Below are 57,671 nucleotides of genomic sequence, written 5' to 3'. Positions count from 1 at the left end.
GACGTTTTTTGATTGTTTCTGGATCGTCTGGATCTAACTGGTTCATAGCCGCTATAGTTTCTTCTAATACTCCTCTGAATCCTTTTTTAAGTATTTTTCCGTAGTCAACATTAACGTGACCAACACCACCGTAGAAGTAGTTTCCTACTGTGAATACTCCATTTGCTATACAATCTTTTGTTTCAGGAGACATGTAAGAATCTGCTAGTGCACTAGTAGTTTTTCCGTCCCAATATTTGAATGCTTCGTGTAATTCACCCTGAACTTTTTCAGATATTTCAAATGGGTCAGCCATTCTGCTGTGCATTGTTTTGAATTCTTTTTCAACCCAGTCATAAGAGAATTCTGGACATATTTCAGTAGATCTTGGGTTTATTGTTATTGACCCAACTATTAATTCGTTATCTCTTATTGTTACTGGTAATTCGTTGAATATTTTTTCAACTGCTTTTGCTCTTCTTATAACTGTTGGAAGACCTTCAGTTTCTTTGTAAGATTCTGTTACTAAACAAGCTCTTTCTGATTCAACCTGAGGAACCGCATCAATTATAACCTGTCTTAATTTTTCAATTCTCTCAGTTGGTTTGCTAAAACCTTTTTCTAACATAAGTGAACCTCCTAAAATTAAATAAATTTATTAAAGAATAATTTATATTAACAGACAAATATAAAAAGGATTCTTAATTTGTCGTTATTTCTAAACACATCTTTCAACATATACTTTATCAATTTTTTGATAGGTCTAGTTAATACAATACAACCTCCGTTATTGTAATATTAAAATCAAAGCAAATTTTTAACATATAGATAATCGTTTTCCTAATTAAATAATATATATTTTAAATTTATATATAACTTTTATTTATTATTTATATATTTTCCACTTTTTTTCTTTCTTTTTTTAATATTTTTTCTTTTTTGTTTTATAGGTTTGAATTTTTCAATTTTATCAATTTGTAAAATTTTACCCTATTATATGTAATAGTCAAACTTTATCCCCCTTTTAATTGATTTGAATTTTACATTTAAAATATAATTATCTTGTATATTTATACTTACTCAAAAGGAGGGATTTTTAGTGGATTTTTCTGTAGGAATACTAGAGTTCCCACACATAGCTGAAGGATATAAAAATATAGACTATATAATGAAGCATTTTTCTATATCAACCCTAAAGCTTCAGAGAATTTGTCCCGGAAGATTACTTTTTATTTTTTCAGCAGATACATCGGATGTAGTAACTATAATGAAAGAATATAAAGATAATAAAAGAAAAATTCTATATAGCTCGGTAACAGGAATTAGCGAAAAATGTATAGAAGCTCTATCTTCAAGAAATAAGGTGGATGATTTTTCTGATTTGGGAATTGTAGAGGTAAAAAACTGTGTAAATACAATAAAAGTAGCGGATATGATTTTAAAGACCTCATCTTCAGAGATATTAAAAATAGACATGGGACTTGGATTATTTGGAAAAGGTCTTGTATTCTTCGTAGGCTCTATATCAAATATAAGAGTAGCTATAGATACTATTAATGATAATTTTTCAAAAGAAGAAATAGTTTCTACTGAAATAATCTCAAATCCAGTAGATGATTTTAAGAAATTATTTTGCTACTAATATATAGAAAGGAGATTCCATGAAAACTATTGATGAAATAATGAAAGAAGTTCACTCTCTTTGGAGACAGGGACGAGAAAAAGAAATGGCTCCTCTATTAGAAGAAGCTATAAATCTTTGCAAGCTTCAAAACAATAATCTTAAACTAATCGAATTGTTAAATGAATACGGTGGCTGTTTAAGAAATCTTGGAGAATTTGATAAGGCCATATCGTCTATACAGGAATCTATAGATGTATATGAAAAATCAAATCTTTCCAATGAAATAGCTTATGCTACTTCTATTATGAATCTAGCAAACATCTATAGAGAAAAAAAAGATTACTTTAATTCCGAAAAGTATTTCAATATTTCAAAGGCTATATTTGATAAATTAGGAGATAAATCTTATTCTTATGTCGGACTTTTAAATAATTTTTCTCTTCTTTATAAAGAGATTGGAAATTACTCTGCTGCGGAAGAAATGCAGCTTGAGTCGATAAGAATTTTGGAAAATAATTCAAAAATGAATGTTCCTCTTGCTATAAGCTACAACAACCTTTACGAAATTCAAAAATTAGCAAAATCTAATAACTCTAGCATAGAAAATTTAAGAAAGGCAGAACAGATTTTACTTAAAGAAACTGGTACAAATCATCCTCTTTACGCATCTGTGCTAAACAATATGGCTGATTATGAATTTTCTAATAAAAATTATACTGAAGCTCTTTCACTTTATAAAAAGGCTCTTGAGATTGTTAGAGCTTGTTATGGTGAAAAAAGTGAGGCATTCTTATCCGTATCTAAAAATATAGACTTTGTAGAGGATTTTATAAAAACACTTTCTATAAAAGAACCTAGCAGTTCTGATTTTGAGAATGACTTCAAAACAAAGGAAATTGATTGTACAAATTATAACTCTAAAAGATTGACTGGAATTGAAAGAGCTGAAATAGTCGCAAAATATACATCTGAATTTATAAAAGTCAAATATCCAGACTTATACTCTAGAATATGCCTTGCATTGGTTGGGGTAGGTTCTGAATGTTTAGGATTTGATGATGAAATATCAGAAGATCACGACTTTTCATCTCGATGTCAGATATTTTTAGATGACTCTGATTACAAAACTTATAAATCAGACCTTGAATCATCATTAAAAATCTTCTGCAAAGATTTAGAATCTCTAACATCTAATTTAAAAGATATAAATATTGAAATAATGCCAATACCTAACTTCTATAAATACTATACTCTTTTTGAAAACGGACCTAAAACAGAATCCGAATACAGAAAAGTTCCTATGGATTTGCTTTGTGTAGCTACAAATGGAAAAGTATTTTTAGATAATTTAGGGAAATTTTCTGAGATAAGAAATAGATTATTAAACTTCTATCCAGAAGATATTAGACTAAAGAAAATAGCATTTCAGTTGAATAAAATGGCTCAATCTGGTCAGTACAACTACAACCGAATGATTAAAAGAGGAGATACTGTAGCCGCTAATATTGCTCAAGGTGAGTTTGTTAAACACTATTTAGAGTTTGTTCATTTATTAAATAAAAAATATATGCCATTTTATAAATGGTCTTATAGAAGTGCTTGCTCTCTTGAAATTTTAGGAAACTTTACTCATGATAACTTAAAAAAACTTTCTGAAGCATCTATATACGAAAAAGAGTCTTTAATAGAAGAAATTTGCTTAACTGTTGTAAATACTCTTAATGAATTAGGTCTTAGTAATTCAAAAATAGACTTTTTAACATATCAAGCTGAGGAAGTAAGAAAGAATATTTTAAATCCATCACTTCGAAATGAGGACAGTTGGATTAAATAAATATATTTTATAAAGAAAGGAGTTGATAATTTTGAATAAGGAAATATTAATAACCGATGTTGTATCAAATGAATGGGAGATGTTTACAAATACAAATAATATTGGACGGAGATCTAGTTGCCAAGATCAAAAGGGCAACTTCATCGCCTCTAGAGCTGCATATTGGAATATGTTTGATGAGCAAGTCCTTTCATCTTATCTAAAAGATTTATCAAATGCTAAGTCTAATAAAATAAATCTAGCTGCTCAAAAATACGGCTATATGATGGAAAGTACTGATCCAGATTATTTTAAAAGTATAAAACACCTACTTGTACCAGTTAGTGATAAAAAGCTTAAACTTGTGGATTCTATAATGCTTATATATATGAAATGGGAAGAGTATTTAATTTCTAGTTCTTTAGATAACAAAAATAGAGTCCTTTATAAACAGTACGACTCAAAATACAACACATCAGTAGAAACATATATGAGAGGTGAGCTTACTTCGTATTCTGAAGAAACACTTTCTCTTATATTGGCTCAGTTCTTAAAAAATGTTTCTGATGGAGAAAATCCTGTTAAAAATTATCTTCTTACATTAAAAAATTACGAGGAAGGTAGCAAAAGTAGAAATTGTAGTAAAAATTCTACTTGCTCTGTGGAAAACTCAAATTCTCGTGATAAATTATGCGATGATAATTGTAAAAACACAAGGAATGGATTTAATTCTAATCTAGCAGCTCATTACTCTACTGGAGATTGTAATCGTAAAAATACTTCTACTTGCAATGTTGAATCTTCAAAATCTGCTTCTTTAAAGAGAATTTTCTCTTTAAACTTAGATTTAGCTGAAAGATTAGCTGATATTGCAGTTAAAGTTGCTAATAGTATTGATTTATGTGTTGTTATTACAGTTGTCGATGCATCTTCAAACCCTATACTTTTCAAAAGAATGGATAATTCTCTTCTTTGCAGTATAGAAATTTCTCAGGCTAAGGCAAAAACTGCTGTTGATTTTAAGGCAGATACATTGTATTTATCTAACAACGAATCTCTTAAAACACTTAATAATTTCTCTAATGGTTCTACAAACTACTGCTTCTTAGGTGGTGGTGTTCCTATAAAATCATTATGCGGAAAAATTATAGGTGGCTTAGGAATAAGCGGTGGCTCTGTTGAACAGGACTGTCTTGTAGCTGAAAAAACATTAAAAATATTTGAAAATAGCTTAAAATAAATAAAAAACGGATAAGAGTAAATTTTTCTCTTATCCGATTTATTTTTATATTTATTCTTAGTTTTACTTTATTTATGTAGTATTTGATTAATCTCCTACTCCAAAGTCAGTATTATTATAAAGAACTTCTATATTTGGATTATCATCTAAATATTTAAATGTCTCACAATACCATTTTACAAGTTCCTCATCTCTCTTAACTGGAGTCGTATTATTTACAAATACGTTTATAGTTCCTCTTTCAAAGTGGTTTTCTACTATTTCTATATCTCTTTTAATCATTTCCTTAGTCTGACCTTTCATACCGACAAGTAGACAAGGTGAGTTGAAATATTTTCTAACATCTTCGTAAGTCTTGAAATTAGCACATTTGTTAAGGTATCCATTTCTAAAATCATTGTCAAATGTTTCAACACCTATTTTGAATTTTACCTCTACTCCTTTGAAGAATTCCTTCATTTCTTCTAATCTGTTTTTATAGCACCAATGGCTTTCAAACCAAAGAGTTTTTATATTTTTTTCTAATACTATCTCTCTTATTTTTTCTAGAGTTTTTTTCGGAATTTCAAAGCAGCTACCAGAGTTTATAACCTCTAATACCCCAAATTCTCCTGTTATATTTTCAAGAACTTCAAAGTTTGTTTTGTTCATTTCTTCTTCATTCTGTGAGTTGTCATCTATATAATCGCAGAAAAGACATTTTCCCCATACACAAGGAAATGCTTTAAGCAATACTATTTCTCTAGGATTTTTTTCAGTTATTTTACTGTATCTATCCATTATTTCTTCCTCCGTCTAGACTTCTCCTTATCTTTTTGAAAAGGAAGCCACAAATTTTTTAGGCATTGCATTTAGACCTAAGCTCACTAGTGCAACTGCTGTAAACTTGTCCGCATAGTCAGTAACTATCTGAACTAAGAATGCTGCCATTACTTTATTCATACCTATTCCACTTAGGAACTGTAGTATATATGAAGATCCTGATGATGTTATACCGTCAAATAATACAACTGTTATTATTGCACTAACTATTGATGTAGGAATTGCGAATAATAGAACACCTAGAGGAGTTTTCATTCCTTTTAGAAGTCCTCTTTCAGCAACTATTCCCGCTAGTAAACCTGTTGATATCTGAACTGGAGCGTAGTATAAAGAGTACACGTCAAATGTTCCACTTATTAAACTTCCGCAAACCCCTGTCATCACAGCGTATTTAGGTCCAAGTAATATTGCAACCATTATTGTCCCTATTGAATCCATATATATAGGTAATCTAAATGTTAATGCTATAAAAGCACCGATTATATTTAAAGCTATACCAAATGCCATAAGTGTAAGTGTTTTTGTATTAAATTCTTTTTTCTTTTCCATTATAAATTTCCTCCCATTGCTTCAATTAATTCCTCGTTTCCAGGGAATATTCTGTTCATAAACATTTTCATAGTTTTTTCTGAGTCTACTTCAGTTAGTACTAAAGCATTTTTTTCTTTTTTATAGAAGTCAAATTCGTCTACTATCGTCATTCCAATAGCTTTTCCTGCTTCCTCTACTTCAACAAAATACTCTTTTCCGCTGCATATACTCTTATCTATGAAATAAGCAATTGCAAGAGGATCGTTTATAACGCATCCTATAATTCCCTCCTGATTCCAGTGGAAATCTATATAAAATCTTGTTATTTCTTTTATAAATTTGTACATTTTTTCGTTGCCTAGTCTGCTCATAAGCTCTAGTCTGTTTGGTGTTAATACAATTTCTCTTGTAACATCAAGGCCTATCATCTGAACTTTTACTGGCATATTTTTGTAGACATAGTCTGCTGCATGTGGGTCAACCCAGTAGTTAAACTCTGCAACCGGTGAGCAATTTCCATTAGATTTGAAATTTCCTCCCATTGTAACAAATTCGTCTATGTTTGCAAAAGCTTCTTTGTCCACCTGTAATGCTTTTGCTATATTTGTAAGTGGTGCAAGTGCTATTATTGACACATTTTCTTTGCTTTTAAGTGTGTCCACTATAAACTGTACTCCACCTTCTTTAGGCTCAACACCTTCTACATCTGAATAGTTGTTTTCACCTAGTCCATCCTCTCCATGAGTGTCCTGTGCTGTTACAAGTTCTCTAACTAGAGGTAGTTCTTCACCAATGTATACTGGTATGTCTGTTCTTTCACATATTTCCAGTACTTTGATTGCATTTTTTGCACCCATTTTTGCAGGTACGTTTCCACTGCATACCGTTATTCCCAGAATTTCTAATTCTTCAGATTTTATCGCAAGCATTAGAGCTAATGCGTCATCAATTCCTGGGTCGCAGTCGATTATTACTTTTCTTTTTTCCATTTTATATCCCTCCTTTTATTATTGCAAAGGAGAACTATACGACTTTTTTGCAACAAAAAAAGCCATATCAAAGGATACAACTTTATATACTGCCACTATATAAGATCCTTAGTTTTTTATACTTGGAGTTCTCGAACAAGTCCCAACATTCCTAATATTATTTTTCAGAAACGTTGGATTTTAAAGGTTTATACTACTTTAGTATATTGAATTTTTAGCTTTTCGCCAAAGATTCGCCAAAAATAAAACTTATCCACAAGTTTTAATACTACTTTTGACTACTTTATCTATTATATATTTTTTTTGTTTTTATTTCAAGTTGTTTCTAATATGGTATTTTCAACATTCTTTTCCATTTTCATAAAGTTCATTACAAGATAAATCTATATCATCATTCCATATTATACCGTACCCACCTGTATCTATCTTCATATTTTTAAATAAATCGTTATTTTTTTAATTCTTTAATTATTTCCCATTTATCAAATAATGGCTTTAAATCATATACTTTTGTTATACTATTTTCAAATTAAAATCTCCTATATTTTCTACTTCACTAATTTTATAGAATTTATATTCCATTATACTCACCTCTTTTTTATTTTATCAAATATAATTCTTTTGTAAATCTATTTATTATTTATGCATTTTTTTATATTTTTTATTGTTATATAATTAAATTGTATTATTTTCAGTATAAACTTTTCAAAATAATTCTAGAGGTGATTTGTATGATTATAAAAATAAAAGATTTAAAAGTACTTGAAAAATATAAATTACTTGTTACTTTTGATAACGAGAAAAAAGTAGTCTATGATGTTGAAAATGATATTAACTCTATTCCAACTTACTCAGATTTAAAAACTATACCCGGACTTTTTGAAAATGCTCATTTAGATTCTAGTCGTACTTGTATAGAATGGAATGAATTTATAGATTTACCAAGTGATATTATATATAAATACGGCATAGAAAAAAGTATTTAATAACTTAATTACTAATACAATTAAACTAATTACTTTTTTAAATATATCTATATTAAATTTATTTTTATAATTAAGATTATTTATTATCTGTCGCTTGAAGATAAATTTATATAGAAAAATGATTTTGAATTGCAAATGGTCACCTTTTTGATTTGCATAACAAAGAAATCGAACTCGACAATGCAACTTGATTGCCTGGAGAGGAGATTCTTTGTTATACAAAGCATAAAAAAAGAGACCTTTGCAATTCAAAAGTCCCTTTTCTATACATTTTTCTAAAACTCTACTCCAAGAATATCAAGTGCATCTTCAACACATTCTATCTCAAGAGGGAATGCTGGTCCCTTCTCTCCGTCGATATCTGTGCCTAAATCATCGTCACAATCTATTCTAACTTTCTTAGTCTTAAAGTATAATATTTCATTGTCAGTTTCAAAATCTAGATGCTCACCTTTTAGCACACCTATTAAAACTGGTAATAGCTTTGGAATAGGCATTCCTTTGAATATTATAACATCTAAATATCCGTCATCTACCTCAGCCTTATACGCTAAATTTATGTTTCCTGCTGTCTTTCCATTAAAGACAAGCATTAAATACATATTTCCAGAATAACAAGTTTCTTCTGATTGAACGTCTATGTGAAATTCTCTCATAGATCTAGCTTCTTCAATTCCTTTTATATAGTATGTTATTCTTCCAAAAGAGTTTTTTATGTCGTTATTTATTTTCTGAGAAACATCTGTAAACATACCCGCACTAGCTACATTTACAAAATATTTGTTATTTACTTTTCCTAAATCTATTTTCTTAGGTCTAGAGCTTATAATTTTCTTAACCGCTTCTTCAGGATCATGTTCTAATCCAAGAGCATTTGCAAAGTCATTTGCCGTACCAGATGGAATTATACCAACTGGAAGATTTATATTTCTTCTTTTTAACTCATTTACCATTAAATCAATAGTTCCATCTCCGCCACAAAAGACAACGTGATCATATGATTCGTCTAAATCTTTGAAAGAAGCGGATACTGGTATATCATAGTCTAATCTATATGGTATTACTGTATATCCATTTTTTTGATATATTCTTATTATGCTATCTAGTTTACCTGCTAGTTTTTTCTCTCCAGAATTTGGATTATATATAAATTTTACTTTTTTCATACTTCCTCCCAAATTCCTAATAACCTAAGTTTTCATTAAGGAATATTACATGCATTCTATCTCCCTGAACCTGTTTTTTTATAGTAGTGTAATTGTCACAAATTCTATCTGGACTTGAACAATTTGCACACATTCCTGTAGTTGCACAAGGAGTTTTTCTATTTAATCTCTTTGTATTTGCTGGAGCTGCTATTGATTTCACTCTCTCTATTGCTTCAGCTTCATTTTTTACTATTTTGTTAGCACCTACAATTACGATTACCTTATCTGGTCCATACATCATTGCAGCAACTCTGTTTCCATTGCCGTCTACATTGTAAAGTTCCCCATTTTCTGTTATAGCATTAGTACTTGTGAAATACGCATCGGCAGAAAATGATTTTCTAAATATTTCTTTTGTATCTGCTGGAGTTAGTCCTTTTTCGTATCTATCAAGGAAAGTATATCTTCCTTCTCTTAAATAGTCTATTATTCCTGTTTCAAATAATGTCATTGAACCACCACAAGCAACAACAGAATCTTTAGCTACTATTTTTTCTATAGTTTCTATAAGTTCTTCCTTGTTGTTTACAAGATATCCATTCATATTATTTGCTTCAAGAGCTTTTATTGTTTTTTCTATTCGTTTTTCATTTAACCATTCTACATTTTTATCCATGTCGAACACTTCCTCACCACAATTTTTTTAATTATAACTATACTATTTAATTAATTATAATTTTATTTTATATTATAATGATATCATATTTATGAAAAATTTACTGAATTTTATCTTCATAGATTTTTATAATTTCATCAAAAGAATTTTCTATTTTGCTTTTATCATCAAAGTTAAAGCTTCCATCTAATCCTAGTTTTATATCATTTTCAATTATATCTAGTATTTGATTCATTCCCTCTAGTGAAGTTGGTATTTTTTTATATTCTGTATCTAGTTTTTCTTTTAACTCTTTATCTTCGCCGTCTTTATCAAGTTTAGAATATCTATCATCTAGATATACTTTTATTTCCTCTTTGTCTATTTTTTTAATTGCTTCTCTTTTTTCCTTTACATCATCTAAAATAGATTCTAATTCTTCTTTAGATACATTCCAATTATTTTCTTTTATTGGAGTTATAAAGTTATTGTACCATTCTAATTCAGATTCAAATCTTAAATCAGTAAATTCGTCATTCATTTCTGATACTTCTCTTATTCTTTCTTCTGTAAGTTCTTCCTGCTCAGCATTAGTTTTAGCCTTGCTACATCCTGATAAAACTAATGTCATCATCGCAAAAAGGATTATGATTTTTTTCATTTAATCACTCTCTTCCTATTTTGGATTTTATTTTATTATCTTACTATCTCAACAACTTCTCCGTTTAATGAGAATGATCTAGGCTGAGTTATTTTTACATTTACTAATTTACCTATTAAATTATCTTCGTTACTGTCAAAGTTTACAGTTTTATTCTGTCTAGTTTTTCCAGTGTATCTATTTTTATCTTTTGCGCTTCTTCCTTCAACTAGTACTTCAACAACTTTATCCTGATAGCTATAGTTTATATCATTAACTATTCTGTTAACATGTTCTAATACTTCATCAAATCTTCTATGTTTTTCATCTTCTGGAATCTGATCTTCCATTTTAGCTGCTGGAGTTCCTTCTCTTTTAGAGTATATAAATGTAAATGCTGAGTCATATTTAGTTTCTTCTATTACATCTATAGTGTCCTGAACATCTTCAAGAGTTTCACCTGGGAATCCAACCATTATATCTGTACTGAATGCTATGTCAGGGATTTCTTTTCTAACTTTTCTTACTATGTTAAGGTAGTCTTCTTTTGTATAGTGTCTATTCATTTTCTTTAACAGAGCACTACTTCCGCACTGAACTGGAAGATGTAAGAATTCACATATCTTTTCACAGTCTCTCATTGCATATATAACTTCATCAGATAAGTCTTTTGGATGAGATGTCATAAATCTTATTCTTTCTAATCCTTCTATTTTGTTAACTTCTCTTAAAAGCTCAGCAAATGTCATTGGATTTTCAAGAGTTTTTCCATAAGAGTTTACATTCTGTCCAAGTAAAGTTACTTCTTTTGTTCCATTTGCAACTAATTCTTTTATTTCATCAAGTATATCCTGAGGCTCTCTACTTCTTTCTCTACCTCTAGTGTAAGGAACTATGCAGTATGTGCAGAAGTTGTTGCATCCATACATTATATTTACAAATGCTTTTAGTTCAAATTTTCTGTTACTGTGTAACCCTTCTATTACTTCTCCGTCTACATCCCAAACTTCAACTATATTTTTTCCAGTTGTCATCTGTTTATATAGTAGTTCTGGGAATCTATATAGGTTGTGAGTACCAAACATTAGGTTTACATGTTTGTGATTTTTTTTGATTTCTTCTACAACATGTGGCTGCTGCATCATACATCCACAAAGCGCTATTTTTACGTCTGGATTTTTTCTTTTTGTGAATTTTAGCTGTCCTAAGTTTCCGTATACTTTCATTTCTGCATTTTCTCTTACTGCACAAGTGTTGTATATTATTAGGTCTGCTTTGTATAGTTTTTCAGTTCTTTCGTATCCCATTCTTTCAAGCATGTATGCTAGTTCTTCTGAGTCGTGTTCATTCATCTGACACCCGAACGTACCAAGCCCAACTGTTGGCTTTCTTCTTTTCTTTTTAGCCCATTTTTCATTTAAGACTCTTACTTTGTCCATGTATACTTCTTGTTCTTCTAGTTTTATTGGATCTAGTACTTTCTGTCTTGGTTTCTTTACTTCTTTGTTTATGTTAATTGTTTCCATTTTTTTCTCCTTTTCTATTTATAACTATCCTTTTTATTTTATCATAATGCAAAAAATAAAAAAAGAGAAGAACAAAAGTGTTCTCCTCAAATATAATATTATAGTCATTCTTTTTATAAATTTATCTACATTAAAACTAATTTAAAAAACTATATTTTCATATTCTACTTACATACATAGATTATATAGCTTTTACTTATTGCTAAAATAAAAACTATTATAACTATGTATATATTCTTTATGAAATTCTTTTAATTATTTTGTAATCCTAAAAAACGATTATACCGATCTTCATCTGAACAGAGTTTTAAAAATTCTATTTCTCTCTTTATAATAAGTTTTTCTATTTCTGTATCAACTTTTTTAACTTTTTCTCTAATTAATGATTCTACTAAATCAGTTAATGGTTCTCCTAAAGATTTTTTGAAATTAAAACCTAATATTTGCAATATAGTAATTGTTTCTTTAGAAATAATAGATTTTATTATTTCTAATCCTTCTTTTATTTTTTCTTTTTCTTCCTCTTCAAAACCAGTTTTTTTCAATATCTGTTCAGCAAGAGGGATTATATTTTCTATAATATACTCTATTTCATTATCAGTTATCTTTTGTGTTATTATTTTTTCTTGGTAAGCCTGTGCTATTTGTATTAAATTATTTTTATCTGATATTAGTTCATTTATTATCTCTTCTAACTTTATAATAGTTTCCTCATTATCACCCTTTTTCTTAGCAACATTTATCTTATCAAAAATTGATTCAACGCTTCTATTTCCAACTATATTAGCCAACTCCATACCTAATGTTAAAATTTCTTTTGAAACCATTAATACACACATCCATTCTAATTAATAAATTTTTTAATCATCTAATATAACTCTCTATAAATCTCCATCATCTCTTCAACATCAAACTTCACATAACTCTGATTCAACAGACGCTGCTGACTCTTCTCAACACTAACAGCAAAACTCTCTATCTCATCTTCCTTCATACCATACTCTCTAAGAGGCTTTCTAACGATAACCTTTCCAAGCAGCTTCTCAATCTCAGGATAAACATCATCTGGATCACATCCCATAACTCCACCTAAAAACTCATTAAGCTCTGTAATAAATCCTGTTGGATTTGCAGCCTGATAATACTTAAACACCGCTGTCAAGAACTGATAATTAGCTTCTCCATGTGTAACATGGTACACTCCACTTAAAGGATAGCTCATCGCATGCACTGCCCCTGTTCCAGCATTAGCAAATGATATACCCGCTAAATTAGAAGCAACTAAAAAATCTTCTAACAAATTAAATCTATACTCTGGTCCATTTTCTGTAATAAGTTTGAATCCTTTTAAAAGCATCTCCATTGCTTTAGTTGCAAACATTCTTGTATATAAATTGGCTTTTGGTGAAACATAACTTTCAATTGCATGGATTAGTGCATCAATTGCACTAGTTGCAAAGAAATCATAAGAAAGCTCAGTTAAAAGCTCTGGTATTATTATCGCATAATCTGGGAATATTGATGGATCTGCAAGCCCTATTTTTGTACCCATTTCGACAAATTCAGCTATAGATACACTACTAACTTCACTTCCTGCACCACAAGTAGTTGGAACTGCTATTATAGGTAGTTCCTTTTCTAGTGGTATTTTTCTCTGATAATAGTCAGCTGCATCTCCATTTCCAGCTAGAACAAGGATTTTTGCCATATCTATAACTGCTCCACCACCTATTGCTATTATACGATTGCAGCCAGATTTTCTAAAATCCTCTAAAAGAGCATTCACCATTACATCTGTAGGCTCACCTTTTCCATAATCGCTCTTAAAGAACACTTTCGCTTTAAGTCCCATATCTGCAAAATACTTATTGTAAATTGTCTTTGTAGCTAAAATAAAATCTTTTTCTCCTATCTCAAACTCTTTAACAAACTCATCGCAGTTTTTATACTGATTTACCTGAGTTATATTTTGAAACATTTTCATAATACAGTTTCTCCCTTCTAAAAAACATCCTTCTTATTTTTAATTATTTTTATAGTTTTCTTAAACTATTTATATATCCATTTCATTTAATATTCTTTTTAATTCTCTTAACTCATCAGCTGATAGAGTAACTCCTTTACCCATCTTCTCATGTCCTGGTGCCCAATCTCTTATATCATATTTTGGTGCTCTATCATTCCAACTTATTAGATTTATCTCCTTAGTCCATCCAGAACTATTTTCTGAAACAACTCCAACTTCTTTGACTATATCGTATTTTATACCTGCCATATAAATCACCCTTTCAAAATTAATATCTAAATAGATTATACTACAAATCCACAAAATTTATAAAAGTTATATTTACAAAAACACTACTTGTAACATTTATAAAAATGTACTTAACCAATGGTTAATTTTTTTGATTAAAAGTTGAAAACAGCTCCATTGTCCCCAGCTAACACTTTTGATATCATAATCTTAATAAGAAATGCATTTCATACAAAATATAGATTTCTACATAACAAAGGACGTGACTTTATGAACATAAATGAAATAATAAAAGAAAAAAGAAAAGCTCTTTCTCTAACTCAAGAACAACTTGCTAACCAGCTTGGTGTATCTACTCCAGCCGTTAGTAAATGGGAAAGTGGAGCTTCTTACCCAGATATAACAATACTTCCAAATCTTGCAAAAATATTAAAAACAGATATAAACACTTTACTATCATTCCAATCAGATTTATCCGATGAAGAAATAAATAATCGGATAAAAGATTTATCAAGCTTTGCACTTAATCACACTATAGATGAAATATTTGAAAAAGCAATGGATATAATTTCAGAATATCCAAACTGCTACAAACTAATACTAAACGTAGCTTTATCTTTAGATGGGTTTGCAATATTTAAAGTAGGAAACTCTGATTTAGATAAGCTTGAAAAATTATCACTAAAAGTAGAAGAATTATATCGAAAAATTATGGACTCTACAGATGTAAATATAAAAAGTCTTGCTCGGCAACAGTTAATATTTAGAGAAGTTAATAGAAAAAATTTTGATAAAGCAGAAGAACTTTTAGAAACCATTCCTGATAAACTAATGGTTGATAAATCAGAACTTAAAACCAGAGTGGAATTCACTAAAGGTAACTTAAACGAAGCTAAAAAAGCTGCTCAAGAAAAGTTGTACGCACTTGCTTCAGATGTAAATTCTCAATTATTACTTCTTTTAGATATAGAACTCAATCAAGGAAATATAGAAACAGCTAAATATATCACTGACGTATCTTGCAATCTATGCAAAACACTAGATATTTGGGAATATACAGCAAACTTAGGTAAATTCCAATTCTACATTAAAACTAAAAATGCTGCTGCTTTTGTAGAAACACTTTCAGCACTTATAGAAACATATGGTGATATATTTAAACAAAATAGCTCTCCTCTATATAGTGAAATTAACCTGGTTAAAGATAACTATGATGATAATTTTACTAATAATTTTATAGACACATTTATGTCTACTATAATAAAATCTCTTGAAACAGATGATGAGCTTGACTTTGTGAAAGATAATCCAAAATTCAAAGAAATCATAGCATCAGCTATAACAAAATCAAATAGATAACTTTATAAAAATAGGCTACTCTTTTCCCCAAACAACTGATACAGTAGTCTATTTTTTTATCCAAAAATTTTCATGCCAAAAGACCCTTGATATATTTTTAATTTTCTAAAAACATAATGACTATCTCAAGAAAACGATATATAATATAAGAAGATAACATAATAAAATAAACTGAAAAATAATATTTTTTTATAAAAACAAAAAAGTTTGTTAAATTTATTCATATTGTTAAAAGAAAAACAAGCTTATGTATTAAACTATTAATTTATAACTTTAGGAGGATGAAAATATGGGACTAATTGCAAATTATCAAGAAATTAATACAGAAGACCTTGACAGAATTGTCGAAACTATTGAATCTGAAGTCGAAATAAACTTATATAGAGAACTAGATAATTTAGCTAACAATGAATCTTTAAACCAGTACAACATGGATAAAATGTGGGATTCTTTAAACTTTTTAATAACAGAGGAAACTCACGAAGACTTATCTTTTAAAAGCTTAGTAACAGACGCTATTTTTGGTAGCTGCCAATTCCCTGATGACATGGTAGATATTTATCTTGCATTTGTGGCTCCAGATGGTGTATGTGATGTTGCTGATGCACTAAATGATATCGATATAGATGAGTATCTTGACGAATTTGATATGAAAAAATTCGCTAAGTATGAAGTATACCCTAACATTTGGGAACATGAAGATGAAAAAGAATTGATAAAAGCGGATTTAAAAACTTGTTTTGAAGATCTTAAAGAGTTCTACACTGAAACAGCTAAAAACGGAAACTGTGCTCTAGTATTTATAGGATAGTATTATAAAATAACTAAAATAGTATTAAATTACTTTTAACAATAAAAAGACGGTGAATTACTTCAACCGTCTTTTTTTATTCCATTTATTCATTATCTTCGCTCATTATTCCAAGCTCATCGATTTTCTTTTTAATTTCTTTTAAATCCTCAAATGCCGTTCTTTTCTTTGCTGCATCTCTAAGTAAAGCTGACGGATGGTATGTTGCAATCATCCAACAGTTCTTTTTCTTGTACCAAATACCATGCTCTTTAGTTATTCTAAACTTAGAATCGATAATAGACTGAGCTGCTATTCTTCCTAAACATACAATAATCTGTGGTTTTATTAGAGCAAACTGGTATCTTAAATACTCTATACAGCAATTTTTTTCGTCTGGCTCTGGATCTCTATTACCAGGTGGTCTACATTTCACAACATTTGCAATATAAACATCGTTTCTACTAAGGTCTATACAAGCAAGCATCTTATCTAGTAGTTGTCCAGCTGGTCCAACAAAAGGTACTCCAGAAAGGTCTTCCTTTTCACCAGGCCCCTCTCCAATAAGAAGTATCTTTGCCTTTCTATTTCCTCCACCTACAACTACATTTGTCCTGTTTTCTGCGAGTCTGCATCTATTACAGGTTTTGCAAGCAGATTCTAGTATTTCCCATGAAAACATACCTATCACCTAGCCTAATTTAAATTAATAAATTCATTATTATTTATGGTCATGTCCACAATCACAGTCGTGGTCATGGCATCCACAGTCACAATCAGCTGCGTGTTCTGCTTCATGAGCTTTTACTTCTTCTTCCATAGCTTTAAATTCCTGTACCATAACTTCGTATTCAGGTAAATCTTTTTCTTCATTTTCTTCACCTCTCCAGTCAGCGTACATCATCTGATCTCCATTAGTTAAAACTACTCTTCCTGATAAAGTTACATCGTCTATTTCTTCAAGTCTTTCTATATGTTTTTCAAGAGCATCCCCTTCCATTGGAGCATCTTCATCTAAACACTGAACTACCATTACTGGAGCATAGTATCCTTCTTCATCTACAACATTAACTAAAACGTCTATTTCACCTTCCATACCTTCTGCAAATTCAGCTAGTGGCACATTAGTATCTATCATATCTAGTGGCACATATAAATTTTCTGTTAAGTATTTTATTACTCTATCCTGAACTAATTCTTTTGACATTTTTTATTCCTCCTAAAATTTTTTAAATTATTTTAATTTCATATAATTATTTTACCACATTCTCTTTATACTTAACATTTTTATTTATACTTTCAAATATTTTTTCTACCTTTAAATTCTATTATTTTTATTGAATTAAAAATTCTTTTTATTATCATAATAATAGTAGAACAATCTTTTTTTAATGAATAATTTGTAACTTATTTATTCATTTTATTTACAATTCACTATTCTTTTGTAACCTTAATAACATAATTGTAATCGCATTATTCAAAAAAATAGTGTATATTAAGTATAGTGAATGTGCAGTGTACCTCACTGCAAATTTATTTTTAGGAGGTTTAATATGAAGATTAAACAGAAATTATCTGCATTAGCACTTTCAGCTACAATGATATTAAGCAGTCTTTCTATAGCTTTTGCAGATGGATCAAAAGTCGTTACTATTGGAGCCGACTTAAATGCTCAGCAGAGACAGATGATGTTAGATTACTTCGGAGTTTCTGAAAATGAAGCAATGATTATAAACGTAACAAACGCAGAGGAAAGAAAATATCTTCAAGGCGTTGCAACTGATGCACAGTTAGGTAGAAGAACTATCTCTTGTGCTTATGTTGAACCCACTGCAGGAAAAGATGGTATCAACGTAAAAACAGCTAACCTTACTTGGGTTACAAGCTCAATGATAGCTTCAACACTTACTACTGCAGGTCTTACAAGTGCCAACGTAATAGCTGCAGCACCATATGCAGTTAGTGGTACCGGAGCATTAACAGGTGTTATAAAAGCATTTGAAGATGCTTCTGGAGAAAAACTAGATGAAACTAAAAAAGAACTTGCCAATGAAGAGCTTGTTACTACTGGTGATTTAGGTGATGAAATCGGTCAGGATAAAGCTGCTGGTGTTGTAAATGACGTTAAAAATGAGGTAATAAAAGAAGGAACTAGTGATACTACTCAGATTGCCGACATAATAAACAACGTTACTAATAACTACAACGTAACTCTTACACCAGAACAAATTCGGGCACTTACATCTTTAATGGAAAAAATTAGTGCTCAGAACTACAACTACAACGATATAAAAGTTACATTAGAAAATGTTAAATTCAATATAAATGAAAATCTATCAGCTATAGGTGAAAATGTAGATACAGTTGGTTTATTTGAAAAAATAAAACACTGGTTTGCTAACCTAGGTGGTGGAGCTGACACTGGTATATTAGAACAGACTGATGAATCAGCTCTTGGATCTGATGCTGTTGTAAATGCTACACAGGACAAAGTTGAAGAAGCTGCAAATGCTGCACTTGATAAAGCTGGTGAATTAGCAAGTCAGGCTGCCGACAAAGCAGGAGAAGCTGCTAGTCAAGCCGCTGATAAAGCTAAAGAAGCTTATGACAAAGCAGAAGAACAGGGATTATTTGACAAAATAAGAGCTTGGTTCGAAAATGTTTTAAGTGGATTTGGTAACTAATTACATATATTTGCTAACTATTAGCTAAAGGATAATAATATGAAAACTAAATTTAAAAAAATCATTGCACTTCTAAGTGTTTGTACTATATCAGTACTTGCATTTGTAGGATGTGCTTCAAATAAAGACATCGTGTATTCTAATATGCAAGATACTAAATCAAGAGAAGAAGTCTTCTCTGAGCTAAAAAAACACGATGTATCAGATAATCAGATAAATAAATTAAATGAATGGATGGATGACTTCAACTCTTATGTAAAAGATGGTCAACTATCTAATGGCTTTAAAAATATGGATGGAGATTTAGTCGATTACTCTACTCTTGAGCTCAAAGACATGCCTTCATACTATGTAAATTGTAGATTAACGTCATTTATGATTATGAAAAACACTTTAACTACAAACAGCAAACCAGATAACTCTGATACATATTTAATGCTAGACTTAGATGCCATAGATACTGATAAGCAGATTTCTATGACTGATCAGGAAAAGCTAAACTATACTACTCTATTCAACTGGATTCCTCTTGATAATGCTAAGACATTAGAACAGCATCAGAAAAAAATAGAAACAGCGTTAAAGGATAGAGATATTAAAATAGACGAATCTAAGGGATTATCTATTATAAATATCTACGTTCACTCTACCTTTGACAATGTTCGTTTTGTAGGACATACTGGTATACTTATGGATACCGATGATGGACTTTTATTTGTTGAGAAATATGGTCCTGATACTCCATTCCAGGCTACAAAATTCCACAATAGAGAAGAATTAAAAAAATATCTATTAGCTAGACCTGATTTATACGGTGAAAAAGACGAAGTAGCTCCAATAATAACAGAAAACAATAAAGTAGTATAAAAATAAAAGGGATGTTGTAACTTATGGTTTCAACACCCCTTTTTTATATCCACTCTCATATATAGGCAAATAAATACTAACTACAAATTTTTCTTCTTCCTTTTTTATTCTAATATCCCCACCATACTTATTTATAGAAGATTTTATACTTTCAATACCTATCCCATGATAAAACTTATCCTTTTTAGATGTAATAAATCTACCTTTACTATCTTTACTAGAATGGATATTTTTAGACTTGCTATTCTCACATCTTATAACAAAATATCCTTTTATACTAGTCGTTCTCAATATAATATATCTCTTTTGATCCTCATCTATCTTAGCACACGCTTCTATAGCATTATCAATCAAATTCGAAAAAATACTACTTATATCAATCATATCCATAAAATCACATTCTCTAAAATCTATAAGTGTGTTAAACTCTATCTCATTTTTTATACATTCTTTATTTTTCTCAAATAAAATAATATCTAATAACGTATTTCCAGTACTATACACACAACTATTTTCCTGAACTTCTTTCTCTATACTATATATATACTCGTCTATTTCTGAGCTATTATTTTTCATAGATTTTATATTTTTTATATGGTTGTTCATATCGTGATATACTTGCCTCATTTTTTTCTGGTTTTCTTCCATATCTAAGTAGTACTTATACTGCATTTTTAATTTCTCATTCACAATCTGCATTTTTGCATTTTCTTTTTCTGATTTCACATAATTTACAAATATAAATATCAAAATCATATTTATTATTACTAAAATATACGGAAATACAGATTCTATAAATCCAGATAAATTTATAGTAGATAACATTTTATCGTATTCTATATTATTCTCTACCAAAATTTCATAAAAATCTTCAATTTTACTTGAAAATGTATTTAAAAATACAATTATCAAAGCATTTGTAATAATCGCCAATGATATGTATATTTTGTATTTATTTTTATTATAAAAGTCATTTAATCTATTGTAGAAAAATACACCTATAAAAATAATAGTAGAACTTATTATTAAGTCCATTAAACATATTGTATATGCATTGTATTTTAGTGACATAGATATCATCCAATAAATAGAAGACTCTAGCAGAATATATAAAAAACTGTAGATAAGTGAGATTATAACCGTATTTCTGGCATCTAAATCATATATAAACCTACAAATCAGGTTGAGCATAATTATAATAGCAGCTAATATTTGAAATCTTACCATTCCAAAAGGAAGCCCTATAAATAAAATCGTTGCTACTATTACAATATATGTAACTATACTTCTAAAATCTTTTCTTAGGTTTAAATAATATCCTCTTTTATTCATAAGTATTAAAAAACCGACTACAAATAACAACATATTTATAGAAGATAAAACTCTATACACACTATACAAATCTAACATAGCTTATCCTCTATCATATTAAAGAACTTATCTTTTATTTCTTTATATTTATTTCTACCCAAAGGAATTTCCTCATCATTTTCAAGAATAGCAGTATATCTTTTTATGCTCTTTATATATTCTAAATTCACAAGGTAGCTCTTGTGGCATCTTATAAACGTATCACTATTTATTTCACTTTCAAAATTACTCATAGTACCTTTTGTTTCATAAATCCCATTTAATGTATGAACAGTTATATCATTTTTCTGAACTTCAATATACATTATATCTTTTAAACTAAGCTTTACCCTTGTATCTCCTTCTTTTATTACAATGCTTTTTTTCAATAGATTTATATCATTTAAACAATTTATTAAACTAGTTTGCAAATCATCGTATTTGACAGGCTTTAGCAAATATCTATATGCTTTCACCTCATATCCTTCTAAAGCATATTCTACAAATGAAGTAATGAATATTATCTCTACTTTATCATCTACTTTCCTAATCTCTCTAGCAGTTTCCATCCCATCTATTCCATCCATTTGTATGTCCATTAAAATTATATCTGCGCCATTTTTATATGCCTCTATTAAACTCTCCCCAGAATTATATATTTTTATTTCATATTCTATATTCAAATCATCTAAAATATCTACAACTTTAGACCTTACAAACTCTTGATCATTCTTATCATTTTCGCATATTACTATATTTACCAATTTTTCCTCCACTACATCAGTTAATTTTATAATATTCAATTTAATCTTATCTTACACATTTATTTATGTCAATCGACAAAAAAAGAAGTGACTATCATTCATTTATGTTTTAGTCACTTCTTTCTTATTCACTTATTACCATAAAACAAACCAAGGACAAGATTATTAACTACTCTAAAGCGACAATGCTGCAAGTGCCTCACATCTTCTAAATGTGTTACATAGATGTGTGAGGCACTGAAGCCCTGGAGCACAGAGTAGTTATAATCTTGTCCTTTTGATTTATGATGCTCTTCCATTATTCATATTTATCACTCTATCTGCAATTTTCATTGTAGATTTTCTATGAGATACAATTACAATCGTCTTTTTATCTCTTTCTTCATTTAATACTTTTAAGATAGCTCCTTCATTTAAACTATCTAAATTACTAGTAGGCTCATCTAGCAGAATAATATCGCTATCGTGTAAAAATGCTCTAGCTATACCTATTCTCTGTCTTTCCCCACCAGAAAGCTGATGATGTCCTTCACCGATTATAGTATCGTATCCATTTGGAAGACTTTCAATAAACTCGTGTATATTAGCCTTCTTGCAAGCCTCTATCACATCTTCATCAGATGCATTTAAATTAGCAAGTTTTACATTATTCTTTATACTATCTACAAATAAATATGTATCCTGAATTACATAACTTTCAGAATCCCTTAAATCGCTAGTATTCCAATCTTTTATATTTGTTCCAGATATATTTATCTCCCCTGATGAAGTATCAAAGAATCTCATCATAAGTTTAAGCAATGTAGATTTTCCAGAGCCACTCTTTCCAGAAATACCTACAATCTCTCCCTTTGCAATATTCATACTAACATCATCCAATATAATTTCATCTGGATTTGTATTATATGCAAAGTTTACATTTTTACATTCAATTAATTTTAAATTATTTTCATCGCTTTCATTTAATTTTCCTGCGATAGACATGCTTTCATTTCCTTCAACTTCTTCTATTAAAGGAGTTTCTTCAAGTATATTTAATATTCTATCTCCACTCGCAAATGTATGAAGAAGATTGTTTGCAAGATTGCTAAGTGCTGTAACTGGTCCAAAAGATCCTAGTAATCCTATAGTACATATCACTGTACCCTCGTTACTAATCATTCCCTTTGAATTTAGATACACGCAAGTCAATAGCATTATTAAAGAAAATCCTATTATCAGGCTATCACAATTTCCTCTTGATCTACCCTCGCATTTTTTTAAATCATCATTTAATTCTGCTAAGTAGTCGCTCTGTCTGTCTATTTCTTCAATTCTATCTTTTCCATATCCATACTGAACTACTTCTCTAAGTCCTCTTATACTATCTAGTAGATATGTATTTATCTCACCAAACCGTCCTCTATATGTACTCCCAGCTTTTTTCCCCATGTTGCTAGTTATCATTGGAAGTATTGCCCCTACAGATATATAAGCCACAAGTGCAATAAGTGCAGCAATTATACTGTACTGAGCAAAGAATACAACCATTATAAGACAAGTTATAAATGCTATACATACAGGTGAAATTGTATGTGCATAGAATACTTCTAAAAGCTCTATATCACTAGTTATTATAGATATTAAGTTTCCCTTATCTTTACCTTCTAGTTTTGCTGGAGCTAATTTTCTAAGTGCTTTAAATACTTTATCTCTTATTATAGCAAGTAGTTTGAAGGCTATATAATGGTTTGAAGCCTGTTCTCCATATCTAAGCGCACCTCTTAAAACTGCCATAATTCCAACAGCTATAAATACAGTTTTTAAACTTATACTACTCTCTCCAATTATAGAAAGTAATCCATATCCACCCATTATCGCTATAAATATGGCACATAAAAATCCTACTACACCAAGCAGTATAGCCATTATCATTATAGGAAGCATCGGCTTAACAAGCCCTATAAGCTGCATAACAATCTGCATTCCACTTCTTTTTCTTTCCATTACATAGCCTCCTCTCTAACATATAATTCTAATTCTTTCTGAGCTGTGTACATTTTTTCGTACTGTCCTTTTCTTTCCATAAGCTCCCTGTGAGTTCCTTTTTCTATAATATTTCCCGAATCCATCATGTATATCTCATCACTTTCTACAACATTTGCAAGACGATGCGTAATCTGTATAACAGTTTTTTCTCTTTTTAATTTCTTTATTAAATCAACTATTATCTCTTCACTTTCTACATCTATATTACTTGTTGCCTCGTCGAATATGTATATCTCGCTATCGTGAAGTAATGCTCTAGCTATACAAAGTCTCTGTCTTTGTCCCCCTGATAAATTGCTCGCCTGCTCAGCAATCTTAGTATCTAATCCTTCTAATGTAGAGAAGAATTCGTATAAATTTACTGATTTCAACGCATCCAATAATTTATCGTCTTTTATATCATCTCTTCCCATAAGAAGATTTTCCCTAACTGTTCCTTTAAATAAATAATTTTGGAATGAAACCATAGTCATTAGTTTCATCTTTTCATCTGTGCTTATTTCTTCTGCATTTCTATTTTTTATAGATAATTTTCCAGAATTTATTTTATTGTATCCCATTAAAATAGAAGCTAATGTACTCTTTCCACATCCAGATTCTCCTACAATAGATACAAATGAGTTTTTAGGTATTTCAAATGATATTCCCCTTATAACATTTTTACCTTCTTCATATCCAAATTCTATATTTTCTCCTGATATATATATATTATCTTCTGTATTTTTATCCACAGATACTTCTTTTACATTATTAGAATATTCTTTTTCTACGTTTGAATCTTCTTCCATATCTATAAGTCTAAACATTTTTTCACTTGCAGCCATACCATTCATAGCTATGTGGAAGAATGATCCAAGTAATCTAAGTGGTATAAAGAACTCAGCAGATAAAAGTATTATCGCAAGTGCCTGAGAGAAATCTATATTTCCCTGTGCAAATTCTAAACTTGCAAATACAACCCCTAGCGCACTTCCTCCGTATGCAATTAAGTCCATCAATGTAACTGAGTTTAGCTGCATTGTAAGGACCTTCATTGTTATTCTTCTAAAGTTTTCTGCGTCTACATTCATTTCTTCATTTTTGAATTCATCGCTCTGATATACCTTCAATGTTGTAAGTCCCTGCATATTATCTAGAAAATGATCTCCAAGCTGAACATAGCTTCCCCAATATTTTGCAAGTAATTTCTTTGCAAATTTCTGTATCCGTATTATTGATATCGGTATAAGTGGAACGCATATAAACAGTACAAATGCTGTCTTTAAGCTCATAAATGATACAAGTACAAATAATGTCATCGGTGCTAATAAACTGTAAAATAACTGTGGTAAATATTTACTAAAGTATATTTCTAGCTGCTCAACACCCTCCGCAGATACTTGTAGTATTTCTGATGTAGAGAATTTATCTTGATATTTATCTCCTATTTTTAATAGTTTTTCATAAATCATATGTCTTAGCTTGCTCTTTACTACCTTACTTGACTCACCTGAACATACTGATTCTTTATACATAACAATATGTCTTATCGCCATAACTACAATAGATATAATAGCTGTTTTTATTATTTCCCCTGTTTCTGCTCCTCCATTTATAGCCTTTTGAAGTAGGCTAGTCAGTGTAAACACCATGACTATATTACATAATAGTGCTATCCACTGTAAAAATACCTGTAGTTTTATGTATTTTTTAGTATCCCCCATTTCATTTATAAGTCTTTTATTTATCATCATATCTTTAAATCTCCTATCAACCTAACCTTTATCATGCTTTAAATTTTAATTATGCCCTAATTGTTTTAACCTTGAATATAAAGTAATAATACTTAAATGCTATAAGAGCTAAGATTGTCATTCTTCCGTATATATTGTTCATTGAAAAGAATGCTCCTAAAAGCAATATAGATGCAAAAGCTAATATATAAACCTTTGTATTCATTTTCATCTCTCTATTATTTACAAAGTCCTCAAGATGATTTTTATAAAGTTTTGTTTTCTTAAACCAAGAGTCTAATTTTTTACTTCCTTTTGCAAAGCATATTGCAGCCACCAATAAAAATGGAGTTGTGGGAAGTACTGGAAGTACAATTCCTATAGATCCTATAATCATCGCCACAAACCCCAAAACAACATATACTATTTTCATATCAAAACTCCTCCTATGTGTATTATTATACATATTATTTTTTTATTCCTTTCTCTTTTTTATAAATGATATTTAATAGTTATTGATATTTAATATTATTTACGACATTATTGTTTTATCACTATTGAAATTATTTCGCAATAACTTTTAGTATTAGTTGATAATGTTCTTCAATAAATAAGCATAAAAAAAGACTGTCACAAGTTATTATTGCAACAGTCATTTTTTATGCTTATTTATTCTTTTCTTCTTCAAAGTAAGGATTTGGGACACTTACTATGATTACTTTTGTCACCTTATTAGTCTTATTTAAAAGAGAATGATTTTGATTTACTATCTTGCTATCTTCTCCATTCTTTAACATCACTTTATTCTTATATGAATAATGTATTGAATCTCCTGGATATAGGTCTACCTCTGATTCAGCCATATTTAGAGTTAATATACCTTCTAGAACATATATAAATTCTTCTCCCGAATAATTAAATCCATCGCTTTCTGCAGTTCCAGGAAGTATCTCTATTAATTTTGGAAACATTATTTTATCAGTTAGATTAGAAGATAGATGATAATTTATATACTTACCATCTGTTATCTCAAAGACTTCTTTTTCATAACTTCTTATAACAGTTTTTTTATGTTCTTTTGGTTTCATAAAGAAATAAGTTAAATCTACTTCTAATACATCAGCAATTTTTTCAAGTGAGTCTGTAGCTACACTTGTAAGACCTCTTTCTAACTGCGATAAAAATCCTATTGATAGATTCGTTTTTTCGCTCATATCTTTAAGAGTCATCTGTTTCTGTGTTCTGAGTCTTTTTATTTTAGCACCTATATTTTTATTCATTAAGCTCACCCCTACAGATTTATTTTTTATATACTATCCTATCCACATATTTTTATGTAGACAAAAAATTTAGAAAATTCTTTTGTGCTTCATTTATTCAAGAATTTTTCTTTATACTTTTATTGTATATTTTTTTCTGATAAAAAACAATCTATTATGCAAATAATTTTTGTATACATTCAATTTTTTATATTTTAAGGTATATTTTTTTATTTTATCAGTTTAAAAAATGTTTTCTCTTTTATTATTATGAATATTATTTTCTTAATCAAAAATGAACTATAATATAAAGTTTATTTTTTTATTAGTATCATTAAAATTTTTAATAACTTTTCTTTATAGAAAGAAAACCCTACAGATTTAAAATAATTTTTATTATCTGTAGGGCTTAATTATTTAGTATTAATTTTTTAGTTTTACAAAATCTTTATGGTTTAATCTGGTTTAGAAAGCTGGTATTATAGCTCCGTTGAATTTTTCTTCTATGAATGTTTTAACTTCTTCACTATTTAAAGCTGCTGATAATGCTTTTATTTTTTCACTATCTTTATTGTCTTCTCTACAAGCTAATATATTAACGTATGGAGAATCTGATTCTTCTAATGCTATAGAATCTTTAGTTGGGTTAAGATCTGCTTCTAAAGCGTAGTTAGAGTTTATAACTGCTATATCTACATCTGCTAAAGCTGTTGGTAACTGTTCTGCATTCATATCTATTACTTCTATATTTTTAGGATTTTCTGTTATATCTACTTTTGTAACTAATTCTTTGTCCGCTAGTTTGATTATTCCATTTTTAGCTAATAATTCTAATGCTCTTGATCCATTTGTTGGGTCATTAGGTATAGCTACTTTTGCTCCATTAGGTAAGCTAGCTAAATCTTTTAAATCATTTGAGTATACACCCATTGGTTCTATATGAACTTTTGATGTGTAAGTTAATTTGTATCCTTTTTCTTTAACTGTTTCTTCTAAGTATGGTATATGCTGGAAGTAGTTAGCGTCTAATGATCCTTCATCAAGTGCTGTGTTAGGTAGTACATAATCACTGAATTCCTGTACTTCTAATTCATATCCTTCTTTTTCAAGTAATGGTTTTACTGCTTCATTAAGAATTACTGCATGTGGGTTAGCTGTTGCTCCTACTACGATTTTTTTATCGTCTTCTGCTGATTTTGATCCACATCCTACTACTGATAATGCTATTACTGATGCTATTGCTACTGATAATAATTTTTTTAATTTCATTGTTTTGTCCTCCTAAATTTGTAGTTCTTTACCTTATGATTTTTATAATTACTGATTATTTTCAGTTTGATGTATATCCTTAGGTTCTGCAGCTACCTAAGGATTTTTTATAATCCCGATTAATACGGGTTATAGGCTATTGTTTTAAATTTATTTTCTATCTTTAATCTATTTATCCTAGTTTTTGATTATATTTATTTTATGTTTTTATTATTTTAGTTTTTTGTATATTACATTTCCTAATGACTGTATTATCTGTACTAATATTGCAAGTGCTACTACTGTGTATAACATTACGTTATCATCAAAGCTCTGGTATCCATAAACTATAGCTACTTTACCAAATCCACCAGCTCCAACAGCTCCTGCCATTGCTGTACATCCAAGTATTGATATTATTGAAAGTGTTATACCTGATATTATTGAAGGCATTGCTTCTTTTACCATAACCTTCCATATTATCTGTGATTTTGTTGCTCCAAATGATCTCGCTGCTTCTATAAGTCCTTCATCAACTTCATTTAATGCACTTTCAATTACTCTTGCTATAAATGGTGCTGAACCTACTGTTATTGGAACTATTGCTGCTGTTTCACCTATACTTGTTCCTACTATTACTCTAGTTAAAGGTATCATTGCTATCATTAATATAATGAATGGGAAACTTCTTAAAATATTTACTATGAATCCCACTATTGAATTTACTGTTTTGTTTGGGCTTAACCCGTTTGGTTTTGTAAGTACTAGTATAACTGCCATCACAAATCCTATGATTGTTGCTAATACTGTAGGAACCAATGTCATGTATATTGTTTCCCCTAATGCTCCAAGGAATAATTTACTTAAGAAATCGCTAATTGACATTTTCTATTTCCTCCCATCTTATATCTTTATCGGTTAAGAATTTTTTAACCGCTTCTCCATTTTTATCTGGTACATTTATTATTAAAGATCCAAGTACATCATCTTTGAATTTTTCAAGTCTACCAAATACTATAGATACGTCTATGTCTAATTCTCTTGCCATGCTTGTTATTATTGAATCATTTGATATGTCTTTAGGGAATAGTATTTTTACATTTGTTCCCTCTGGAAGAACTATATTTTCTTCACCAAGTAATTTTCTAAGACCTGCTGTATTTTTTAGGAATATTTCTTCTGTTTCTCCTACTTCTAATACCTGTCCATTTTCCATTATTGCTATTCTTCCACATATCTGTTTTATAACTTCCATCTGATGAGTTACAACAACTACTGTTATTCCCATCTTTTTATTTATGTCTTCTATTAAAGTAAGGATTGATTTAGTTGTATTTGGGTCAAGTGCTGATGTTGCTTCATCACAAAGTAAAACTTTTGGATTAAGTGCTAATGCTCTTGCTATTGCAACTCTCTGTTTCTGACCTCCTGATAAGTTTCTAGGTTTATCATTTCTTCTTTCCTTTAATCCTACTAAATCTAAAAGCTCCATTACTCTTTTTTCTTTTTCTGCTTTTGAGTATCCGAAGCATTCTAGAGGAAGTGCTACATTTTCAAATACTGTTTTTCTTTCTAGTAATGAGAAATGCTGGAATATCATTCCTAAATCTTTTCTTAGCTCTCTCATTTCTTTTTCGTTAAGGTCTTTAACCTCTTTACCATCTACTTTTACGCTACCTTCTTGATAAGGTTCAAGTCCATTCATACATCTTAGTATTGTAGATTTTCCTGCACCACTGTGTCCTATAATTCCGAAAATCTCACCTTCATTTATCTCAATATTCACATCTTTCAGAACTTGCTTTTCCCCAAAGAATTTGTTAACATTCTTTACTGAAATCATATTATCTTCCTTCCTTTCCTTACTTCCATCTCATCAATCAAATTAAAAAATGCCCGAGTATAAAACTCGGGCATTACTGTACGGATTTATACTCATCTATCAACTGATTATTACTAGTTGCAGGATTTAGCACCGCTGTATATATTGAAATATACCGGTTGCCGGGTTTCACAGGGCCAGTCCCTCCACCTCTCTTGATAAGACGTTACTTATTTATTTTTTCTATTTGATGTTTTGTGTTCATCTATCTTGATTAATACTATATAATTTTTTAGAAAGTTTGTCAATACATTTTTTCACAGTTTTTTCTTTTTTCAGAAAATTAACATCATATGAATTTTTTCTTCTTTATTCAATCTATTGAAATTTCAATTTCTCCGCAATTTTTAAATTCTCCAAATTTTATTTTATTTTTTATTATTTTATAAAAGATTTGCAAGTATATAATAATTTTGTTAAATTTTTTTTACAAAAAAAGAATGGGTCTTCTAAGGGTCCCATTCTACACGCAGATTATTATTTTTTATAATTGATTGTATTACGAGGACAACCAATCATTTTCAAGAAACGTTTTCTTGTGTTTTTCATTTTAACATTATTTGCAATTTTTTTCAAATTTATCTATTTATTTTTATATATTATTTTTTTTATATTAGTTTTTTACAATAAAAATGCTGCTGCAAGATATCTATCATAACATCTTTACAGCAGCATTTTGGTAGGGCTACACAATATATCTAATTTAATTTTCCTAGCTTGTTAGATTAAATCTAAAAGCTTTAGAAAACAGGGTACACTTATTTAACTGTTATATTTATATTATCTCCAGCTCCATCTATTACAACAGTAGATCCATTGTATATTTCACCTGAGATAAGTTTCTTAGCAAGCATAGTTTCTAATGTACCACTGATGTATCTCTTTAATGGTCTAGCTCCATATACTGGGTCATAGCCTTCATTTATCATTACTTCCTTAGCTGCATCAGTAAGTTCTATTTTTATTTCTCTATCTGCTAATCTATTTCTTAATCCCTGCATGAATATATCTATTATCTGTTTTATTTCTTCTCTGTTTAGAGGAGTAAACATTATAATATCGTCTACTCTGTTTAGGAATTCTGGTTTAAATCTGTGTTTCATTTCGCTCATTACAACATCATTTACTTCTTCAGTTATATTTCCACCTGATTCAAGTAAGTACTGACTACCTATATTAGATGTCATTATGATTATAGTATTCTTAAAGTCAACTGTTTTACCTTTGTTATCTGTAAGTCTACCGTCATCTAATATCTGTAAGAATATATTAAATACATCTTCATGAGCTTTTTCTATTTCATCGAATAGTATAACTGAGTATGGTTTTCTTCTTACAGCTTCAGTTAGCTGTCCTCCTTCTTCATATCCTACATATCCTGGAGGTGGACCAACTAATCTAGATACTGAGTGTTTTTCCATATATTCAGACATATCTATTCTGATTATATTATCTTCACTGTCGAATAAGTTTCTAGCTAAAGTTTTTGCAAGTTCTGTTTTACCAACCCCTGTAGGTCCTAAGAATATGAATGAACCTATTGGTTTGTTTTCATCTTTTAGTCCAGCTCTTGCTCTTATTACAGCATCAGATACAGCTGTAACAGCCTTGTCCTGACCTATTACTCTCTTATGTAGTTCATCTTCTAGTTTAAGAAGTTTTTCTCTTTCTCCTTCAAGAAGTTTTGTAACTGGTATACCAGTCCATTTTGATACTATTTCTGATATTTCATCTTCTGTTACATCTTCTTTTAGAAGTGGTGTTTCAGATGCATTTTTCATCCGTTCTTCTTTTTCTTTAATCGCTTCTTCTAAGTGAGGTATTTCACTATATTTAACTTCAGCGGCTTTATTGTAGTCGTATTCTCTTTCGTATTTTTCTACTCTACCTCTAGCATCATCTAACTGAGATTTTAAGTTTTTAATTTCTGTTATATAAGATTTTTCTTTATCGTATTTAGCTGTCATTTCATCATTCATAGATTTTAATTCAGCTATTTCTCTCTGTATATCTATTAATCTTGCCTTACTCTTATCGTCATCTTCTTTTAGAAGTGCTTCTCTTTCAGTTTCTAATGTAAATAATTTTCTTCTTATTGAGTCTAGTTCTGTTGGAAGAGAGTCTATTTCACTTCTTATCATTGCACTAGCTTCATCTATTAAATCTATAGCTTTATCTGGTAAGTATCTATCGCTTATATATCTATCAGATAATTTTGCTGCTGCAACTATTGCATTATCGTGAATTCTTATACCATGATGGATTTCAAATCTTTCTTTTAATCCTCTTAATATTGATATTGTATCTTCAACACTAGGTTCTTCTGCTATTACTGTCTGGAATCTTCTTTCTAGTGCTTTATCTTTTTCTATATATTTTCTATATTCATCAAATGTTGTAGCACCTATACAGTTTAATTCTCCTCTTGCAAGCATTGGTTTTATTAAGTTACCTGCATCCATAGAGCCTTCTGTTTTACCTGCTCCAACTATATTGTGGATTTCATCTATGAATAATATTATCTTACCATCAGATCCCTGAACTTCTTTAAGAACTGCTTTTAATCTTTCTTCAAATTCTCCTCTGTATTTTGCGCCTGCTATTAATGCACCCATATCAAGAGAGAATATTATTTTGTCTTTTAGACCTTCAGGAACATCTCCTCTAACTATTCTTTCTGCCAATCCTTCAACTATTGCAGTTTTACCAACACCAGGTTCACCTATTAAAACTGGGTTGTTTTTAGTTCTTCTTGATAATATTCTTATAACACGTCTTATTTCGTCATCCCTACCAATTACAGGGTCTAGTTTATTCTTTTTAGCTAATTCTACTAAGTTTGTACCATATTTTGCTAGTGCATCATATGTGCCTTCTGGATCTTGAGTATCTACTCTCTGATTTCCCCTTACCTGATGAAGTACACCTAAGAATGCGTCTTTAGTTATACCAAAATCTTTTAATATCTTGCCTGTAGCTGTATTTTTTTCAAGCTCAATTATAGCAAGCATAACATGTTCAACACTTATATATGAATCTTTGAAGTCCTTTGAAATTTCTTCTGCTTTTAAAAGTACCTCGTTTATTCTTCTAGTAGCTGTAACCCCCTGAGATTGAGCTCCTTCACCATAAACTTTAGGTATTCTATCTAATTCATTTTCTACAGATCTTCTAACTGAATCTGGAGATATTCCCATTTTTTCTATTATATTAGGAATTAATCCATCTTCCTGATTCATTAATGCTGAAAATAAATGTATTGTATCAACTTGCTGGTTGTTGTGTCTGACAGCCTCCTGGAAAGCTTCATTCAGACTCTTCTGTACTCTTACTGTCATTTTTTCTACGTCCATAATCTATCCCTCCATTTTTATGCTCTATCATTTATTATTATAGATTTTCTCAAATCTATTAAACTATCTAGAAGATTTTCTCCCCTAGTAGTGTCAAATCTTAAATTCATTACAAAACTCTTGTCCTCATTGAAAAATCTAAATAAATCATTTGAAGAGGCGTTTAAATATAAGTTTGTATCAATCTGTCTATCCTCTCCAACCATAAGATTATTGCACTTTTCTAAGAATGAGTTTCTAAAATTCATAGTATATACACCAGAATTTTGGTCATAACTATAAAATGCTACGTTATTAAATACTCCTATTAGATTAGAGTTTATAAAGTTGTACATTCTATTATTGTTGTATATAGATAATTGCTCATATATATACTCTCTAAAAATTGGATGTACATTTTTTTCAAGCTTAACTGCCAACTCTTGTGGCATTTCAAAGTATATTTTCCAGTACTTTGGATTATCCTTTTCTAAAGTAAGAGCTGTCTTTTGTCTGCCTTTATCTTCAAACCTATACAGTTTACAGATAAAGTTACTTTTTTGAAGAGAAGTTCTCTGTTCTTCAAAAAAGGAATCAAACCACTGGAGTATATTTCTGTCTAGCTTCAGCATTTAAATCCCTTCTTCCTATTTGTATTTTTTCTTGGATAAGGAATTGTACTCCTCCATCAGCTGATCTCTTTCAGGTTTGCTGCCCTTATAAGAAATCGCTGGGTTTATCATATACTCCCCATTTCTTACCCTCTGAATAAAGTCTCTTTTCTTTAGTTTTGTAAACAAGGTCGAAAGAGATGTCTTAGGATAATCAAAGATTTCTGCCATTTCATCTAAAGTCATCCTTATCTTATTTTCTCTATCCATAGACTCTATAAGCATAAGTGGTATTAAATCTTTCTTTGTATAAGATCCTTCGACAACCTTGACGAAATTTTTTAAGCATATATTTGAATACTTATCCTTCTTGGGTACGAGGTTCCTACTTTCTGTATATTTTTGATCTACATCAACTTTTGATGAACTATTTATCTCAAGCACTTTACTCACCTCGTTTCTTCCTCTTTCGTTAAACCTATCATAGTCCTTTTTTAAATGAATGTCAAAGCAAGTTTTTGTGAAAGTTTATCTCTTGCGCTAACTTTTATTTGTCTTAAAGATAAACTTTTTAATTTTAGTAAACCTAGTTATTTCAATGGATTCAGTTTGCTTTTTAAAAAATATCTATTTTTTTGAAAAAAAATTTTTAATAATCGTTATGTGCTATAATTATCTTAATAAAATTATTTGCAAGAGGTGTTTTTTATGGCGGGGTATTTAATTTTAACAAGTCAAAAGTTGATATTAAGCACAAATTATATGCTTTTTTTATACGGATTATTTACAATTTTTATGTTTTCACTTTTAGATAGGTATATGAATGAAGTAAGCTCTATGGATTTTTTATATCTAGGATTATTTGATGCAATGGTGGCTCTTCCACTATTTTCATTTAAATATCCTGATACAAGTTATGGATTTTTATTTTTAGGATTATCTATAATTCCTCTATTAAAACTTTATCAGGCATATTGTAATAGTAAATACTTTCATTTTATAAAACTAGTTAATAGATTTGCGGTTGTCGTTACAATTGCGGTATTTTTATTAGATAATGTATCTATTTTCCCAGTAGAACATTCTGATACTTTTATTTATATAATACTTTTTATTGGTTTACTGCTTACTACATTTTTAGCTGCAAATATATATAGAGAAAAAAGTATTACCCCTATTTTTTCTTCAGCTAATTTAATACTTATACTTAGCATAATAGGCGGTACTTTGGGTGAAAGTATAGAGATAATAATTTTAGGAATTTTAATATTCTCAATAGTAGCTACAGTTGCCCTTATTGATAATTTTGTAAAAGAATATAGAAATGAAACATTGATATATATGAGAGAAAAACTAGTATATAAAGATATCCTTACATCAATGAAAAATAGACAATCTTTCGAAAAGCAGTTAAAAGAAGATGATAAAAATATAAATGATTTTAATTCATATTGGGCTATTTCTATAGATTTGTCAGATATTAAATACGTAAATAATAATTTTGGTTATTCTCATGGAGATAAATTAATACAGAATTTAGCAGATAGTATAGAAAATACTTTTGAAGATATCGGCAACTGTTTTAGAATATGTGGTGATGAGTTCATCATTCTTATCAAAAACGAACCTAAAGAAAAAGTTGAACGATATATAGAGTTATTCCAATCTGTGGTATCTTCCTACAACAAACTACACGATATTAAAATGATTACTTCTTTAGGATATGACTCTTATAAATTTGGTTATGATAAATCTATATTTGATTTAGTGAGTAGAACAGATTATATGATGTGTAAAAACAAAAGAAGGTTTAAAACATCATGGATGCCTGACGAAAACGAAGAATTACAAGAATAGAGAATAATAACTAACTTAGTGTATTGAAGAAGATAGAAAAAAACTCCTCTACAATGCAACTTGATTGCCTGTAGAGGAGTTTTTCTATGACTTCACTATCCTAAAGTTATTAACTTATACATTTACATTTCTTTTATTTTATAATCAAATCCAGCTTCATCCATTATGTTTAGGTATGGCATCGGATCAAAGTATTCTGGAGAGTATACACCTTCTCCTGTCCATATTCCTCTACCTATAAGCTCTATTGCTATTGCTGCTCCAAATCCTGTCTGAGCAACTACAGCCTGCATTCCCCAATCCTTCATAGATTCCTGATTATCAAATGTCTGGTACATCATTATTTCTTTTTCTTTGCCGTCTTTAATTCCTTTACAATGTATACCAACGCACATTTCTCCAATCATTTCATTTCCTATATCCTTAGGCTGAGGAGCACACGCAGCTACAACATCTCTAGGTGAAACCTTCACTCCACCGACTTCTACAGGCTTAGTTCCTCTAAGTCCTAATTTATCTATAACTTTTAATGCGTTCATTAAGTTTTCATCAAGAGATATTTTATACGTAACTCTTTCTAATCCGTACTGTTCAAGGTATCTAGGCATTGTAACAGTTTCTTCGTGCTCAATTTTGACTAATGTGTTTTCACCTACTTCTGGCATATCAAATTTTTCTTCACCAGCAAAGGCATCCTCTACTATAAATCCACCGTTGTTTTTATCCCATTCAACATTAGGATTCATACATTCATCTAAAACTGTCCACACATTAAATCCAAATGTAATATCGTCTTTATCCGCAGAAGGTATCTGAAGATTTCCACCGTCTTTTACATGTATTTCTTTTATTTCATCAAATAATTCTGTTGCTGCGTATTTTGCAAATACATTTACAACTCCTGGATCTATTCCCATACATATACAAGCTAACTGTCCTTTTTCTGCCCATTTTTCGTGTCTATCAAAGTTGTATTTTGTCATAGGCTCTGTATAACTATTTTCTATACCTAAACCAAATGCAGGATTTTCCATTGGAACAGACCAAGTTCCCATATTTCCGTAGTCTACCCCTGCTTCAAATGCTGCATCAAATATATAATTACTTAAAAATGGAGCTGTTGCATCCATAACAAAATCTAAGTTATATTTTTTTACAAGTTCTTTCATACTTTCTTTTGATTTTGCATTTACAAATTCTGGTATAAATCTATCGTAATCTCCTAGATTATCACAAACCTCTTTTGCTCTCTCTAAATCGTAGTCAGAAACAACTACAAACTCTAGCCAATCTCTATTTTTATCTCTTTCTTTTAAAATCCTTAAAATTGATTCACCGACTGCTCCGGCACCTACTAATAACATTCTCATAATTCTTATCTCCTCTTTGTATATATAGTCTTGCATCTTACACAAATATGGATTTCTCTTTTTATTATAAATAAGCATAAAAATACCAACCTTGCAAAAACATAAAAAGAGATACAGATACACAAATAAATGCATCCATATCTCTGTCCTTTTGCCAGTTGGTTATATCCTCGTAGGCGGTGAATTTAATCACTCTCTCCAAAGTATCGTCTGACTGCCCTCCTTTTGCCTGTCAGTTTCCACAGAAACAAGATGAAATTTCTGTTTTGCTTCTTCGGCGCTTTTTACAAAGTCTCTAATGCAGTCGTCATCCGAACATATTTGATTGTCATTTTTATAATATAAGATTTTTATCAAACTGTCAAATTTTTTAATTCTAAATATTTATTTTTTTAATACTTATCTAATCCCAACCATCATCATCTTTATCTTCATTCTTTTCATAACTTTCCAGCTGACTTACATGATATCCTATATCATCCAACATACTCTCTTCAAATTCCTTTAGAATACTTTCCTTAAAAGTTATAGGAGTTATCTTTTCTATTGGTTTTGCAAGTCTAAATGCTGCCTTTTTAAGCTCAGATAATTTTGAACTAGCTGAATCATCGTCCTCAGATTTATTTATACAGTCTATAAATTCATCCAATGAATAAACCTTAAATTTTTTAATCTTTTTCCCCTCTGCTATAGACTCAAGCAACTCTATAAAAATATCTTGATAAGTCGCATCTTTTCCCATTTTTAAAGCTTCCGCAGTTTCTGGAATAAGATTTTCAAAGAGAATTCTTTTTGGATTTTTACCAACAACTCCTCTGCTTTCTGCATAAGGTAATATCTTTTCATCTGGATAAGAAATCAATCTGTTCATAAACTCATCATCTGTTATTCCATCTATGTAGTATTTATTTCCTTTTAATCCTTCAATCTTTTTAATCCGGTCAAAATATCCTCTAAGCATATTTCTTCTTATAGTATCATTGCTGAATATAAGACCTCTCCCAAGTGGCTCAGAAGGTTTTATTTCTATAAACTTAGTATCCTCTTTTATAGGCTCTCTAAGTTTTCTGTTTGGAGAAACTCTAACAGCTATTAAATCATCATACCCTTTGCTTTCTAAAAGCCTTAGAGGACAATTATCATAAAATCCGCCATCTATAAAGAATTTACCATCTATATCTTCACTTTTAAAAACAGGCAGATTTGCACTAGCCATTATGTAGTCCTTTATCTTGCCTTTAGGAATATCCTCCTTAAAAATCTCTACTGGTACAGGTTTTAATCCGTCAAACTCAACTGTAACAAGCCCAAAATCCATTTCAGATGCGCGAATTTTATCCTCATCTATATAAGTATCCAAAATTCTTCTAAGCTTTGTAGTATCAATTCCTTTATTTGCTATGACTTTTTTTGCTTCAGTAGATGCATATTCTAACATACTTCTATCTATATTCTTGTCGACCAAATTCTCCATAAACTGGTTATCCACATTGAACAATGTCTCAGGTTGCATATTTTTCCACATATTGTAGCATACATCAAAGTCACCTTGGACTATCATAGCTGCATTAAATGCACCTATAGATGTACCAACAGCTCCTTTAAATTTATATCCTCTTTCAAAAAGTGCCTTTAGTACTCCTAAATGATATGCGCCTTTTGATGATCCACCTTCTAATGCAATTCCCTTCATAATTATCACCTCCTGTGATAATAGCTATATTCCTAAACCAAATTTTTTACCTAGACTTAAAAGACCTCCATCTAAATAATCTGTATTTACATTAAATTTCCATTCACCATTGTGTCTATACATTTCACCAAATACTATCTCTGTATTCTGACCTACACTATCATTTATCTGGTAGTTATATATTACTTCTTCCCGATCTAAATCTATTATTCTCATAGATAAATAGTCAAATCTATCATAATATCTAAATACATCACCGTACTCAGTTAGAGTAAGTGCAAATGCTATCTTTCTTATTTTATTAGGTATTTTAGACATAGTTATGTAAACTTTATCTTCTCTTTCGTTTAATTTAACTGATTCAGATGGATGCTCTCTATTTTCACTATAAATAAAATCCTCATAGCTAGTCATTGTTCCGCTACCGTCAGTTAAAAAAACAGCCGTACCCATTTCAAAATCGTCTTTCTTTAAATAATTATTTACTCTATAATCAAATTCAACCAAAACATTTTCTAATTCTGGTATATCTCTTGTAAGTTCAACCTTCTGACCTTTAAGTATTTCCTTCATTTCAAAAAATATCTCCTTTTAAAAATTTCTACTTATTAGATTATACAACAAATCTCTAAAAAAAGTGAACTTTACTAGCAGATTATATGTAATTTATTCTTGTTCATCTTCTTTCTTTTTTATGTTCTCTCTTAACTTCCTTCATATGTTTGATTTTCTTAGTGCTTTCTTCTATCTTAACTATACTAGCTTCAATTTCTTCTTCGTGCTGTTCAAGTTTTTTATTGAATCTTTTACCAATTAACCAAGAAACTAAAGTCAAGCCTATAAATAAAGCTATCTTTAATGGACTGTGGATAAATCCAGTTATGTCCTCTGCTATATAGCTTATTATTATAAACATTACAAATTTACCGGCTAACATAGGAGGTATAAAGTCTATTAATTTTTTCTTGCCACAAAGTGCAGATGCCAAAGTGGCCCGGCAACTAGGCATAAACGGACATGCATAAGCTAAGAACAAAATACTGAAACCTTTTTTATCAACCCATTCTATTACTGAATCTACTTTATTATTCTTTAAAAGCCACTTTAAAATCCTAATATTTCTAAATCTAGACACCACTAAAAATAGTGCTGTTGTACCTAGACCTGATCCAATCCAAGATATGACAAGACCTTTGAACATACCCAATATTGCAGCATTTGCAGAAACTATTGCTACAAGTGGAAGCGCTGGTATAAAACTTTCTACAAATGCACTAAAAAGACCTGCAATTATAGATAATATTAAATTATCCTGTGCTATATATAATAAATTTTGAATGTGCTCCATAATAAAACCCCTCTTATCTATAATGATACAAATTAAATAAATATTAGTTTTAATATTTATTTTTATTTGCTTATTTAATATATATATTTGATATATGCTCTTATTATACCTTCTTATTCTTGAGGAATTCTTAATTTTTTCTATAAATATTCTAAAAAAGGCTGCTACATTTTCTCCCCTAAAATGTAACAGCCTTTAAAACCGTTCTATAAAAATTCACCCTATATAATTTAACTTTATAAATATAAATTTGTTTAGTTAAAGCTATCCAACATATGCTTCTGCTTCCATTTCCTCAACAACTTCTGTTTCAACTTCTTTATTTCCAGCAACTGCTGTAAATGCTGATACAAACATTATTGCAACTCCTATTGCCTTTCCAATAGTGAATACTTCACCTACTACAGTCCATCCTATTATAGATGCAGCTATAAGCTCAACAGATGCTACAACACCTACAATTGAAAGCTCGCATCCTCTAGCAATTCCCTCAGCATAGAATATATATGCCATCGCCGCTGGGAATACTCCTAGAAGTATCATATATGGAAGCACATTCATGTCTGTAACAAATCCTATCATTTCAACTGGTTTTGCTGAAGGTATCATAAATATTGCTCCAAATAAAAATCCATAGATTAAAATTGTTTCACTAGAAAATTCTTTTAATGCATTTTTACTTATTATTGGCATTAATGCATAAGTTATTGCTGCCATTATTCCCATTATAATTCCGTATGTATTTATTCCTTTTAGATCAAGTACTCCACCAGTAACTGCCATAATTGCTCCAATACAGCATAAAATTAGAGAAATTATCTTAGCTCTAGTCATTTTTTCTTTATAAACTATTTTTGAAAATACCGCTAAAAACAATGGTGAAGTATATAAAAGAACTGCAGCTATTGAAACACCAGTCACTTCTACTGCTTTAAAATAACATTTATTAAAAAGCCCCTGACATATTATTCCTATTGCTCCACAATATAAAAGACATTTTAAATTTATTTTTAAAACTTCTGGTCTTCTTATTAGCGAATATAATGATAACACTATAAATCCTATAAATAATCTAGTAAATGCAACCTGTTCAGATGAAAGACCTCTTTCCATAAGCATATTTCCAAATAATCCTAGCGTAGACCATAAAATCCCTGCCATTGCTATAAATACGTATGAATTTACACCTTTTTTCATATCATTACCCCCTCAATTTTTTATTATTACATTATATTTGAATAGCAAAATACATGCCATTTATATAGTATTTTTATTTTTGCATTTAACATTTATAAAAGTTAGCGTTTGCAATATGTACAGTTTTTTTCTTATGGTTATTTCAATTTTTATCATTTTTTTATTTTGACTATATATTTTTTTATCGTTTTTGTAGATATTTTTAAGTCGTTTTTAACTTATTTATTCTTTTTCTCTTCATATAAATCAAAATAGACTTATTTTTAAGTCTTTTACAACTTATTTTTTAATTTACTTATGATTAATATTGTCTAAATAAGATTTTTAAGTTATATTTGACTTATAAATATACACGAGGAGGAAATTATGAAATATAGTAAAGATTTTTATCAAAAAATAATAGAAGCTTCCCACGACGAAATATGTGTTTCTGACAAAAATGGTGTGATTATATTTTGTAATAAATCATTTGAAGAAAACTACGGAATTTCAAAATCAGAAATGATTGGAAAAAATGTAGAATACCTAGAAAATCACGGATATGCTACAAAGAGCCCTATTCCTCTTGTTATACAGAGTAAGAATCAGATTACAGTAGAACAAGAAACTCATACTGGAAAAAATTTACTAATAACTGCTACACCAGTTTTTTCCGACAATGGAGAAATTGAATACGTTGTTGAAAATGTAAGAGATATAACAGAATTAAACAAAATAAAAACAAAACTGCAGACCACAGAAAAAGAAATGAACAAGTATAAATCAGAGGTAGAAACATTCTATAGAACTACATTAAAATACGAGGACAATATTATAAGCAACGGTCCAGTTATGCAGAGTATTATGCAAACTGCTGATCAAGTTTCAAAGGCAAATGTAAATATTATGCTACTTGGTGAATCTGGAACTGGAAAAAGCTCACTTGCAAAGTTTATTCACCAGCACAGTCATAGAGCAAATGGTCCATTTATAACTATAAACTGTGCAGCAATCTCTCCTCAACTTCTAGAATCTGAGTTATTTGGATACACATCTGGTGCATTCACAGGTGCTAGTTCCAAAGGAAAGGTGGGGCTTGTAGAGCTTGCAAATGGTGGTACTTTATTCTTAGACGAGATTGGAGATATACCTCTTCCACTTCAATCAAAGTTTTTACAATTAATTCAAGAAAAAACATTTCTTCCTGTGGGTGGAATAAAACAGAAAAAAGTTGATATCAGGATTATTTCTGCTACAAATGCGGACATACTAGCAAAAGTAAAAGAAAGAAGTTTTAGAGAGGATTTATACTATAGATTAAATGTAATAGAAATAAAATTGCCTCCTCTTAGGGAACGTGGAGATAATCTATTGAATTTGATTCGCTACTACTTTAAAAAATACTCTATACAATTTGATATGAAAGATAAAGTAATATCTGATGAAGCAGTTAAATTTATAGCTAGCTATAATTTTCCTGGAAATATTAGAGAGCTACAAAATATAATGCAAAACATCGTACTTACATCAAAAAATAATTACGTAGATGTAAATTCTCTGCCAGAAAAAATTATATATACAATCAAAAATAATAATTCTGGCATATATGATAATTTATCAGTTTACAATAATTCATTTGTTTCTGATTTTGATAGCTGTAATGATAATAGTATTAAAAACAAAACAGATAAATTTAGTATAGATAATAATATAGATTCTAAAATTGTTGAAGATTCTCAAGAAAAACATCCTATATCTTTTTCAAAAGTAAACGATATCAGTTTTTGTATAGACGATAATAATTTGCAAGATTTTAATGCTCTTATTTATAATTTCGAAAATAAGATTGTTTCTGAATATTACAACAAATATAAAAGTAGTTACAAAATCGCTGAAATTTTAGGAATTTCACAATCAAAAGCTAGTAGATTGATAAGAAAGCACATAAAAAAATGATATTAAAAATGACTTTTTTGTCTACATAACCTTGTAAAATGCAAGTTTTTCTGCTATTATATTAGTAAAGAAATGCAGTTGACATTTCTTCTCACAAATCATTTTATTTGTGTAAGTCTAACGTTATACAAACTTCTCTACTTGGGATGTTTGATACTTTAGATGAAAATTTTTTTACGAGGTGCAGAGAAAAAATATGTTAATGAACACACACTTTCAGATTGCTAAATCAGTGTTAGAAAATATGGACGAAAAAAAGGCATTATTAATAAGTGAAAAGAACTTCGTGTACGGCAACGTTAAGCCAGATGCGTTTTCAAAATATAAATTAAAAAAGCATTATATGGAAGAATCTTTCAACATGATTATAGAAAAAGTTAAATACTTATGTAGTTTAACTCTTGAGTCTTTATCAAAAGTATTTTCTACTAGCAGACTAAGCCAGGAACTAGGTGTTATATGCCATTTCTTATGTGACTTCTTCTGTGTTGCTCACAGCGAAAGATGGGAGTTCAAACACAGCATGAATAAACACGTTATATATGAAAGAGAGCTTGCTGCTAAAGCTAAAGAAACTGATTTAGTAAAAATCAAAGGCGATGGAGATATAAAAGAAGGCGAATTCGAATCTTTCTTTAATACTCTTTATAGCCAGTACAAAAGCAATGGAAATTATATAGAAAACGATCTGAAGTTTTCTACTTACGTTTGCAATAGCGTTACTGATTTTGTATTAGGAAGTATCCTTTCTAATAGTAATGCAAATGCAGGTTTACAGATAGCATAAACTAATCTTTATACTATGAATTTTCGGGGATCGAGCACGGATCCCCTTTTTATTTTACAAATAAAAAGAGTGATATCTAGTATTTATAGTACATTACATAGATTATCACTCTTTATATTTTATAATTATTTTATTTTAGATATTATTTCTAATGCCTCAGCTACATTATTTACAACATACTTAGCCACTGCTTTTACATCTTCTCTTGCATTTGCCATAGCAAATCCATGTTCGAAACCAGCTATCATACTTATGTCATTAGGTGAATCTCCTATTGTAGCTACCTCTTTTGGATCTACTCCTTCTTTTTCCACAACGTATTCTATCGCTTTATTCTTAGCCACACCTTTTGGCACTAAGTTTATAGTATTTTCACTAGAGAAATAAATATCTAGCTTGTCAGAAAATTTTTCCTTTAACTTAGCTTCTATCTCTTCAAGTTCTTCTGGATGGTTAGAAGCAAATCCTATATTGCCCACCTTGTTATCAAAGCTTTCTCTACTTGCAAAGTCTGGCTCTACTAAAAAATCATCAGAATAAGAATTGAACGCTTTTCCATTGTTTAGCACAAGCATATTGCCATCAAATTTAAAGTATATTTCAGCTTCCATTTCTTTTACATTCTTTATTTCTTCGTATTCTTTTATTACTTCTCTTACTAAATCATCACTTAAAGTTCCTGTAAATATTAAATTTAATTCGCTATCGTATATATATGATCCATTTTCTGCTATGAAATATCCATTTAGAGATATATCATTTTTTACCATTTCATATCCCTGTCTAAATATTCTTCCTGTAGCTATATTGAAAATTCTTCCACTTTCTTCTATTTTCTTTACAGCTTTTGCATCTTCTTCACTAACCCCATTGTGATAAAGAGTTCCATCTAAATCACAAAATACATATTTTATCATAGTTTATTTACTTCCTTTTCTTCAGTTTCTTTCAAAAATTTAATTTATGGTATTATTCTATCAGAATAATAAATTTATTGTTTTAGTATTTTTTTACAATTCTTCAAGCATGCTTTTTAAATCTATTAATATCTGTCTTACAGCTCTACGTCTTACCTTCTGTCTATCTCCTCTAAAGTTATTTTTTCTTATTTTAGTTTCTCCGTTTATAGATATAGCAGTATAAACTAAACCAACTGGTTTTTCATCTGTTCCACCACCAGGTCCTGCAACACCAGTTGTAGATAATCCTATATCTGCCCCAAGTCCTTTTCTTATGCCTTCTGCCATTTCTGTAGCTGTCTGTGGACTTACTGCTCCATAATTTTCAAGAGTTTCTTCAGATACACCAAGTCTTTTAACTTTTGCTGCATTAGAATATGTTACACAACCTTCAAGAAATACATCTGATATACCTGGATAATTTATTAATGTTCCAGCAACTAAACCACCTGTGCAAGATTCAGCTGTAGCAATAGTTAATCCTTTTTCTACAAGCATTTTTGCAACAGTTTCTTCTATTTTAGAGTCACCGTCTACTAATTCTTCTCCACCTTCTGCGTAAATATATTTTCCTACTCTTTCTCTGATCTCTGCAACCTTTGCATCTAATAACTCTTTTGCCTCTTCATCATCTTTTGCTTTAGCAGTTATTCTTATAAGTACTTCCATTTCTTTTGCATAAAGTGCAACTGTTGGATTTGTCTGGTTATCTAATATATCTTCTATTTCAAGTTCAAGTGCTGACTCTCCTATTCCGTTGAATCTAAGTACTCTAGAAACTAGCATACTATCTGTAAACTGATGTAAAAATGGTCTAACACTTTCATTAAACATAGCTTTCATTTCCCAAGGTGGTCCAGGCAATACTATTATTCTTTTGCCATCTTTTTCAAATATAGCTCCAGGTGCAGTTCCATTGTTATTTTTTAGAACTGTAGCTTCTACAGGAAACATCGCCTGTTTTTTATTATTTTCTGGAATTGGTTTATCTGGTGCAAATTTCATACATCTTTCTTTTATATATTCCCAAGATTCTTCATGAAGCACCATTTCCTGCCCAAAATACTCTGCTGCCATTTCTTTAGTTAAATCGTCTTTAGTTGGCCCAAGTCCTCCAGTTGTTATAACTAAATCACTTCTTTTTAAAGCTTCATCAAAACATTCTAATAATCTCTGTGGATTATCTCCAACTGTACTCTGATGGAATACTCCTATTCCAAGTGCAGCTAATTCTTTTGATATATACTGTGCATTTGTGTTTACTATATCTCCAAGTAATAATTCTGTTCCTACTGATATCAATTCTGCTCTCAAATATTTCACCTCTTTTTTTATAATGTATACAATAAATTTTATCAGAATAATTTTACTTTTTCAAATCACATATATTTAACTTTCCATATTAGATAACATAGATTTTATGTCTGCACCATTATGAAGCATCAATAATACTATATCGCTATCACTTTTTTCTAATATTTCATCTGTTTTCATTTCTACATATCTAGGATCTACAATTTCAACTTGATAAAATAAATCTGATAATAACCATGTCAAAGGTGCTTGGTATGAATCTCTAATAACCATTATTTTCTTTTTTGTAACAGCATCCTTATTTATCATTTTGTAATATGAATGATTTCCTGTATATGCACCACCATAGGTCATTTCCTCTTCTTTATATCTATCAAAAATTATATAATTTTCTTTTACTCTTTCAAACTTTCCATTTTTTAGTTCGTAATATTCATTATTATAATCCCTATCCATATATACATATGGTATTTTTTCATTTTTATCTAATACACAATTTAAATTTCTATTATAACTTCCAATAAATGGCTTTTCATCTATATAACTAGTTTTATAATTATATTTAGACAAATCAATATTTAAATTTTCATAAATATTTAATCTATCTATTATATATTTAAATGCTTCAAAAGCACCTTTAGAATTCCAATGATGATCTGTCTTGAAATAAAATTCTTCTAGTTCATCATTATCAAACTTATCTAAAAAATAGCTTCCAACGTCTATACTTGTTATACCTTTTTCCTTTAATGCATTTAAAAATAATTTACTGTTTTCCATACCATAATTTTTGTCTACATACTTATCTGGATATTTGTGAGATATTGTTTTTTCCTTTTGAGGTAATGAAACATAGTACATTTTTTTATCTGATTTTTTCACGCTATTTGATATTTTTTCTATGATATCAACATCAGATTTACAATCATCTAGTCTTTTTTTATTGCGCTCTACTCCACCCAATATCCATCCATCATCGGTTACATATAATCCCTTAACCGTAGATTTTTTTGTAATTAATTGCCATTTTGTATCTAATTTCATCAGTTCTTCTCTAAAAACAAACTGATCCGTATAATAATTTTCATATAAACTTGTAAATGTTTTATCTTTTATATTCTCAAAAGTAGGTCTTTGAGTTAACGCTCTATTTTCGCTTTCACTTTTTTCTTTATCCTTAGCAAAAGAATTAATAACACTAACTCCAAATATTATAACTAAAAATGGTATTATCAAAAATAAACTCTTTTTTCTTTCATTCATTCTTTACTCTCCTTCAAAATTATAAAGTATCTAAATTAGTCACATATAAAAAATTCAAACTAACTAATATTATATATCATTTAAATATAAAAATTATTAAATTTTATATTTTTTATTTTAATATTTAATTTTTAGAACCACTATATTGCTAAACTTAAGATATTGTGGTTCTTTTTTATATTATTATTTGACAATATAATAGTAATTAGGTGATTGATGAATAAATTTTTACATTTTAGAAATTACTTTAATTTAATAAATAGATTTTAACAAATCAAAAGGAGTGAATAACTTTGAAAAAGAAAATAGCAGTAGTAATGGGTGGAATATCATCAGAAAGAGAGATATCTTTAAAATCAGGTGCAGGAGTTTTCGAAAGTCTTGACAGAGAAAAATATGAACCAATAAAAGTTGTAATAGATGAAAAAACAGATATAATAACAAAAATACCAGATGACGTTGATTTTGCTTTCTTAGCACTTCATGGGAAATTTGGTGAGGATGGATGTGTTCAGTCTGTTCTTGAAACTAGAGATATACCATATTCTGGATGTGGACCACTAAGTAGTGCAATGTGTATGGATAAAAATATATCTAAAAAAATATGTAAAGCATCTGGAATACCAACAGCAGATTGGATTACAGTTAAATCAATAGAAGAAATAGACTACGATAGAATAGAAGAAATGGGATATCCAGTATTTGTTAAACCAAATTCTGGAGGATCAAGTGTTGCTACTTTTATGATAAAAGAAAAAGCAGGGATAGAAGACGCTGTTAGACAAGGACTTGAAGTAGATACTGAAGTAATGATAGAACAGTATTTACCAGGTGAAGAATGTACTTCATTCATACTTGACGGTGAAGTATTCCCTACAGTTTCTATAAAATCAGAACAGGAATTCTTTGATTTCGAAGCTAAATACTCTTCAGATAATGGAGCCGTTGAAGAAGTTGTTTATCTTGAAGAATCACTTCAGAATAAATTAAATGAATACTCAAAAATGTGTTGGGATGCATTCAACTGTAGAGCTTATGTTAGAGTTGACTTTATAATAAGCAATGGTGTTCCTTATGTTCTTGAACTTAACACTCTTCCAGGACTTACAGCTACTAGCTTAATTCCAAGAAGTGCTGCAGCTAAAGGAATATCTTACTCTCAGCTGTTAGATAAATTAATTTCTTGCTCTCTAAAATAATATTATATATAGTATTAAAAAAATGGGACTTGCGCAATTTTGCACAGTCCTATTTTTTATGCATTCTATTTTATTTTCTCTAACTTTATTTTCTAAAGTATAATATAATAGTAATTGAGATTAATAATTTTTATAATTACTTTAAAATAAAGTTTTTAGAAATTATTTTTCAATTTATGAAATATAAATTTACTTTTTGAGGGTGATAATTTGATTTTTTCAGATTTTAAATTGGAAGGTAATCTTCCTATATATATACAAATCAAAAATTATTTAAGCTCCTTGATTAATAAGGGACTTCTTCCAAACGGAAGCAAACTTCCATCCACAAGAGAGCTTTCAAAAATACTATCTGTCAGTAGAAATTCAGTTATAGCTGCATACGACGAGCTAAAAGCTGACGGCTTCCTATACTCTGTGAACGGAAAGGGAACATTTGTAAACTCAGAAAAATTGATTACTTCTTCTGATTGGAATATAGATTGGGAGAGTCTTGAAAATAGTTTTTCAAAAACTGCAAATGAGCTTGATATAGTAAAAAATGAGATTCCCTGGAGTTCTGATCTAATTTCATTTAAAAGTATCTCTCCAGATGGAGATTTATTTGATATGGATGAGTTTAAGAAATCATTTATGAGTAGAATTTCCGTTGAAAGTCATAAATTACTCAATTATGGATATGCACAAGGTTATAAGCCGTTGATAGATTTTTTAGGTGATTATATGAAGAAAAAAGGATCTTTTTCTAAATCTAAAACCACATTAGTTACAAATGGATTTACTGAAGCATTTGACCTGATACTATCTTCATTTACAAAACCAGGTGATATGATAATTTGTGAAAATCCAACTCACAATACTTCTATAAAAATAATGAGAGCACATGGAATAAATATACAAGGTATTGATATTGGGAAAGATGGATTAGATTTTGATATGCTAGAAAATATTTTAGAGAAACATGGAAATTCTATAAAATTTGCATATCTTACCCCTTCCTACCATAATCCAACTGGTAGCGTAATGCCACCTGAAAGCAGATTAAAATTCTATAATCTTATGAAAAAATACTCTATACCTATTATTGAGGATGGTTTTAATGAAGAACTATTATATTCAAGTTCGCATATATTCCCTCTTTCATCTTTTGACACTTCTGGAAACGGGGTAATATATATAGGTAGTTTTTCAAAAATACTTTTTCCAGGCATGAGAATTGGATGGATTTATGCGGATAAAAAAATCATAAATAGGCTGATAAGTGTGAAACGTTGTAGAAATATACATACTTCTTTCTTAGATCAAGGAGTTCTTTTTGATTATCTAAATAGCGGAAAATTTGAAAAGTATATAAAAAAAATAAGAAAGGTTTATGGCGAAAAGTTTGGTGTTGCTCGTGAATGTGTAGAAAAATATATCAACAACGAATATATTTTGGGCGATGGAGGACTACATATTTTTATAAAACTAAAAGGTATTGATGCAAGAGAACTTTTAGATATGTGCTACAATAAAAAGGTTATATTTATGCCTGGAGATATATTCTTTACAGATAATAATGGATATGATACCCTAAGACTTGGGTTATCTAGGCTTTCACTTGAAGATATTGAAAAAGGTATAAAAATAATCGGTGAAACTATAGATGAAATGAACGAAGAAAATAAATAATTAGCAAGGAGATATTATGAATTTAATTACATTTGAAAATATATGCAAAAGTTATTCAGAAAAAAAATTAATAGAAAATCTTTCTTTTGGTATAAATGACGGTGAAAAAATTGGTCTTATCGGTGTAAATGGTACTGGTAAGTCTACTCTTTTAAAAATTGTAGCTGGAGCTGAAGAGATAGATAGTGGAAAAATAACAAAGGCAAATAGAGTTAGAATTGAGTATTTACCACAGAGCCCTGACTATGACGAAAATGCAACTGTTCTTGAACAGGTATTTAAGGCTGAATCAAAGGAATTAAACCTTCTTGGAAGATATCAGGATTTATTAAAAAAATTAGAAAGAGAGTACTCTGACAAAACAAATGAAGAACTTATAAAAGTTCAAGAACAGATAGATACAATGAATCTTTGGGATTTAGAAAATGATGCTAAAGCTGTACTTACAAAGCTTGGAATAGATAACTTTGACCAGAAAGTATCTGAGCTTTCAGGTGGTCAGAAAAAGAGAATTTCTCTAGCATCTGCACTTATAACACCTTGTGAGCTTCTAGTTCTTGACGAGCCTACCAACCACTTAGACAGTGATACTATAGACTGGCTTGAGGAATATCTAAACTCAAGAAAAGGATCTCTATTAATGATTACACATGATAGATACTTCCTTGATAGAGTTACAAATAGAATTCTTGAACTTGATAAAGGTAGATTGTTTAGCTATGAAGGAAACTACACTCTATTCTTAGAGAAAAAAATGGAGAGACTTCAGCTTGAATCTAGTATGGAAGATAAAAGACAGAATCTTATCAGAAATGAGCTAAAATGGGTTAAAAGAGGTGCTAGAGCTAGAACAACTAAACAGAAAGCTAGACTTCAGAGATTTGATGAGCTTGTTAATCGTGAAGTTATAAAAGAAGACGAAAAAATAGATATCTCTGTAGCATCAAGCAGACTTGGTAAAAAAATAATCGAAATAAAAAATATATCTAAAAGTTTCGATGGTAAAAAAGTTATCGACGATTTAGAATACACTCTTGCCAGAACAGATAGAATTGGTATTGTAGGTAAAAATGGACTTGGTAAATCTACCCTTATAAATATTTTAAATGGTAAATTACAGCCAGATAGCGGTACTATTGAAATAGGTGAAACTGTAAAAATAGGTTGTTTCTCTCAGGACGACTCTCATATGGACCCTAGTATGAAGGCCATAGATTATATAAAAGAAGAAAGTGATTATATAACAACTGCTGATGGAACTAAAATCACAGCATCTATGATGTGCGAGAGATTCTTATTCAATGGTACTCTTCAGCATACTATGATAGAAAAATTATCTGGTGGTGAAAGAAGAAGACTTCACCTATTGAGAGTTCTTATGGGTGCCCCAAATGTGCTACTTCTTGACGAACCTACAAATGACCTTGATATAGAAACACTTAGCAGATTAGAAGACTATCTTGATGAATTCGACGGTGTTGTAATAACTGTTTCACATGATAGATATTTCTTAGATAGAATATGTAATAAGATTTTTGCCTATGAAGGAAATGGTAGAATCTTTATTTTTACAGGTAACTACAGCGATTATACTATTTTTAGAGAAATTCAAGGAATTGAATTTGAAGACGATAAACCAGAAAAAGTTGTTGAGCCTAAGAAAGAAAAAGAGAAACCAAAGTCTGATAAAAAGACTAAGTTCTCTTATAAAGAACAGAAGGAATATGATTCTATTGATTCTGATATAGAGCAATTAGAAAAGAAAATCGCTGCACTTGAGGAAAGTACTGCAGTTTATGCTACTGATTTCACAAAACTTCAGGAAATAATGAACGAAAAAGCAGAATTAGAAAAAGAACTTGAATATAAATATGAACGCTGGGAATACTTAAATGAATTAGCAGAAAGCTTCCAGTAAAATAATGAAAATAAAAAGACTGTCCCCTACTCCAGGCTTCAACGGCTCACTCTTTAGAGTAACACATTTCAAAGTCATGAGCCGTCTCCAGATTGTCGTTAGGGTGACAGTCTATTTTATTTTCATAAGTTTTTCTGAAACAGCTTTTACACAATTCATTTTGCGTATTTAAACTTCAGTGTCGCTTGCAGTATTGTCGTTTATTTGGCTATACACCTCTTCTTTTTTATACTACAAGCCTTATTCAAGCGAGTACGCCCAAGCTGCTTTTATTTGTGATTTTATGTCATTATAGTTCCATAATTTTTCACTTCTAGCTATATTATTTGGATCGTGTATTACAAGTTGTCCGTCCTTCATTCCAGCAATTACTATAAAATGTCCTTCTCTAGTAAAGTATCCTGGTCCTACGCTACATATTATAGGATTACCGTTTTTTAACGCACTTTCAAAACTAGATTTTGTATTATCTATTGCCAAACCTTTTACACCGTATTTCTTCGCGCCTTCTACCATAAGGTTCCAGTTTGTTCCAGCAGCTTCGTGGAATCCATGCTTATCACTATACTTAGCAATTTTTATAGGTGTTATATCTTTATCACCAGTAAGCCCAGATACAACCATTGATAACGCTGTTGGACCACATCCATTTATTGCAAGTACATTATCTCCATATTCGTACCATCCCCATTTTGGATCCCATTGCTGAAGTCTTGGTATTTTGCCATCACCACATTCTTCACCTATATTTATTAGAAACGATGGCTTTTTAAAATTATCTCTACTAAGAACAAAATCTAAAGTCTCTCCATTAGAATACAATAATTTTATTACATCTTCTGGATAACTTTCTATATTTTGTATAACCTCATTATATCTATTGTCTTCTTTTGCTCTCTTTTGGAATTCTTCAGTGTATTTTGTAGGATTTTCAACTGGTATAGCATCAGTGTTTTCAGTACCAGAACCTCTTGTATAAACAGCTATTATCAATAATACTACAAATGCTATTGTTATTTTTATGCTTTTTTTAAGCTTTCTTTTCTTTTTCATAATAAATACTCCTAACTATTATTGTAATATCCATTTTAATCATTTTTTCTTTTCTTGTAAATGAATTACATAATATCTTCATATAATATTTAGAGTATCTTTAGAAATATTTGGTTCATTATTTTTATTGGTATATTATCAAAAAATAAGAAAAATCTATGAAGCTTGATGATATTTTTATATTTATCAGAGCAATTTTCATAGATTTTTATTATTATCCTATTTTATACTGGTATATTTTCCTTAGGAAGTTTCTTTTTATTTACCTTTCCTATTGGAGTAACCGGTATTTTGTCAATCTGCATAATATATTCAGGAACCATATAAGGTGGTAAAGACATTTGAAGGTAGTTTTTTACTTTTTTAGGATCCACTTCTTCATCAGATACATAAAATGCCTTTAAGTAAAGTTCTCCTTTTTCGTCTGGTCTAGCTATACAAACAGAGCTTTTTATTTCTGGAATGTTATTTATTTCATTCTCAATTTCGTATATCTCAACCCTTATGCCTTTTATCTTAACCTGACTATCCATTCTTCCTATGCAGTCAATATTTCCATCCTCTAACCATTTAGCAAGATCTCCTGTTTTGTACATAAATCTAGTGTACTTATCAAATGCAAATGGATTTTCTACAAATTTTTCCTTTGTAAGCTCTTCCTTATGCATATATCCCCTAGATATCTGTATTCCAGAAAGACATAGCTCTCCAGGAACACCTATTGGACATATATTTCCATTCATATCAAATATATACGCATAAGTATTGTAAATTGGTTTACCTATTGGAATCTTTTCGTACTCTTTATCTACATAGAATGAAGTCGCAAGTACAGTAAATTCTGCTGGACCATATTCATTATATATCTTGTAATTTCTTTCTTTATATCCTTTTAGCTTATCTCCTCCAGATTGCAATACTCTTAAATACTTGTTATCACAATTTTTAATAAATCTTTTTGCGAATATAGTTGGAACTGCTAAAATCGTTATCCCCTTCTTTTCACAGTACTCATTTACTGTATATTCATTTGCTCTTGCGGTTTCTGGAATTATATCCACTGATGCCCCACAAAGCAAATATGGGAATATCTGTTTAACTGCTGCATCAAAACTAAAACTTAGATAAACTCCACAAATATCATTTTCATCTGCGTTTATATAATCTATAGCGTACATACACATATTCATAAGACTTCTATGCTCTATAGACATACACTTTGGTCTACCTGTAGATCCTGATGTAGATATTCTATATGCACAGTTATCAGGGTACACGTACTCTGTTATTGGAATATCTGTATTGAACATAGACTCATTTTCTATAAATAATAGTTTTTTATCTGTTTTAGGAAGTTGATTTTCTAATTTTTTAGAAGTTATTATTACTTTTGCCTCACTATCCTCTAAAAGATATGACATTCTAACAGATGGATTACTTATATCTATTGGAAATACCGCAGCTCCTGCTTTCATTATACTTATTGCTGCAATTATTACACCAATATTTCTAGGTAGAATAACTGCAACTGTATCTTCTCTTTTTATACTAATGCTATTTAAATATCCAGCAAATCTCTCTGTTACAATATCTAGCTCTCTATAAGTCATAGATGTTTTTTCATCACTAATAGCTATATTATCTGGAGTTTTCTTGACCTGTTCATAAAAGCCATCCATAAATGTCATATCTGGTGGTCTTTTTTTACAGCTCATATTAAACTCTTCAAATATTTCTTCTTCCTCTTCTTTAGAAACAAATCTTATGTCTTTCATTTCTATTTTTTCATTTTCTACTATCTGAGAAATAACTGTTTCAAACATAGATAAAACTCTTTCTGCAGTATCTTTGCTGTACTTAGAAGGCATATACTTAGCCCTTATAACTAGAGTCCCCTCACCAGCTACCATATCTACAGCAAACTCATATCCTTTAAGTCGCATAAGGTCATCAATCATATCCTTTGCGTACATATCTACATTTCCACTTACAAAAATTGTATTTATCAATTTTTTATCTAATGGACTATTTTTTTCTATCTCAGAAAGCATATAAGTCAAATATTCTTTTGAGTTGTTTTTCTGATTTACAAATATTTTAAGTACATCTACAAAAGTTTCATTTTCCTCAGTTGTAATTCTTATTGGGATAATATTCATCGTACTACCAAACATAACATCCCTTTCAAATGTATATTCTTGCAAAATCAGACCATATATTAACTCTACTATATCCGTTATATTTATCCCCTGTTTTTCAGAAAACTTCTTTAATCTAGCGTATTTATCCTTATTAATTACTATTTTTTCTTTTGCTATTATGCCGTCTACTTCTTTGTTGAAGTAATCTGCTGGAATTTTTGCCATATTATTATAACCTTCAAGCAGATTAGACCAATGTAGTGCTGCTCTTTTTATTCTTTCCGAGCTTACAGACATCTTTTTTTCTGTATTTTCCATTCTAATTCCCCCTTTTCAAAGACTTGGAAGGGTTATTTGTAGTCGTATTTTTTTGTAGTTTCGCAAAGAACTACTCTTATTGTTTTATCAAACATATTTCTGTATGAGCTTAAGAATTCATTCAGTTCTCTGTCTGATAAATCTATAGCTTTATTGCTACAAAGTAGAACTTTATCCTCTTCTATTATTATCTCTATATCATTTAAATCATTCTTTATATAAGATGTTATATTACTTTTGATTTTTATTTTTTGACTGTATTTATCATAGAAGCCAGATGCTTTAGTATACCGGTCTACACTTTCTTGAGATGGATTTGAAGAACTTATTCCGCTTATTTTTTCTGGATCTAGTCCGAATTTTTTAAGCTGTTCGTCCATTTCTTTTGTATCCATTCCGTATCTTTCCATAAATTTCTGCTGTATTTTATAGAATTTTTCTTGAGATATATTGTTATCTCTCATATAGTCCATCATTTTTCTTGAAAAGCCAGCCATACTTAGGTTACCGCTAGCAACATCACTATAAAGGCTGTACATATAATCTTCAAATTTATCTACGTCAGATTCTTTTACTTTATTTTTTAATTCATTAAAATCTATTATTTCAGACATTTTTATACCTCCCGAAATTTTTGTTTAATTGCTTATCTATTTTTTAACTTTTAATTTAATTGGAAAAGCTATTTTTATATTAAAGATTATAACATATATAAATAAAATTTAGCTTAAAATTTTTGAAAATTTAATGGCTTTATCTTTATTTTATTCATAAGTATTTATTTAATAATGATATAAAAGTATTAAAATTAATTAAAAATGGGTAATACTATATCAAAAGCATTATTTTGGTTGTATATATGTTATCTTTTTATCCAAATATATTGAAAAAAGGCTTAAAAACTGTTATCTTCTATACATATGATTATTTTTATTTTTTAGTAATACTAACGTTTATCTAATTTATTTTTGTAATTATTTATGTTCTAAAAGTATATTTTAGGTGGTGAGTTCGATTTCAAAAAAAAATAAAAATTCAGCTTTTGCAATGCTGATAGCATTAATTATCGTTATGGTAATTTCATTTGGTGTTATTTATGCTGTAACCACTTTTGTTGGTATTGGTCTAATGACTTTAATCGGATTTGAATATAATTCTATTCCAGCAGTATTTTTATTCTTCTTTATTTTTGTATGTTTTACTATACCTCTAGATTTTATTAGTACGTCTATATTGGACTTCGTGCATTTTAAGGGACGTATTCCAGAATCTTTTTATAAGGTTTTGGAATTTTTAGTAGAGTTTGTTTTAGTTTTATTGGGATTGTTGGTTGTGGATAGTATTATGAAGTCTATTTCTATTCCTTTTAGGACTAAGATTTTATTCTCTGTGCTATTATATGTATTTACTTCTTCAATAGAGTATTTATTTTTAAAAGATAAAGAAGAAAATTAAAACATAATATTTAGTAAAAAAGAGTACCTATCGCATTGATAAGTACTCTTTTTAGTATGACGGGCATGCTATTAATCTGTGGTGAAAGTCCATAAAAGGC

52 protein-coding genes and 3 riboswitches (1 of these 55 running past the window's edge) are annotated in these 57,671 nt (G+C 29.7%); of the genes, 15 read left to right on the top strand and 37 right to left on the bottom strand.

The genetic code is table 11. The features are described 5' to 3' along the window. On the bottom strand, nt 1-607 hold the 5' end (the start) of the coding sequence (locus tag DWX74_RS04990; protein WP_118548990.1) for a glycyl radical protein. It extends 1,955 nt beyond the left edge of the window; 607 of the gene's 2,562 nt are visible here — the first part of the coding sequence; it begins with the start codon at nt 605-607; its stop codon lies off the left edge, out of view. 471 nt (nt 608-1,078) lie between these two features. Here DWX74_RS04990 and DWX74_RS04985 point away from each other — a divergent pair, with 471 nt between their 5' ends. From DWX74_RS04985 to DWX74_RS04975, 3 genes are read left to right on the top strand one after another with little or no spacing between them, the layout of a single operon-like run. After that, nucleotides 1,079-1,621 carry a BMC domain-containing protein gene (locus tag DWX74_RS04985; RefSeq protein ID WP_118548989.1) on the top strand — a complete coding sequence of 181 codons (543 nt, stop codon included), beginning with the start codon at nt 1,079-1,081 and terminating at the stop codon, nt 1,619-1,621. A 19-nt stretch (nt 1,622-1,640) separates the two neighbouring features. Then, on the top strand, nt 1,641-3,437 hold the full coding sequence (locus DWX74_RS04980; protein WP_118548988.1) for a DUF4037 domain-containing protein: 1,797 nt from the start codon (nt 1,641-1,643) through the stop codon (nt 3,435-3,437). Nucleotides 3,438-3,468: 31 nt separating this feature from the next. Beyond that, nucleotides 3,469-4,656 (top strand): DUF4125 family protein, encoded by a 1,188-nt coding sequence (locus tag DWX74_RS04975; protein WP_118548987.1) that lies wholly within the window; start codon nt 3,469-3,471, stop codon nt 4,654-4,656. 87 nt (nt 4,657-4,743) lie between these two features. Here DWX74_RS04975 and DWX74_RS04970 read toward each other — a convergent pair whose 3' ends face one another. The 4 genes from DWX74_RS04970 to DWX74_RS11180 all read right to left on the bottom strand — a co-directional run bounded on the left by DWX74_RS04970 (nt 4,744) and on the right by DWX74_RS11180 (nt 7,430). Next, nucleotides 4,744-5,436 (bottom strand): radical SAM protein, encoded by a 693-nt coding sequence (locus tag DWX74_RS04970; protein ID WP_118548986.1) that lies wholly within the window; start codon nt 5,434-5,436, stop codon nt 4,744-4,746. Nucleotides 5,437-5,463: 27 nt separating this feature from the next. Then, nucleotides 5,464-6,027, bottom strand: coding sequence for an ECF transporter S component (locus DWX74_RS04965; protein WP_118548985.1), 564 nt, complete (start codon nt 6,025-6,027; stop codon nt 5,464-5,466). Beyond that, a complete protein-coding gene (locus tag DWX74_RS04960; RefSeq protein WP_118548984.1) occupies nt 6,027-6,998 on the bottom strand; it encodes a nucleoside hydrolase in 972 nt (323 codons plus the stop codon). The genes DWX74_RS04965 and DWX74_RS04960 overlap by 1 nt, the downstream gene beginning before the upstream one ends. A 102-nt stretch (nt 6,999-7,100) precedes the next feature. Then, a riboswitch (PreQ1 riboswitch) is annotated at nt 7,101-7,144 on the bottom strand. Nucleotides 7,145-7,337: 193 nt separating this feature from the next. Then, nucleotides 7,338-7,430 carry a DUF2442 domain-containing protein gene (locus tag DWX74_RS11180; RefSeq protein ID WP_199647569.1) on the bottom strand — a complete coding sequence of 31 codons (93 nt, stop codon included), beginning with the start codon at nt 7,428-7,430 and terminating at the stop codon, nt 7,338-7,340. A gap of 299 nt (nt 7,431-7,729) precedes the next feature. Between DWX74_RS11180 and DWX74_RS04950 the strand changes: the two genes are divergently transcribed. Continuing rightward, entirely contained in the window at nt 7,730-7,984 is a 255-nt protein-coding gene (locus DWX74_RS04950; RefSeq protein ID WP_118548983.1) for a DUF2442 domain-containing protein, read from the top strand. Between the two features lie 275 nt (nt 7,985-8,259). Here DWX74_RS04950 and DWX74_RS04945 read toward each other — a convergent pair whose 3' ends face one another. From DWX74_RS04945 to DWX74_RS04915, 7 genes are all read right to left on the bottom strand, one after another. Continuing rightward, the gene (locus DWX74_RS04945) at nt 8,260-9,150 is read right to left on the bottom strand and encodes a YegS/Rv2252/BmrU family lipid kinase (protein ID WP_118548982.1); all 891 of its coding nucleotides are present in this window, start codon (nt 9,148-9,150) and stop codon (nt 8,260-8,262) included. Between the two features lie 16 nt (nt 9,151-9,166). Further along, complete coding sequence (locus DWX74_RS04940) at nt 9,167-9,808, bottom strand: lactate utilization protein (protein ID WP_118548981.1); 642 nt, start codon at nt 9,806-9,808, stop codon at nt 9,167-9,169. 100 nt (nt 9,809-9,908) lie between these two features. After that, nucleotides 9,909-10,448 carry a hypothetical protein gene (locus tag DWX74_RS04935; RefSeq protein ID WP_118548980.1) on the bottom strand — a complete coding sequence of 180 codons (540 nt, stop codon included), beginning with the start codon at nt 10,446-10,448 and terminating at the stop codon, nt 9,909-9,911. A gap of 35 nt (nt 10,449-10,483) precedes the next feature. Further along, nucleotides 10,484-11,953 (bottom strand): tRNA (N6-isopentenyl adenosine(37)-C2)-methylthiotransferase MiaB, encoded by a 1,470-nt coding sequence (miaB, locus tag DWX74_RS04930; protein ID WP_118548979.1) that lies wholly within the window; start codon nt 11,951-11,953, stop codon nt 10,484-10,486. Between the two features lie 251 nt (nt 11,954-12,204). Further along, the gene (locus tag DWX74_RS04925) at nt 12,205-12,780 is read right to left on the bottom strand and encodes a hypothetical protein (protein WP_118548978.1); all 576 of its coding nucleotides are present in this window, start codon (nt 12,778-12,780) and stop codon (nt 12,205-12,207) included. Nucleotides 12,781-12,821: 41 nt separating this feature from the next. Further along, on the bottom strand, nt 12,822-13,937 hold the full coding sequence (locus DWX74_RS04920; protein WP_118548977.1) for a 4-hydroxybutyrate dehydrogenase: 1,116 nt from the start codon (nt 13,935-13,937) through the stop codon (nt 12,822-12,824). Nucleotides 13,938-14,006: 69 nt separating this feature from the next. Beyond that, nucleotides 14,007-14,228, bottom strand: coding sequence for a YdbC family protein (locus tag DWX74_RS04915; protein ID WP_118548976.1), 222 nt, complete (start codon nt 14,226-14,228; stop codon nt 14,007-14,009). 249 nt (nt 14,229-14,477) lie between these two features. Between DWX74_RS04915 and DWX74_RS04910 the strand changes: the two genes are divergently transcribed. Further along, entirely contained in the window at nt 14,478-15,566 is a 1,089-nt protein-coding gene (locus DWX74_RS04910; RefSeq protein WP_118548975.1) for a helix-turn-helix domain-containing protein, read from the top strand. A 289-nt stretch (nt 15,567-15,855) separates the two neighbouring features. Further along, the gene (locus DWX74_RS04905; protein WP_118548974.1) at nt 15,856-16,377 is read left to right on the top strand and encodes a YfbM family protein; all 522 of its coding nucleotides are present in this window, start codon (nt 15,856-15,858) and stop codon (nt 16,375-16,377) included. Between the two features lie 85 nt (nt 16,378-16,462). Here the strand turns inward: DWX74_RS04905 and DWX74_RS04900 are convergent, their stop codons facing one another. Both DWX74_RS04900 and DWX74_RS04895 read right to left on the bottom strand, forming a co-directional pair. After that, nucleotides 16,463-17,038, bottom strand: a complete 576-nt coding sequence (locus tag DWX74_RS04900) for a uracil-DNA glycosylase (protein WP_118548973.1) — start codon at nt 17,036-17,038, stop codon at nt 16,463-16,465. A gap of 39 nt (nt 17,039-17,077) precedes the next feature. Then, a complete protein-coding gene (locus tag DWX74_RS04895; RefSeq protein WP_006439242.1) occupies nt 17,078-17,563 on the bottom strand; it encodes a hypothetical protein in 486 nt (161 codons plus the stop codon). A 346-nt stretch (nt 17,564-17,909) separates the two neighbouring features. On the opposite strand from DWX74_RS04895, the gene DWX74_RS04890 reads away from it, so the two are divergent. Continuing rightward, nucleotides 17,910-19,040 (top strand): DUF1002 domain-containing protein, encoded by a 1,131-nt coding sequence (locus tag DWX74_RS04890; RefSeq protein WP_118548972.1) that lies wholly within the window; start codon nt 17,910-17,912, stop codon nt 19,038-19,040. A 39-nt stretch (nt 19,041-19,079) separates the two neighbouring features. After that, nucleotides 19,080-19,907 (top strand): DUF4300 family protein, encoded by an 828-nt coding sequence (locus DWX74_RS04885; RefSeq protein ID WP_118548971.1) that lies wholly within the window; start codon nt 19,080-19,082, stop codon nt 19,905-19,907. Nucleotides 19,908-19,928: 21 nt separating this feature from the next. Here the strand turns inward: DWX74_RS04885 and DWX74_RS04880 are convergent, their stop codons facing one another. The 12 genes from DWX74_RS04880 to DWX74_RS04825 all read right to left on the bottom strand — a co-directional run bounded on the left by DWX74_RS04880 (nt 19,929) and on the right by DWX74_RS04825 (nt 34,546). Then, nucleotides 19,929-21,317: a sensor histidine kinase gene (locus DWX74_RS04880; protein ID WP_118548970.1), complete on the bottom strand. Its 1,389-nt coding sequence runs from the start codon at nt 21,315-21,317 to the stop codon at nt 19,929-19,931. After that, entirely contained in the window at nt 21,311-22,021 is a 711-nt protein-coding gene (locus DWX74_RS04875) for a LytR/AlgR family response regulator transcription factor (RefSeq protein ID WP_118548969.1), read from the bottom strand. The genes DWX74_RS04880 and DWX74_RS04875 overlap by 7 nt, the downstream gene beginning before the upstream one ends. A gap of 282 nt (nt 22,022-22,303) precedes the next feature. Then, entirely contained in the window at nt 22,304-24,007 is a 1,704-nt protein-coding gene (locus DWX74_RS04870; protein WP_118548968.1) for an amino acid ABC transporter ATP-binding/permease protein, read from the bottom strand. Continuing rightward, nucleotides 24,007-25,782 carry an ABC transporter ATP-binding protein/permease gene (locus tag DWX74_RS04865; RefSeq protein WP_118548967.1) on the bottom strand — a complete coding sequence of 592 codons (1,776 nt, stop codon included), beginning with the start codon at nt 25,780-25,782 and terminating at the stop codon, nt 24,007-24,009. Before DWX74_RS04865 ends, DWX74_RS04870 begins: the two co-directional genes overlap by 1 nt. A 49-nt stretch (nt 25,783-25,831) precedes the next feature. Then, nucleotides 25,832-26,194, bottom strand: coding sequence for a YbaN family protein (locus tag DWX74_RS04860; protein WP_118548966.1), 363 nt, complete (start codon nt 26,192-26,194; stop codon nt 25,832-25,834). A 232-nt stretch (nt 26,195-26,426) separates the two neighbouring features. Continuing rightward, nucleotides 26,427-27,041 carry a helix-turn-helix domain-containing protein gene (locus DWX74_RS04855; RefSeq protein ID WP_006439232.1) on the bottom strand — a complete coding sequence of 205 codons (615 nt, stop codon included), beginning with the start codon at nt 27,039-27,041 and terminating at the stop codon, nt 26,427-26,429. A 444-nt stretch (nt 27,042-27,485) separates the two neighbouring features. Further along, entirely contained in the window at nt 27,486-28,289 is an 804-nt protein-coding gene (locus DWX74_RS04850; protein ID WP_006439230.1) for a MetQ/NlpA family ABC transporter substrate-binding protein, read from the bottom strand. Between the two features lie 210 nt (nt 28,290-28,499). After that, nucleotides 28,500-29,153, bottom strand: coding sequence for a methionine ABC transporter permease (locus tag DWX74_RS04845; RefSeq protein WP_118548965.1), 654 nt, complete (start codon nt 29,151-29,153; stop codon nt 28,500-28,502). Beyond that, nucleotides 29,143-30,111, bottom strand: a complete 969-nt coding sequence (locus DWX74_RS04840; protein ID WP_006439228.1) for a methionine ABC transporter ATP-binding protein — start codon at nt 30,109-30,111, stop codon at nt 29,143-29,145. The genes DWX74_RS04845 and DWX74_RS04840 overlap by 11 nt, the downstream gene beginning before the upstream one ends. Nucleotides 30,112-30,200: 89 nt before the next feature. Beyond that, nucleotides 30,201-30,315, bottom strand: a riboswitch (SAM riboswitch). A gap of 593 nt (nt 30,316-30,908) precedes the next feature. Continuing rightward, on the bottom strand, nt 30,909-33,503 hold the full coding sequence (gene clpB, locus DWX74_RS04835) for an ATP-dependent chaperone ClpB (RefSeq protein ID WP_118548964.1): 2,595 nt from the start codon (nt 33,501-33,503) through the stop codon (nt 30,909-30,911). A 17-nt stretch (nt 33,504-33,520) separates the two neighbouring features. Continuing rightward, a complete protein-coding gene (locus tag DWX74_RS04830; protein WP_006439226.1) occupies nt 33,521-34,114 on the bottom strand; it encodes a hypothetical protein in 594 nt (197 codons plus the stop codon). Between the two features lie 15 nt (nt 34,115-34,129). Continuing rightward, entirely contained in the window at nt 34,130-34,546 is a 417-nt protein-coding gene (locus DWX74_RS04825) for a replication/maintenance protein RepL (protein WP_286164210.1), read from the bottom strand. A gap of 255 nt (nt 34,547-34,801) precedes the next feature. Between DWX74_RS04825 and DWX74_RS04820 the strand changes: the two genes are divergently transcribed. After that, nucleotides 34,802-35,950 carry a diguanylate cyclase domain-containing protein gene (locus DWX74_RS04820; RefSeq protein ID WP_118548963.1) on the top strand — a complete coding sequence of 383 codons (1,149 nt, stop codon included), beginning with the start codon at nt 34,802-34,804 and terminating at the stop codon, nt 35,948-35,950. 122 nt (nt 35,951-36,072) lie between these two features. On the opposite strand, the gene DWX74_RS04815 is transcribed toward DWX74_RS04820, so the two are convergent. The 5 genes from DWX74_RS04815 to DWX74_RS04795 form a co-directional block, all read right to left on the bottom strand. Next, on the bottom strand, nt 36,073-37,320 hold the full coding sequence (locus DWX74_RS04815) for a saccharopine dehydrogenase family protein (protein WP_286164209.1): 1,248 nt from the start codon (nt 37,318-37,320) through the stop codon (nt 36,073-36,075). A 207-nt stretch (nt 37,321-37,527) separates the two neighbouring features. Next, nucleotides 37,528-37,631: riboswitch (glycine riboswitch) on the bottom strand. A gap of 92 nt (nt 37,632-37,723) precedes the next feature. Continuing rightward, nucleotides 37,724-39,013 carry a patatin-like phospholipase family protein gene (locus DWX74_RS04810; protein ID WP_118548962.1) on the bottom strand — a complete coding sequence of 430 codons (1,290 nt, stop codon included), beginning with the start codon at nt 39,011-39,013 and terminating at the stop codon, nt 37,724-37,726. Between the two features lie 24 nt (nt 39,014-39,037). Continuing rightward, nucleotides 39,038-39,586, bottom strand: coding sequence for a TerD family protein (locus DWX74_RS04805; RefSeq protein ID WP_118548961.1), 549 nt, complete (start codon nt 39,584-39,586; stop codon nt 39,038-39,040). Between the two features lie 103 nt (nt 39,587-39,689). Beyond that, nucleotides 39,690-40,361: a TVP38/TMEM64 family protein gene (locus DWX74_RS04800; RefSeq protein WP_286164208.1), complete on the bottom strand. Its 672-nt coding sequence runs from the start codon at nt 40,359-40,361 to the stop codon at nt 39,690-39,692. 264 nt (nt 40,362-40,625) lie between these two features. Further along, nucleotides 40,626-41,558: a DMT family transporter gene (locus DWX74_RS04795; RefSeq protein ID WP_118548960.1), complete on the bottom strand. Its 933-nt coding sequence runs from the start codon at nt 41,556-41,558 to the stop codon at nt 40,626-40,628. A gap of 366 nt (nt 41,559-41,924) precedes the next feature. Here DWX74_RS04795 and DWX74_RS04790 point away from each other — a divergent pair, with 366 nt between their 5' ends. Together DWX74_RS04790 and DWX74_RS04785 are read left to right on the top strand one after the other, a co-directional pair. After that, nucleotides 41,925-43,493, top strand: a complete 1,569-nt coding sequence (locus DWX74_RS04790) for a sigma-54 interaction domain-containing protein (RefSeq protein WP_118548959.1) — start codon at nt 41,925-41,927, stop codon at nt 43,491-43,493. Between the two features lie 196 nt (nt 43,494-43,689). Beyond that, the gene (locus tag DWX74_RS04785) at nt 43,690-44,280 is read left to right on the top strand and encodes a zinc dependent phospholipase C family protein (protein ID WP_118548958.1); all 591 of its coding nucleotides are present in this window, start codon (nt 43,690-43,692) and stop codon (nt 44,278-44,280) included. Between the two features lie 125 nt (nt 44,281-44,405). Here DWX74_RS04785 and DWX74_RS04780 read toward each other — a convergent pair whose 3' ends face one another. The 3 genes from DWX74_RS04780 to DWX74_RS04770 all read right to left on the bottom strand — a co-directional run bounded on the left by DWX74_RS04780 (nt 44,406) and on the right by DWX74_RS04770 (nt 47,816). Further along, the gene (locus DWX74_RS04780) at nt 44,406-45,197 is read right to left on the bottom strand and encodes a Cof-type HAD-IIB family hydrolase (protein ID WP_118548957.1); all 792 of its coding nucleotides are present in this window, start codon (nt 45,195-45,197) and stop codon (nt 44,406-44,408) included. A gap of 93 nt (nt 45,198-45,290) precedes the next feature. After that, entirely contained in the window at nt 45,291-46,553 is a 1,263-nt protein-coding gene (locus DWX74_RS04775; RefSeq protein ID WP_199647567.1) for a competence/damage-inducible protein A, read from the bottom strand. Nucleotides 46,554-46,628: 75 nt separating this feature from the next. After that, nucleotides 46,629-47,816 carry an alginate O-acetyltransferase AlgX-related protein gene (locus DWX74_RS04770; protein WP_118548955.1) on the bottom strand — a complete coding sequence of 396 codons (1,188 nt, stop codon included), beginning with the start codon at nt 47,814-47,816 and terminating at the stop codon, nt 46,629-46,631. Nucleotides 47,817-48,109: 293 nt separating this feature from the next. On the opposite strand from DWX74_RS04770, the gene DWX74_RS04765 reads away from it, so the two are divergent. The 3 genes from DWX74_RS04765 to DWX74_RS04755 all read left to right on the top strand — a co-directional run bounded on the left by DWX74_RS04765 (nt 48,110) and on the right by DWX74_RS04755 (nt 52,604). Beyond that, on the top strand, nt 48,110-49,015 hold the full coding sequence (locus tag DWX74_RS04765; RefSeq protein ID WP_118548954.1) for a D-alanine--D-alanine ligase: 906 nt from the start codon (nt 48,110-48,112) through the stop codon (nt 49,013-49,015). Nucleotides 49,016-49,225: 210 nt separating this feature from the next. After that, nucleotides 49,226-50,686, top strand: a complete 1,461-nt coding sequence (locus DWX74_RS04760; RefSeq protein WP_118548953.1) for an aminotransferase-like domain-containing protein — start codon at nt 49,226-49,228, stop codon at nt 50,684-50,686. A 16-nt stretch (nt 50,687-50,702) separates the two neighbouring features. Continuing rightward, on the top strand, nt 50,703-52,604 hold the full coding sequence (locus DWX74_RS04755) for an ABC-F family ATP-binding cassette domain-containing protein (RefSeq protein WP_118548952.1): 1,902 nt from the start codon (nt 50,703-50,705) through the stop codon (nt 52,602-52,604). 240 nt (nt 52,605-52,844) lie between these two features. Here DWX74_RS04755 and DWX74_RS04750 read toward each other — a convergent pair whose 3' ends face one another. The 3 genes from DWX74_RS04750 to DWX74_RS04740 all read right to left on the bottom strand — a co-directional run bounded on the left by DWX74_RS04750 (nt 52,845) and on the right by DWX74_RS04740 (nt 56,730). Continuing rightward, nucleotides 52,845-53,657 (bottom strand): C39 family peptidase, encoded by an 813-nt coding sequence (locus DWX74_RS04750; RefSeq protein ID WP_118548951.1) that lies wholly within the window; start codon nt 53,655-53,657, stop codon nt 52,845-52,847. Nucleotides 53,658-53,881: 224 nt separating this feature from the next. Next, on the bottom strand, nt 53,882-56,116 hold the full coding sequence (locus DWX74_RS04745; RefSeq protein ID WP_118548950.1) for an amino acid adenylation domain-containing protein: 2,235 nt from the start codon (nt 56,114-56,116) through the stop codon (nt 53,882-53,884). 32 nt (nt 56,117-56,148) lie between these two features. Next, nucleotides 56,149-56,730, bottom strand: a complete 582-nt coding sequence (locus DWX74_RS04740; protein WP_118548949.1) for a DUF3867 family protein — start codon at nt 56,728-56,730, stop codon at nt 56,149-56,151. A 433-nt stretch (nt 56,731-57,163) separates the two neighbouring features. On the opposite strand from DWX74_RS04740, the gene DWX74_RS04735 reads away from it, so the two are divergent. Beyond that, nucleotides 57,164-57,571, top strand: a complete 408-nt coding sequence (locus tag DWX74_RS04735) for a YrvL family regulatory protein (RefSeq protein ID WP_147382053.1) — start codon at nt 57,164-57,166, stop codon at nt 57,569-57,571. The last annotated feature ends 100 nt before the right edge of the window (nt 57,572-57,671 follow it).

The organism is Peptoclostridium sp. AF21-18 (assembly GCF_003478825.1).
GTDB lineage: Bacteria > Bacillota > Clostridia > Peptostreptococcales > Peptostreptococcaceae > Peptacetobacter.
The sequence above is the reverse complement of the archived record's forward strand: the minus strand, read 5'-3'. Positions and strand labels throughout refer to the sequence as shown.

Bases quoted from the DNA above. Each gene is read 5' to 3' on its own strand.
- DWX74_RS04980 (WP_118548988.1), top strand. From the start codon at position 1,641: ATGAAAACTATTGATGAAATAATGAAAGAAGTTCACTCTCTTTGGAGA.
- DWX74_RS04970 (WP_118548986.1), bottom strand. From the start codon at position 5,436: ATGGATAGATACAGTAAAATAACTGAAAAAAATCCTAGAGAAATAGTA.
- DWX74_RS04965 (WP_118548985.1), bottom strand. From the start codon at position 6,027: ATGGAAAAGAAAAAAGAATTTAATACAAAAACACTTACACTTATGGCA.
- DWX74_RS04960 (WP_118548984.1), bottom strand. From the start codon at position 6,998: ATGGAAAAAAGAAAAGTAATAATCGACTGCGACCCAGGAATTGATGAC.
- DWX74_RS11180 (WP_199647569.1), bottom strand. From the start codon at position 7,430: ATGAAGATAGATACAGGTGGGTACGGTATAATATGGAATGATGATATA.
- DWX74_RS04950 (WP_118548983.1), top strand. From the start codon at position 7,730: ATGATTATAAAAATAAAAGATTTAAAAGTACTTGAAAAATATAAATTA.
- DWX74_RS04945 (WP_118548982.1), bottom strand. From the start codon at position 9,150: ATGAAAAAAGTAAAATTTATATATAATCCAAATTCTGGAGAGAAAAAA.
- DWX74_RS04940 (WP_118548981.1), bottom strand. From the start codon at position 9,808: ATGGATAAAAATGTAGAATGGTTAAATGAAAAACGAATAGAAAAAACA.
- DWX74_RS04935 (WP_118548980.1), bottom strand. From the start codon at position 10,448: ATGAAAAAAATCATAATCCTTTTTGCGATGATGACATTAGTTTTATCA.
- miaB (WP_118548979.1), bottom strand. From the start codon at position 11,953: ATGGAAACAATTAACATAAACAAAGAAGTAAAGAAACCAAGACAGAAA.
- DWX74_RS04925 (WP_118548978.1), bottom strand. From the start codon at position 12,780: ATGGTTTCAAAAGAAATTTTAACATTAGGTATGGAGTTGGCTAATATA.
- DWX74_RS04920 (WP_118548977.1), bottom strand. From the start codon at position 13,937: ATGAAAATGTTTCAAAATATAACTCAGGTAAATCAGTATAAAAACTGC.
- DWX74_RS04915 (WP_118548976.1), bottom strand. From the start codon at position 14,228: ATGGCAGGTATAAAATACGATATAGTCAAAGAAGTTGGAGTTGTTTCA.
- DWX74_RS04910 (WP_118548975.1), top strand. From the start codon at position 14,478: ATGAACATAAATGAAATAATAAAAGAAAAAAGAAAAGCTCTTTCTCTA.
- DWX74_RS04905 (WP_118548974.1), top strand. From the start codon at position 15,856: ATGGGACTAATTGCAAATTATCAAGAAATTAATACAGAAGACCTTGAC.
- DWX74_RS04900 (WP_118548973.1), bottom strand. From the start codon at position 17,038: ATGTTTTCATGGGAAATACTAGAATCTGCTTGCAAAACCTGTAATAGA.
- DWX74_RS04895 (WP_006439242.1), bottom strand. From the start codon at position 17,563: ATGTCAAAAGAATTAGTTCAGGATAGAGTAATAAAATACTTAACAGAA.
- DWX74_RS04890 (WP_118548972.1), top strand. From the start codon at position 17,910: ATGAAGATTAAACAGAAATTATCTGCATTAGCACTTTCAGCTACAATG.
- DWX74_RS04885 (WP_118548971.1), top strand. From the start codon at position 19,080: ATGAAAACTAAATTTAAAAAAATCATTGCACTTCTAAGTGTTTGTACT.
- DWX74_RS04880 (WP_118548970.1), bottom strand. From the start codon at position 21,317: ATGTTAGATTTGTATAGTGTGTATAGAGTTTTATCTTCTATAAATATG.
- DWX74_RS04870 (WP_118548968.1), bottom strand. From the start codon at position 24,007: ATGGAAAGAAAAAGAAGTGGAATGCAGATTGTTATGCAGCTTATAGGG.
- DWX74_RS04865 (WP_118548967.1), bottom strand. From the start codon at position 25,782: ATGATGATAAATAAAAGACTTATAAATGAAATGGGGGATACTAAAAAA.
- DWX74_RS04860 (WP_118548966.1), bottom strand. From the start codon at position 26,194: ATGAAAATAGTATATGTTGTTTTGGGGTTTGTGGCGATGATTATAGGA.
- DWX74_RS04855 (WP_006439232.1), bottom strand. From the start codon at position 27,041: ATGAATAAAAATATAGGTGCTAAAATAAAAAGACTCAGAACACAGAAA.
- DWX74_RS04850 (WP_006439230.1), bottom strand. From the start codon at position 28,289: ATGAAATTAAAAAAATTATTATCAGTAGCAATAGCATCAGTAATAGCA.
- DWX74_RS04845 (WP_118548965.1), bottom strand. From the start codon at position 29,153: ATGTCAATTAGCGATTTCTTAAGTAAATTATTCCTTGGAGCATTAGGG.
- DWX74_RS04840 (WP_006439228.1), bottom strand. From the start codon at position 30,111: ATGATTTCAGTAAAGAATGTTAACAAATTCTTTGGGGAAAAGCAAGTT.
- clpB (WP_118548964.1), bottom strand. From the start codon at position 33,503: ATGGACGTAGAAAAAATGACAGTAAGAGTACAGAAGAGTCTGAATGAA.
- DWX74_RS04830 (WP_006439226.1), bottom strand. From the start codon at position 34,114: ATGCTGAAGCTAGACAGAAATATACTCCAGTGGTTTGATTCCTTTTTT.
- DWX74_RS04820 (WP_118548963.1), top strand. From the start codon at position 34,802: ATGGCGGGGTATTTAATTTTAACAAGTCAAAAGTTGATATTAAGCACA.
- DWX74_RS04815 (WP_286164209.1), bottom strand. From the start codon at position 37,320: ATGAGAATGTTATTAGTAGGTGCCGGAGCAGTCGGTGAATCAATTTTA.
- DWX74_RS04810 (WP_118548962.1), bottom strand. From the start codon at position 39,013: ATGAAGGGAATTGCATTAGAAGGTGGATCATCAAAAGGCGCATATCAT.
- DWX74_RS04805 (WP_118548961.1), bottom strand. From the start codon at position 39,586: ATGAAGGAAATACTTAAAGGTCAGAAGGTTGAACTTACAAGAGATATA.
- DWX74_RS04800 (WP_286164208.1), bottom strand. From the start codon at position 40,361: ATGGAGCACATTCAAAATTTATTATATATAGCACAGGATAATTTAATA.
- DWX74_RS04795 (WP_118548960.1), bottom strand. From the start codon at position 41,558: ATGAAAAAAGGTGTAAATTCATACGTATTTATAGCAATGGCAGGGATT.
- DWX74_RS04790 (WP_118548959.1), top strand. From the start codon at position 41,925: ATGAAATATAGTAAAGATTTTTATCAAAAAATAATAGAAGCTTCCCAC.
- DWX74_RS04785 (WP_118548958.1), top strand. From the start codon at position 43,690: ATGTTAATGAACACACACTTTCAGATTGCTAAATCAGTGTTAGAAAAT.
- DWX74_RS04780 (WP_118548957.1), bottom strand. From the start codon at position 45,197: ATGATAAAATATGTATTTTGTGATTTAGATGGAACTCTTTATCACAAT.
- DWX74_RS04770 (WP_118548955.1), bottom strand. From the start codon at position 47,816: ATGAATGAAAGAAAAAAGAGTTTATTTTTGATAATACCATTTTTAGTT.
- DWX74_RS04755 (WP_118548952.1), top strand. From the start codon at position 50,703: ATGAATTTAATTACATTTGAAAATATATGCAAAAGTTATTCAGAAAAA.
- DWX74_RS04750 (WP_118548951.1), bottom strand. From the start codon at position 53,657: ATGAAAAAGAAAAGAAAGCTTAAAAAAAGCATAAAAATAACAATAGCA.
- DWX74_RS04745 (WP_118548950.1), bottom strand. From the start codon at position 56,116: ATGGAAAATACAGAAAAAAAGATGTCTGTAAGCTCGGAAAGAATAAAA.
- DWX74_RS04740 (WP_118548949.1), bottom strand. From the start codon at position 56,730: ATGTCTGAAATAATAGATTTTAATGAATTAAAAAATAAAGTAAAAGAA.
- DWX74_RS04735 (WP_147382053.1), top strand. From the start codon at position 57,164: ATGCTGATAGCATTAATTATCGTTATGGTAATTTCATTTGGTGTTATT.